The organism is Natrarchaeobius chitinivorans (assembly GCF_003841505.1).
Classification (GTDB): Archaea; Halobacteriota; Halobacteria; order Halobacteriales; family Natrialbaceae; genus Natrarchaeobius; species Natrarchaeobius chitinivorans.
This window is the reverse complement of sequence record NZ_REGA01000021.1, coordinates 1-57,671: the sequence shown is the minus strand read 5'-3', so window position 1 is coordinate 57,671 and position 57,671 is coordinate 1. Positions and strand designations below refer to the sequence as shown.

Sequence of the window (57,671 nt, the reverse complement as noted above, 5' to 3'; positions counted from 1 at the left end):
CGTGTCGCTCGACTCGAGACGTTCGCGGATGTCTTCGGGTTTGACCGCCGTTCCCCACTCGTACTCGAGGGTGTCGACGGTCTTACCGAGACGCTCGGCGACGTCCGCCTGGCGCTCGCTGAAGCTGCCACAGGTCGTACAGAGGACGTTCTCGTCGACGAGATTGAGGATCGAACTCTCCATGAACTCCGTCCCCGATCCGGTGAGGACGATGACCTCGTTGTCGGTGCCGAGAAACTCCTTCGTGTCCTCGACGATGGTCGTGTAGAGATCCGTCATGCGGTCCATCCGGTGGCCGAACATCGGCTGACACATCTCCTCGATGACGTCCTCGCGGACCTCGGTCGGGCCAGGGATGTACAGCGTCTTGTCGGGGTAGTCGTCCTGATATTCTCGTTTTTTGGTCACACTAACCACCTGAATACGACCACTGGGTGACGAGGCGGTATGGTACTTTTGATGCCGGATCGAGACGGCGGTCACGCGTCGAACGGACCGTCGAAGCGATCCGAAACGGCCGTCATCAGCGGTTCATCAGTCCGCACACTGGCCACGAGCCGCGGGTTCGCCCGTCCCGGGGGCGTCCTCGCGAGTGTTGGCCCGAACCTGATAGACGTTACCAGCCACGACGACGCCGTTCGGTTTCTCGAGCGGTCGCGTCGGTCCGCGTCCGACCATCGGCCCGAGGGTCCGCCACAGCGTTTCGATCTTGCACAGCGAGAAGCCGGCGACGATCAGCGCGAAGCCGGCGATCGTCGTGAGGGTGATCGACTCACCGAGAAGCGCCCAGCCCACAAGCACTGCGACGACCGGCGTCACGTAATTGATGAGGCTGAGCTCCGTCGCACCGACGCGCTCGAGCAGGACGAAGTAAAGGAAAAAGCCGCCCGCAGTCGAGACGATACCGAGGTAGGCGAGCGCCCCGAACGTCGCCGGCGTCAGGGCTGTCGAGATCGAGGTGGCGTGCTCGCCGGGGTGGACGAAACTCAGCGCGTGTAAGACGCCGGCTCCGACGGCCATCGCCCACGCCTGCAACGAGACGATCGGCAACGTTCCTCGCGTTCGTTCGAGGAGAACGGATCCGATCGCGAAGACCAGCGCGGACGCGAGCAACAACGCGATGCCGATGGCGTGTCCGTCGAGCGAGCCGCCGGGAACGGCGAGGACGACGATTCCCGCGAGTCCGACGAGCAGTCCCACGACGGCCGGTGCCCGGACCCGCGTTCGAGGCAACACCGCGAGTGCGAGCGGCGGCGTCACGATCGGGATCAGACTCATCACGATCGCGGCGATCGCACTCGAGACGTACGACTGGCCGAGAAAGAGCAACGCGAAGTGAGCACCGACGAGCAGTCCGCCGCCGACGGCGATCGCGATCCAGTCGGCGCTCGTCTTCGGCCGCCATTCGATTCGCCGGACGGCGATGGCCGCGGCGAACACCGCCGCGGCGACGTCGAATCGAAGCGCAGCAAAGAGTATCGGCGGCAGCGCCTCGAGCCCGATCTCGATCGCGCTGAAGGCGGTCCCCCAGGCGATCGCGAGGGCAACGAAGAGTAATATATCTCTATTAACGTTCATATCCACACTCAAGGTTCAGGACTACTTGTGGGTTGGGATTCTACTGTAGAGGGGCTGTGTCATACAAATTCGTAGATGGGTGTTAACACGAACCACTGCATTCTCGGGTGTGTTAATCAGTAGTACGACAAACCGAACCGACGCCTAAATCTCGAGAACGAACTCGGGCCGAGGAGTTGGAATCCGCCTCCGAGAGAGAAACCAGTGAACGCAACAGTCGAGACGAACAGCGAACGCAACGATCGAGACGAGAGATGATCGATCGCACCGCTGTCGGGCGAACGGAAGTCGACAGTAGCCACTGCAAGTCAGTTATAGTAGCCACTGAACGTCATTGTACACCCGATCGCCAGGCGGATCGGCGATCGGTGTGTCAATCGTTTCAGTTGGTACTATATTACGACAGCGACGTTCAGCAATTGCAATAGGTGGTCCGCAAGTCTCGCCGGCCGTCGAGACGGGGACCGTACAACGGTTCGAATCTATCGGACTCCGTTACTCGACCTGGATTTCGCCGACCATCGTCGTCTCGTGTGGATCACAGACGTACTCGGCCATCTCGCTGCTGGCTTCGAATTCGAGGATCTGGTCGTCGCCAGGGTCGTCGGTTTCGTCCGTCTGGAGGTCGTCGACGACGTCGCCGCCGTCGTCGCGGATCTCGATGTTGTGCAGCGAGCCGTCGCCTTCGGTCCAGCCGATGGTGTACGATTCGCCCTCCTCGAGGACGAGCGTCGGGTTCTGTTCGCCTTCGATCTCCGAAGGCTCGAGGCCCTCCCATCCGGCGGTCTGGCCGTCGAACATGATCTCCGTGCCGGGTTCGATCGCGGCTTCGCCGTTGCCGTTGCCGTCGTCGTCGCCGTTACCGTTGCCGTTACCGTTGTCGTCGTTACATCCTGCAACGAGTGCAGTCGCTGCTGCCGCACCTGTGAGCTTCAGTGTACCTCGCCGTGAAATACCGTTCTCTCGTGTCATCAGTCACTCGTTGGGGATGTGTACATAAAAATGGACACCCTCTATTCGTTCGTAGTCATGCGATTACATACCACAAGTAATACTGTATTACCCGATCGAGTGAACGTTCGTTTCGTTATCGATCGATTACTTTGTACCGCATGCTATCACATCCGGGCCTTCGTTCACGCGTTTTGATCTGACCAGAGTGACAACTGAAAGGTTTGACACACCAATTGCCGACCCGTCCGACGAGAGCGCGGTTCGGAGTGAGTGTAACGAACGAGAACCGCGACATGGCGAACGGGGAGGAACGACCCGTGAGCTGTACAATCAATGTGTGAATAGTTCCAGTTGTTACTAGAGAGTGGCGACAATACGACGGCCAGTCGGGAAGACGTCACCCGGTTTCGCTGCGGTCGACGACCGACTCGCTCGAGTCGAGCGAGAGACGCAGGAACGCCGGCGCGGCGACGAGCGCGATGGCGATCTCGAGACCGCCGACCACGAGAAACGCGAGGTCGTAGCCGAAGTTTCCGGCGACGGTCGCGCCGACGAGGAAGCCGCCGAGGAAGCCGAGACTTCCCGCGAGGTTGAACCCCGCCATCGCGAGTCCACGCTCGTTCTCGGCTGCGAGGTCGGTGACCAGCGCCATGGTCGTCGGCGAGACGAGTGCGCCGAGGACGCCGATGGCGACCATGGCGATGGCCGCGGTCGCGACCGACGGTGCGGCGCCGACCGCGAGAATACCGACGCCGTAACACAGCGATCCGACGACGATCGGAACGGCTCGGCCGACGCGATCGGAGAGCGCGCCCATCGGGTACTGCAACAGGGCGAAGGGTGCGAAAAAACACGCCAGGAGGAGTCCCGTCGCCCCGGCCTCGAGACCAAACGTCTCTTGGAAGTAGAGCGTGCCGACGAGCGCGAAGAAGCCGGCGGTCATCCGATCGACGAATCCGAACGCGTACGGTATCGAAAGCGACGGCCGTTTCCGAATTCCATCGAGAAGGGCTCGAGCGCTTCGGCGGGAACCGGGCGCTCGGTCCCCGACGAACGAGACGGCGAGACCGACGCAGACGAGCAGACCGGCGGCGACTACCAGGGGTGCGAGCGGATCGATCTCGGTCAACTGCCCGCCGACCGGCGCACCGAGCGCCGCACCGAGTCCGATCGCGATCCCTGCAGCGCCCATGTTTCGGCCGTGACCTCCCTCGAGGTCCATCAGCATCGTGATCGTCAACGAGAACGCGCCGATCGTCATCGCGCCCTGGAAGACCCGGACGAGCAGAACCCCCTCGAACGGAATCGATCCGATCGCCGGGACCGCCGCGAGCGCCGCGTACCCGCACGCGCCAGCGAGCGATCCCGCGACGATCAACGGCGTGCGCCGACCGAAGACGTCGCTTACTGCGCCCCAGACGCCGACGAACGCGACGTAGGCGGCGAACTCGGCGACGAGAAACCACATGCTCGCGTCGAGGGCGGTTGCGGCGAACGGCGAACTCGCCGCGTCGGCTCCCAGGGCCTCGACGAGCGTTGCGATCCCCGGATAGAGCAACAGCTGGGAGAACATCACCGCGAAGACGACCGCGGCGAGAACGGCCCGGTCTCGCTCTCTCGAGTTCGCTCCCACGAACCGGCCTACGAACTGCGAACCCATGAAGGCGTCCGTCTCACTTTCTCGAGCGGACGGAGCGATTCGACGTCGGGTGTGGGCGAATCGACATCGGACGGAGCGATTCGACGTCGGGTGTGGGCGAATCGGCATCGGACGGAGCGATTCGACGTCGGACGCGGGCGATTCGACGTCGGGCGCGGCGAATCGACGCCGGTCTGACGACCGTCGCCCGACCGCAAGATGAGTGCCGTGGCCGGTCGAAACCGACGGCTTTTCGTCGATCGCCGACGCGTTTCGTTCGATGACAATCACGCGACGGGCGTTTCTCGCGACGGGAGCGGCCGCGGGGACGGCGACGCTGGCCGGCTGTATGGATCCCCTTCGGGAGACGCTGTCGTCGTCTCCGGCGACGGTATCAGCGGACGCCCGGTCGGAGGCCGGCTACGACGAGCACGTCGTCGACGAGATGGTCGTCGACCACCCCGTCGGTGCGTTCGGCCTCGAGCGGACGATCGAGGTGGTCAACTGGTACGCCGAGTACGATCGGGCGATCTCGCTCGAGGGACTGGGGCTGACGCGGCTCCAGGCCGCCGTTTTCACCGTCCTCTCGACGCCGCAGGTGTCGGTCCTCGGTCGGACGCACAACCCGATCGGGGAGTACTCGACGGACGAACTCGTGGAACTGATCCAGGAGCGATACGATCGACTCGCGGTCGAGGAGGCGGTCGACGAGCAGGCGGTCACGGTGTTGGGCACGGAGACGCCGGTCACACAGTACCGTGGACAGGCCCGTCTCGTCGAAATCGGCCGACGACTCGACGTGACGCTGCACGTGAGCGAACCCGTCGCCCACGGGGAGGACTTCGTACTGTGCGTCGCGGTCTCGCCCCGACTGTTCGACGTCGACGTCGAATCGTCGTCCGTCCGAACGCTGCTCGAGGGCATCGAGCACGAGTGATCATCGAGTACGACTGACCGGTGATCACGACTGACCAGTGACCACGCGAAACCATCGACTGCCGACTGTCGCCGGTTGTCTCGACGCATCGTGCAGGGATGTCAACCATCAGCACGGATAGCGGTTTTTGCCGTTACTGAGACGCATATGAACGTAGAGCAGTATGCATACTAAACATGAGCGACGACGCGAGCGACGGGACCGACGCCGGGTCTGGCTGTCCCGGGGACGGGTTCGAGACACGGAGCGTACACGCCGGACAGGCACCCGATTCGGAGACGGGGGCGATGGCACCGCCGATCTACCAGACCACCTCCTACGTCTTCGAGGACGCCGACACCGCCGCGGACCGGTACGCGCTGGAAGACGACGGCTACATTTACTCGCGCATCGCGAACCCGACGGTCACCACCCTCGAGGATCGCCTCGCATCGCTCGAGGGCGGTGCGGGCGCGGTCGCGACGGCGAGCGGGATGGCTGCGCTGGATTCGGCGACGTTGCTCCTCGCGAAAGCCGGAGAGAACGTCGTCTGTTCGACCGACACGTACGGCGGGACGTCCGCGTACTTCTCGAAGACGGCCTCGCGTCGAAACGTCGAGGCGCGGTTCGTCCCCACCCTCGAGTACGACGCCTACGAGGAGGCCATCGACGAGGACACGGCGTTCGTCCACGTCGAGACGATCGGCAACCCCTCGCTCGTGACGCCGGATTTCGAACGCCTCGCCGACATCGCCCACGGCCACGGCGTCCCGCTGGTCGTCGACAACACGTTCGCGACGCCGGCGCTCTGTCGGCCGCTCGAACACGGCGCGGACGTCGTCTGGGAGTCGACCACGAAGTGGCTCCACGGCTCCGGGACGACGGTCGGCGGCGTTCTCGTCGACGGCGGGTCGTTTCCCTGGGGCGAACACGGCTACGACGAAATCGCCGGGCAGAACCACGCCTACCACGACGTCGACTTCTCGCGTGATTTCCCCGACGCTCCCTTCGCCGCGGCCGCCCGATTTCGGTCGCTGCGGAGCCTCGGAAACCAACAGTCGCCGTTCGACGCCTGGCAGACCCTCCAGGGGGTCGAATCGCTCCCGCTTCGCGTCGAGAAACACTGCGAGAACGCCGCCATCGTCGCCGACTACCTCGAGGACCACGAGGACGTCGCCTGGGTCACCTATCCGGGCCTCGAGTCCCACGAGACCCACGACAACGCCTCGCGGTATCTCGCCGATTACGGCGGCATGATCGCGTTCGGCCTCGAGAGCGGGTACGAAGGTGGGAAGCGGTTCTGTGAGAGCGTCGAACTCGCCCAGTTTCTGGCGAACATCGGCGACGCGAAGACGCTGGTCATCCACCCCGCCAGTACGACCCACGGCCAACTCTCGCCCGACGAGCAGGAGGAAGCCGGCGTCACGCGCGATCTGATCCGTTTATCCGTCGGGATCGAGGATCCCGCGGACATTCTGGCGGACGTAGAGAACGCAATCGAAACCGCGACGGCGACGGAGGGACGAGTGCAACCATGACGACGAAAGACACGATCGATCTCGGGGAGTTCCGGTTCGAGTCCGGCGAGTCGATCCCCTCTCTCGAGGTAGCCTACGAGACCTACGGCGAGTTTACGGGCGACAACGCCGTGCTCGTCTGTCACGCACTCACCGGAAGCTCCCACGTCGCACGACGACCGGACGCCGGCGATCAGACCGCCGGGCAGGCCCGTGCGTGGTGGGGTGACGTCGTCGGGGCCGGAAAAGCGATCGACACCACGGAGTACTACGTCGTCTGTGCGAACGTTCCCGGGTCGTGTTACGGGACGACCGGTCCCGCGAGCACGAACCCCGAAACGGGCGAGCCCTACGGAACCGACTTCCCGCCCGTCACGGTCGGAGACTGGACCCGCGCCCAGCGACAGTTACTCGACGCGCTCGGCGTCGGCCGCCTTCACGCCGTCGTCGGCGGCAGCGTCGGCGGCATGAACGTCCTCGACTGGCTGCGTCGATACCCCGACGACGTGGGACGCGCGGCCGCGATCGCCGCCGCATCACGTCTCGACGCACAGTGTCTCGCGCTGGATACGGTCGCGCGGCGGGCGATCACGTCGGATCCGAACTGGAACGGCGGTCACTACTACGGCGGTCCAGAACCCGAAGACGGGCTGGCTCGAGCGCGCCAGATCGGCCACATCATGTACCTCTCGAAGGCCTCGATGGCCCGGAAGTTCGGTCGCCGCTCCGCCGGCCGGGAGACGGTCCGGGAACAGCCCCCGGATCCCGCGGCCGCGTTCTTCCCATATCGCGAGGTGGAGTCGTACCTCGACTACCAGGCCGAGAAGTTCACCGACCGCTTCGACGCGAACAGCTATCTCTACATGACCCGCGCGATGGACGACTTCGACCTCTCTGCGGGCTACGAATCCGACGCGGACGCACTCGCCGCCTTCGAGGGCGAACTGCTCGCTCTCTCGTTTACCGGCGACTGGCACTTTACCGTCGAACAGTCGGAAGCGCTCGCGGAGGCCTGCCGATCCGCCGGCGTCGACGTCGCCCACCACGTCGTCGAATCCGACCACGGCCACGACGCCTTCCTCGTCGAACCGGAGAAGGTCGGCCCGCCGCTTGCCGACCTGCTCGAGGCCGGTCTCGCCGGCCGGTCGATCACCGACACCGCAGACGAAGAAGACGAACCCGAGGAGTTCGCACCGGTCCACGCGAGCCTCTTTTCGGAGTGATGCGATTTCCGCTCGAATCGGAACCCATTCGGTTCGAATCTCGAGCGGGTACTGGTTACACAGGCCGTATCAGTGCTGGTGGGCCTGCGTCCCGTCGAAGACGTACTGCTCCGTAACCGGTCCGCTGGAGCCGAGCCCCTCGAGCCACACGCGAACGTCTCGAGCGAACAGGGAGAGGTCCGTGTTGTGGACGAGCGCCGGCGAGGACGGCGATCGAACGAGCGCGATCATCGCCCACATCGAACCGGCGGCGAACGACCCGGCCGCGGAGAAGGTCATCCCGAGCGTGAAAAACGTCGCGGCGTAGACCAGCCCGATGGCCATCGACGGCAGGCTCGTTCCGAGGGGAACTCGCGCGCTCGCGTCACGCAGCGTCGGCGCGAGAAAGACGATCGAGAGACCGCTACCAATCATGAAGACGAAGTCTTGCCACATCATCGTAATTGGTTACTCGATTTCGAGTAAATAACTCCAACGGTGTGGAAATCGATCGTTGTACCGGACAGTCACCGAAAAGCGACGGTCGGGGCGGCGAGGGGGTACGGTCGATCGCTCGCGGCGAAAACCGACATCGAGCAGCGGAACGCCCCTTCGGCCGGTGCGATCTCGTGAGATTGATTCGGCGAGTGCCGGCCCCCGACGCGGCGTAACCGGGGCTTATCGGATCCGACTCCGGAGACTCATACTGTCGAACAGCAGTCAGTGAGACGCCGGTCGCGGATTCTCGGCTGTGGCCGTCTCCGACGGCCACATGAGGGTGACCGATCTCCACAGGGTCCTATCCGATAACGTCAGAAGCCATCGGCGAACTTGTCCCGCCGATTGACGTCGATCTCGCTCACGCTCGAGTGCTCCTGTCCGGCCGCGAAGGCGATCACCTCGGCAACCTCTTCGGGTTCGCTCACCTCGCCTTCGTCGAACGCCTCGGCGAACGTCGAGCCGCTGGTCGTCTCGAACTCCGAGCGAACTTCGGCCGGGTTGACGACCGAGACGCCGACGCCGGCGTCGCCGACCTGCGCGGCGACGCTCTTCGCGAACCCGCGAACCCACCACTTCGAGGCCGCGTAGACGGGGTTGAACGAGCGCGGGTACTTCCCCGCGAAGCTGCCGACGAAGATCACGTGGCCGTCGCGCTCGCGAACGTGGGGGATCGCCGCCCGCGTCGCGTAGAAGACGCCGTCGACGTTCGTCTCCTGCATCGTCTCGTACTCGTCGGTCGACATCGTCTCGACGTCGCCCCCTCGAGAGAGCCCCGCGTTGTTCACCAGTACGTCGATCCCGCCGAACGCGTCGACGGTTTCGTCGATCAGCGCGTCGACCTCGTCTTCGGCCCGGACGTTCGTCGGAACCGCGAGCGCGTCCGCATCGAACTCGCCCTCGAGTTCGTCCGCGAGTTCGACCAACCGATCCTCGCTGCGGGCTGCGAGGACGACGTTCGCACCCTCGGCCGCGAACGCTCGAGCGGTCGCCGCGCCGATGCCCGAACTCGCGCCGGTGACGATCGCAACCTGGTCCTCGAGTCGTCTCGTCGCTGTCATGGTGTCCGGTCCTGCGTCGTCCACGACCGTCGGTGTTTCGTTAGTGGCGGTCCAGACCTGAACCGATGAGCGAAGTCAGACCTGACCGCTGGTATTTCGCTCGTCAGGCAACGTCTATAACGATACTAAAACCGGAGCGAGTCGATCACGCCGAGAGTACGGATCACAGCGGCGGCGGTCATGAGAGCCACGCCCCCGTACCAGAGCCACGCGCTCGAGAGCGGTCCGTCGCCGTCGTCGCCGGGAAGCGGCATCGATCGGGTGAGCGCTCCGGTCGCGTATATCACGCCGCCGATCGCAAGCAGGATGCCGGCGACTCCCACCCTGGACAGACCGAACCGCCAGGACGGCGCTCCGGAGAGGAATCCGTCGACGGCGATCGCACACCCTAACCAGACCATCGCGAGACCGTACAGGACGTGCACTCGCCTCATACGACGGCGTTCGTTCTTCGTTGCTAACTAATTTTTGGAGAAAATATCGTGCCGGGGGGAAGAGTACGGAGGGGGTGTCTGCCTCGAGGTTCCGGTCCACACCCGGTTACACGACGTATCGCTCTGGCACGTACCGTCTGATCGACGGCGGCAGGTACCGCACGCTCCACCGTGCGACGTCCTCGAGTCGCTTTCGTGTGATCGTGTACCCGATCGAGACGACGAGCAGGGCGACGGTCAGCCGGTGCCAGCTCCCCTCGAGGAAGACGATAAGCGGGATCGCGAGCGCTCCGTCGACCAGCAGGTCGGCCGGCGAGCCGTCGTAGGGGATCCATCGGCGGGGCGGGATCCACCTGCCACGGACGTGGTCGAAGACGGCGCGGTCGCCCGGCGGATTCTCCCACGGCCGCGCGCCGAGGCCGCAACTCGCGACGTCGCCGTACAGTGAAGCGCTGCCGCGGCGAGAAACGCGACCGCCGCGACCGTCGCGGCCATCGGGACGAAGACGACGACCGGAAACGCGGCGACCGCACCGGCGGTGGCGACGACCGGCGCGTGGAGCGTCTTTCGGTGCGTCGCGACGACGTCCAGATCGGGGAACACGCCACCGACGGTGGACGACGACGCTACCGCATTGGCGGGAGCGATCGTCTACCACGCGAAGGCGGTCTGTGAGACGACTGATCACCTCTGGCAAGTCATCGGTGATGTCTCAATTCCGACGGACGGCTTGACTGACAACCGCCAGCAGCACAAGGTCACGTTCGATACCGAGTCGATGGCACGGGTCTACATCTACCGGACGATCTACGACCTCGCCCAAAGCGAGGTCACAGATCACCTTGAGGACCGCTTGGCACTGCTGAAGAGATTGGGCCTGAGCAAGATACCGACTCAGCAGAACCACTCATACGCGTGGAGCCAATTCAGCAATCAGACCAAGATCACGCTTGAAGCCGCTGCAAAGGGAATAGCGCTTGAAGCACGCGACCAAGGCGTCATTTCAGACGTACTGGTCCCCATCAACCTGGATGAAGACGAAGCTGACGACAGTGAGAACGACTCATCTGCTCTGTTGAAAAGCGATCTTATCGACCGATTCACGGGTTTAGAAGGGAGAATCCGAGGAAATCGAACCTACCATGGAAGTCGGCATCCTCGACTTCATTGAGCAGTGTCGTGACCTAGCTAAACAAGCGTTAGGGAAGCACGCGGGCGGCGGGTTCGCCCGCTGGGTTCATGTCGTTCTCCACTGTTTTCGGCTTGAAGACGAACACAGCTACCGTGAAACGCCGAATCGGCTGAAGTACATGGTTGAGGTCCGTGATGCTCTTGACCTAGAGCGGGACGAGATCCCCGATCACACGACGATCTACAAGTCGTTCGACCGGCTGAAAATGTGGGTGTGGCGGGCGCTGCTGCGCGTTTCAGCGCAGCAGCACCCGCAGTCTGGACATGCCGCACTCGATAGCACGTTCTTCGATCGGAAGCGTGCATCTTCATATTTCCGCCAGCGAACAGGACGGACGATACAGACGCTGAAAGTGACGACATTAACTGATGTGGAATCGCTTGCTGTGCTTGACGTGCACATCGCAGCACGGTGGAAGCACGACACAAAGAGTGGACCGCAGGTCGTCCGCGTTTCGGCGGACGACCTGCAGTCAGTCGCCGCCGACAGCGGCTTCCACAACTGGCACACCGAGTACGAGATCGCCGCACATGACGTTGAGTATCTTGTTCATCACCGCGGTTCATCTGCGAAAGCAGCTGCGAACAACGCCCTCAATCAAGCAAAGGGCTACACGCAACGGTGGATGACTGAAACATCCTACTCGATAACCAAGCGCTCGCTCGGCGATACCGTGCGAGCGCTCGGCTGGTATCGCCAGTTCCGTGAAATTATCCTCATGTTCGCCATCTCGAACATAGAACCACTCTGTGATCTTCTGTAATCGTGACTCAGCATCTATTCAACACGGCACATTCAGGTGGAATTCAACAAAGCAGTTGAACCCGACGTGAAACATACGGAGGATACCTCTGGCGGTGGAAACATATATGTGTGATTTGTGCGTAATGGTGCTTATGTGTCAGGTATCGAGACGGTCAGGGAGGTCATAAGCGTGGATCGTCGGGATTTTCTCTCCTACATTGTGGTTGGTGGCACGGGCATTATTATCGTCGTTGTCGGATTTCTGGCCGATCAAGGTATGATTGATCTGCCGGGGGATCAGGCGATTTCCGAAGAATTCCGAAACAATCCAGGTTCACTTTCGTTCGATGCGGACGCTGGCGCAGATATAATGATCCGGGTTGACCCCGAATCGGACGGCAATCGACGAGGAGAAATGACACTCAGTGATCCAAATGGAACGGAGGTGATCGACACGCGTTTTGATACCGCTGGTAATACGCACGAATCCCACACCGCCGAGGAGAGTGGTTCATATCAGCTCTCTGTTGATCCACATGGTGGAACGTATCGCGTCACTGTGAGCGTCAATGACCCAGAGGAGTGACTCAGTAAACGTCCAGTTGATGACTTTTCGAGAGGAATATTGACATAGCTGTGGAAAGTCGTCTGCAGACTGCTATCCAACAGAGTGGGTAAGCTCTCGGTATATCACAAGTTTGGGATGTGGATTTCTAGTGGATCGACAAAGACGAACAGATCCCGAAATCGGAGTATCCGCCAATGGTGAGTGGTTACATGGAAGGTGGCGAGTTGAAGCACGGATACACGTTCGCGACGATCACAATCGTCGGGAACGACGTCCCGATCATCCTGGGGATCGAGCCGGTTAAAGAGCATTCGGAGTGGGAACCGGAAGATGCACCGGCCGATTCGAAAGGCGAGGTGGTCGACGAGGTGCTCCTGGACCGGGGGTTCTATAACAACGATCTTTACGCGCCGATCCACGACCGCGGTCTGGTGTACCTGACACCAGTGCCGAAATACGAAGACGATTACGAGGTGATCAAGGAAATCAAGAGCAAGGACGGCGTCGACGCCGCCGTCAAGCACGACGTTCCGTTCGCCATCGATGGCGAACTCCACCACACCGCCGAGTTCCTGTACGTGCCAGCGACCGGTGAGAATGCCGAGGGAAACTACGCCGTGTTCGTGACCAACCGTGATCACGTCGCTCCCGACGAGATCACCCACGTAACCAATAGCTACAGCCGACGTTGGGACATCGAGTAACAGTACAAGTCGGTAAAGGCGTTTCTCCCCAAGACGTCGTCGACGGATTACCGCGTCCGGTTGTTCAGCTTCACGTTCGCAGCATTGCTGTACAATCTCTGGAGGCTGATAGATTATTTGGTGAAGCTCGGGACAGACCGAGAGATCAGGTCGCCGCCGGTCGTGACTGCCAGGACGTTCGTCCGGGCGGTCGGTAAGTCACTCCGACAAGGTGGTTGAGTCGAGAGCGCTCACCGTCGCTCGCCTGCGGCAAGCCGCAGGACTCGCGTTCTAGTTCCAAAATCACGTGTTTCACGCCGTTCAGCACAGCTTGCTTCGTGGAGGAAGGATTGTTGCATAAGATTCGTCGGAATTCTACTCGGACTTTATTTGATTCCTCCGAAGCTCGTTTGTAGACGCTCTACATCCCAGAAACGTGGAAGAGCGCCGCGATCGGTACGGCGACGGCCAGTCCCGCCAGCGCGTGCGTCGTCACCATCATCGTGGTCCGACTACGGTGCGCTCGTGGGAAAGTCGAGCGGTCGAACGCGCGGCCGCCTTCAGTACTCCTCGAGATCGTACAGTTCGCCGTACTTCGACTCGACGTACTCGAGGAAGTAATCGGCGGTGAACCCGTCGCCGGTCGCCCGTTCGATCAACTCGGGTGTGGTGTAGCGTTTTCCGTGCTGGTGGACGTTCTCGCGGAGCCAGCCGTTGAGTTCGTCGAACTCGCCGTTACGAACGTCGTCGTCCAGCTCACCGAGTTCGTCCTCGGCGGCGGCGTACAGTTGGGCGGCGAGGACCGATCCCAGTGAGTACGTCGGGAAGTAGCCGAACGAGCCGTGAGACCAGTGGATGTCCTGCAGACAACCGTCGGCGTCGGTGTCGGGGCGGACCCCGAGGTACTCCTCGTACTTGTCGTTCCAGACCTGGGGGACCTCGGAGACCTCGAGGTCGCCGCTGATGAGCGCGCGTTCGATCTCGAAGCGGATCACGATGTGGAGGTGGTAGGTGAGTTCGTCCGCCTCGACGCGGATGAGGTTGTCGTCGTACACCTGGTTGGCCGACTCGTAGGCCTCCTCGGGCGTGACGTCCTCGAGTTCCGGGAACCGTTCTCGGGCGACCGGCAGGAAGTGCTCCCAGAACGGCCGGGAACGGCCGACGTGGTTCTCCCAGAGGCGGGACTGGGACTCGTGGACGGAGAGGTCACGAGCCTCGCCCAGCGGGGTTCCATACCCATCGTCGGGCAGGCCGAGCGTGTAGTTCGCGTGGCCGAACTCGTGGATGGTCGAGGTGATCGACCCCAGCAGGTCCTCCTCGTCGAAGCGCGTCGTGACGCGGGCGTCGAACTGCGTTCCCGACGAGAACGGGTGCGGTGCGGTGTCGAGGCGACCGCGATCCCAGTCGTAGCCGAGCGAGTCGAGGACGTCCCTGGCCAGTGCCTCCTGATCGTCGTCGTCGAAGGTGCCCGCGAAGGCCGCCGTCTCGAGGTCGGCGTCGGCGTCCTCGATCGCGTCGATCAACGGGACGAGCCGATCGCGAAGGCGATCGAGGACGCGCTCTGCCGTCTCGAGATCGATGTAGGGTTCGTAGTCGGCGAACAGAACCGCGTACGGATCGGCGTCGGGGTCGACGTACTCGGCGTACTCCCGCTTGAGTTCGACGAGTTTCTCGAGGACCGGCGCGAACTCCTCGAAGTCGTCGGTCTCCCTGGCGCGTTTCCACGTGGGATGGGCGTTGGCCGTCGTCTCCGAGATTTCCTCGACGAGTTCGCCCGGGACGCTCGTCTCGCGGTCGTAGCGGCGACGGACCTCGCGAACGATCGCCGCTCGCTCCTCCGGGAGCGAATCCGACTCGAGGTCGGCGAGCAGTTCGCCGGTTTCCTCGGCCGTCAGGAGTTCGTGACTGATCGAGGACAGCGTCGACAGCTGCTGTGCTCGCGCCGGCGTTCCTCCTTCGGGCATCACGACTTCCTGATCCCACCGGAGAACTCCTGCAGCGTTCGAAACGTTCGAGATGCGCTCGACGCGGTCTTCGAACTCTTCGTACGTGTCGGCGGTCGTCGCCTCGGTCGGAGCCTGATCGCTCGCCATTTTCTCACCGTACCGGCCGAATCGCTATCAACGTCGTGGTTCCGGAACAGGGGTGGGTGAACCGACAGCCACGATCGGTGGGCTCGTTTCCTTCGGATACGAGTCCGCTGTCGACGAAAAGGCATATGGCCGACCCCTTCGGGCTGTGTACCAATGGCCACCGGCAGGTGGGAACGGCTCGCAGGGACGGCCAGCGGTGCGAAGCGATACGTTCGAGGGTGCGTGCGGATCGATACGCGGACGCTCGCGGTTTTTCGCGTCTTTCTCGCGGTCTTGATACTCGCCGACCTCGCCCTCCGATCGCGCAACTTCACCGCGTTCTACACGAAGGACGGACTGGTCCCTCCGGACCTCGCGAGGGAGACCGCGCCGATCGACGTCGGATCGGTCTACTTCCTCTCTCCCGACCCCGCCGTGACGGCCGGGCTGTTCGTCGTCCACGGCCTCGTCGCGGTGGGGTTGCTCGTCGGCTACCGGACCAGGATCGCGACCGCCCTCTCGTTCGTCTTCGTCGTCTTGCTCGACCTCCGAAACCCGCTCGTGTTGAGCTACGCCGACGTTCTCTTCGCGTGGCTGTTGCTCTGGGCGATCTTCCTCCCGCTCGGAGCCCGCTGGTCGGTCGACGCCGTCCACGCCGATCGACCGCCGAGAACCGCCGTCGCCACCGTCGCGTCCGGGCTGATCCTCCTGCAGATGATCACCATGTACGTCGTAAACGGCGTCCACAAATCCGGCTCCGAGCTGTGGCAAAGCGGCGAGGCGGCCGTGCTGGTCCTCGGCCTCGACGACATGACGTTTCTGCTCGGTGACCTCGTTCGCTCAGTTCCGACGGCGCTCCAGTTCGGCGGCCTCGCGTGGTACTACATGCTGTTGTTCTCGTGGCTCCTGGTGCTCGCTCGCGGTCGCCTCCGAACGGCGCTCGTCGGGGCGTTCGTGACGGCTCACCTCTCGTTTGCCCTCACCGTCCGCATCGGCGCGTTCGCATACGTCGCTCTCGCGGGCGTCGTTTTGTTCCTCCAGGCGTCGTTCTGGGAGGACCTCTCGAGTCTGGGCCGCCGACTCGAATCCCGGATAGCCCGTCTCGAGGGGGTTCGACCCCGAATCGATCGCGTTCGATCCGGACTCGAGAGCTGCCAGTCCCGGCTCGAGGAGGTCGCAATCGCGGTCCCGCGACTCGAGGTCGACGCGGGGCTCGGGGAACGGGTTCCAGCGAACCCGTACCGGGCCGTCGTTCCCCTCGTCGCCGTCGTGTTCGCGGGGATCGTTCTCGTCTCGGTGCTCTCGGCCGGCGGCGTCGTCGACACGGACGCGAGTTCGGTCGACGCGGTCGACGGTGGTGTCGATGCGTTCGTCGACCACCAGACCGAGTGGCGGATCTTCGCACCGGAGCCGCGGACGACGGACCGCTACTACGTGTTCCCGGCGACGACGGCCGACGGCGACCGGATCGACGCCTACAACGACCGCGAGTTGCGCTTCGAGCGGCCGTCCGACCAGCTACAGACGCAGTACGGAACGTACCGCGAACGGTTTTATATGAACAGCGTCGCGACACCGGACCACCCCGACGTCCCGGTCCGGCTTGCCGAGTCGATCTGTGCCGACCGAGACGATGGCGGCGACGCGGTCACCCACCTCGAGATGTACCTGATCGAAGAAGACGTCACCCTCGAGACGATCGACGATCCCGCCAATCGAACGCGGGAGGCGACGTTGCTCTACCGACACCGGTGCGGTGACGCCGAACCGATCGACGTCGCACAGCCGCCGTTTTAATGGGGCTGGTGTGCCGAATCGATTCCGATCGGTGCGTCGATAACTCCTTTACTTCGATTTTCGAAGTGTTGGCAAAGTACCTTCTTGAGACCATCTATTGGACAATTGGCTCGGGGCCGGCAGCCATCCAGTCGCCGTGGACGCTGCTGTACGAACTTTTGTGCGTATACGGTTACAGGACAGCAACTGCGACGGCGAGCGAGAGCACGCTCCCGACCGTCATCGCCGCGAACACGACGAGTGCGGGGCCGAGTCCGATCCCGCGGAGCTGTGTCGCTCGGATCTCCGTCCCGAGGCCAACGAACGCGAGCAGGAACAGCCAGTCGACCGCGTTCGCGATCGAGGCCTGCTGGTCCGGCGAGAACACACCGACGCTCGCGAGCACGACGAGGGCGAGAAAACCCAGGACGAACTTCGGAAAGTTCGTCCACAGGGTGCTCACCGAGGTCGATCCGCCGGATTCGCGGCGGGCGTAATAACTCGCGTATCCGAGTGCGACGACGCCGATCAGAGCGTTGCGGGCGAGTTTCGTCATCGTCGCCCACTGGCCGGCGACCTCCGAGTGAGCGAACCCGACCGCCACCACCGGACCCGTCGAGAGCATGCTCACGCCCGCCCAGACGCCGAAGACGATTCCGGAGAGGCCGAGTCGGGCACCGACGATCGGGTAGACGACGATCGTTATCGCATCGATCAGCAACACGACGCCTGCGGCGTAGGCGATCTGGGTCTCTCGAGCGCGGATTCCGCCGCCGACGGCGACGACCGCGGAAACCCCGCAGATTCCGGCACCGGCCGCGAGCAACGAGCCGAACCGTTCGGTCAGTCCGGCGACGTTCCGGGCGATCACCTCGACCGTCAGGACGGTGACCGTCACCGTCGCGATCATCAACAGGAGGACAGTGCTGCCGGTTTCGACGATCGATCCGATCGTCAGCGACGCCCCCAGCAGAACGATCCCCGCGGCGAGCCAGATCTTGTGCGTCGCCGTCCCCGGGCGAAGCGAATCGGGAACACCGATAGTGTTCGCCAGCAGGACACCCAGACCGATCGCGAGGAGCAACTCGTTGACGCCGACGACGGTCGAGAGGCCTCGAGCCAGTACCGCGCCGAGACAGAGACCGACGAACCCCGGGAGCACTCTGGTGACGCCGGTCACCATGGAATGTCGACGCCGGCGATCCCGACGAGGGCGACGATCACCGCCCCTACGAGAACGCCCTTCCAGTCGGCATCGAGGTCACCGTATCGATCGACCGCGTTCTCGATCACCCCATCGAACCGATCGTCCGTCATGGGAACCCCTGATCGATTCGTGACTGTATATGTATTGGTTTGCGTCGTAGGTTGCGGGTATATTTGCCGAATCTTTCGTCGTCACACCGCGGACGGCCCACCGCGTCGGCGAGCCAGCACAGATCCCACAGGCACGACTCGAGCGGAGTGTCACTGCCAGACAGCAGTCGGTTGGAACTCGAGCGGAATGACAGTGCCGGCCAGCAGTCGGTGGGAGGTCGGTATCCCGCGTGAGGTCGAGATCCCGCGTGAAATGCGACTGCGGCGGATGAACGCCGCGGCCTACGCCAGAAGGGTGTTGACCAACTCGAGGAAGACGGCAACACCGGTCCAGGTAGTGAGAGCGACGAGTACGAGAGAGAACAGAAGGCGTCCGATAGACTGTACCTTCTCTGAACGGAGCCGGTCGATTTCCACGGGGAGGATGGCTGGTTGGATCACAGAGTCGACGCCAACATGTGCACACTTGAAGTTCAGTCAGACGCACAGATGACGCCGTCCTCGAGCATCGTGGAGCCGGTTTACGGCAGCCCCTCGTCAACGCGTGACACGGGATTTCCCTCTACGGAGTTGTCACTCGTCGTCGCTCGCGTCTCTCGACGAACTCCCGACAGTATAACACGGACGCTCTCCTCGATAGAACCGATGCGCGCGTTCCGGATCGCCTACGACGGCACCGACTACTACGGCTTCCAGCGCCAGCCCGACGTCCCGACCGTCGAGGACGCGATATTCGACGCGCTTCGGGCGCTTTCGGTCCTCGAGCCCTCGAGTCGAAAACCCGAGGGGTACGCCGCGGCCGGCCGAACCGACGCCGGCGTCTCCGCGCTCGCACAGACGATCGCCCTCGAGACACCCGACTGGCTCACACCGCGGGCGCTGAACGGCGAACTCCCGGCCGACGTTCGGGCGTGGGCGGCCGCCGAGGCCCCGGACGGATTTCACGCGACCCACGAGGCGACCCGCCGGGAGTACGTCTACCACCTGTACGCGCCGCCGGCTTCGGGAGCGGCGAGTGACTGGCCGAGCACCCCAGTCGACGACGACCGGTTCGCCGACGCCTGTGCGGCGCTGTCCGGGACGCACGACTTTCACAACCTCACCCCGGACGACCGTAACACGGAACGCTCGCCGACGCTCGAGTCGACCCGAGACGGGGAGTTTCTCGTCGTCACCGTCGTCGCGGACGGCTTCGCCCGCGAACTCGTTCGGCGACTCGTCTCGCTCGCCCGACTCGTCGGAGCGGACGAGGCGTCGTTCGAGGCGATCGATCGGGCGCTCGCGTCCGATCCGCTGCCGGGACACGAGGGTATTCCACCGGCACCGCCGGAGCCGCTCGTGTTGACCGCCGTCGACTACCCGAACCTCGAGTTCGAGACCGACCCGCAGGCGGCGGAGAGCGCTCGAGCGATCTTTCGCCAGCGAGCGCTCGAGCGACGATCCGGAGCGCGGGTCGCCGGGCAGATTGCCGACGGCGTTCGGTGACTGCCGACGGCGTTCGGTGACTGCCGACGGCGTTCGGTGACACTGGAGACGGACTCGAAGGTGATCGATTTGAATCTGACAGCTCGAGAAGAGCAGATCGAAACCTACCAACCTCGAGGGGAATCGACCGGAACCGGATTCGGGTACGAGCGTTTTTTAGGACCCGGCACACACCTCGGCGCATGGAACTGTCGCCCGAAGAGTACGGTGCCTACTGGCGCGCGTCGATCCGAATCGCGGCAGGATTCGTCGTCGTCTATCTGAGTTACCGGTTCGTCATCACCCACCTGCTCTCCCATCCCGACGTCGGTGCGGTCCTGATGGGGATCTTCCTCTTCGCCGCGATCGCCTTCGCGGGAACGTTTCTCGCAATCCTCGGCGTGGCCCGCGTCGTCCGAACCGCAGTCGACGCAGAAATGCGGGGTTGATCGCGGACCGGTGTGCGTTCGACACTCTTTACCAGCTTCGCGCCGAATCGGCGGCTATGAGTTCCGTTCCCGCCCGTTCCGAGGTCGACGAGGAGTACACCTGGGACCTCGAGAGCATTTACGCGACCGACGACGATTGGGAGGTCGCCTACGAGGCCGTCACAGAGCGAATCGACGAACTCGAGAGTTACGACGGACGCGTCGTCGACGACGCGGAGACGCTTCTCGAGGTCCTTCAGCTTCGCGACGAGATCATGCGCGAGGTTTCGACGGTCGCCGCCTACGCCCGGATGCGCCGCGACGAGGACACGACGAACCAGCACTACCAGGCGCTGACCGCCCGCGCCCAGTCGCTCGCGGCCGACGCCAGTTCCGCGGCGTCGTTCATCGACCCCGAAATTCAGGAGGTTACCCGCGAGGAGTTCGACGAGATGGCCGCCGAGGAGCCGGACCTCGAGACGTACGACCACTACGTCGACGACGTCCTCCGGATGAAGCCCCACACCCGTTCGGCCGAGGTCGAGGAACTGCTCGCCGACCTGGGCGAAGTGACGGGCGCGACGGGCGACGTCTACACCATGCTCTCGAACGCGGACATGTCGTTTCCCGCCGTCGAGGACGACGACGGCGAGGCGGTCGAGATCACCCAGAGCAACTTTACGAACCTGCTCAAACGCCCCGACCGGGACGTTCGCAGACGAGTGTACGAAGGGTACTTCGACGAGTGGGAGTCGATGCGGAACACGGTCGCGACGGCCTACAAAAACAGCGTCAAAGCGGACGTCAAACTCGCACAGGCACGCAACTACGACACGGCTCGAGCGGCCGCTCTCGACGGACCGAACGTACCGGTCGAAGTGTACGACACGCTCGTCGAGTCGGTCCACGACAACCTCGAGACACTCCACCGACACGCCGACCTCAAGCGAGAGGCCCTCGGCGTCGACGAACTCCGGATGTGGGACCTCTACATGCCGCTTACCGGTGACGAAGGGCCCGACGTCGACTACGAGCAGGCGAGCGAGTACGTCGTCGAGGCGGTCGAACCGCTGGGTGAGGCCTACCAGTCCCACGTCGCGGAGGGACTCGACTCCCGCTGGGTCGACGTCTACGAGAACGAGGGGAAGCAGTCTGGAGCCTACTCCAGTGGCACGTACGACACCCAGCCGTTTATCCTGATGAACTATCAGGACGACATTTCCTCGATGTACACGCTGGCTCACGAACTCGGCCACTCGATGCACTCCGAACTCACGAAAGACGAACAGCCGTTCGTCTACTCGGGCTACGACATCTTCGTCGCCGAAGTCGCGAGTACGGTCAACGAAGCCCTGTTGACCGACCACCTCCTCGAGACGGTCGACGATCCCGAGTTCCGCAAACACGTCCTGAACGAGTTCCTCGAGCGCGTCCGGTCGACGCTGTTTCGACAGACCCTGTTCGCGGAGTTCGAACACGAGGCCCACCGGCTCGAGGAGGAGGGCGAACCGCTCACCGCCGACCGACTAGACGAACTCTACGGCGACCTCAAGGCGACGTACTACGAGCCGGCCGCCGTCGACGACCGAATCGCTCGCGAGTGGATGCGCATACCCCACTTCTACCGTGCGTTCTACGTCTATCAGTACGCAACCGGCATCTCCGCTGCGCTGGCCATCGTCGACGGCATCCTCGAGAACGGCGACTCCGCCGCGGCGGATTATCGAACGTTCCTCCGGCAGGGCTCCCGAGAGTACCCCCTCGAACTACTGCGAACGGCAGGCGTCGACATGAGCACCGCCGAACCGATCGACCGGGCGCTTTCGACCTACGGCGACCGACTCGAGGAGATGGAAGCGCTGCTCGAGTAGCCGACGACGATCACAGCGATTCGAGTCGGGGCCGACGATCACAGCGATTCGAGACGGGGCTGACGATCACAGCGATTCGGGACGGAGTCAACGACGACACCGAAAAAACGATGTTTGTTCCACAATATATCGATGTCGTATGAAAAAAGCGATCGTCGATCGATTACGCCAGCCGGAGTATACGGGTGACAACCGATGCGGGGCCTGTACGGCCGTCAACGTCCTCATCGCGGGCGCGATCGGTGCGCTCGTCGCTCGCAAGTCGAAACTGGCCGGCGCGGTCGCCGTCGGCGCGTCGCTCGTCCTGATCTCCCTCCGTGGCTACCTCGTTCCCGGCACGCCGACGCTGACGAAACGGTATCTGCCGCCGGAGGTGCTGGGCTGGTTCGGCAAAGAGTCGGAGCCGGAGATCCACGGCGGACTCGGGGCGGTCGACGCATCGCCAGCAGGGGCCAGTACCGAGCCACCAGCAGGGGCCGACACCGAGTCGCCCGCAGTCGGTAGCGCTTCTACAGCCGACGAGGGTCGCGAACTGGCGTTCGAGGGATCGCAAGCCGAAGACGGCGACGATGGAGCCGACACCGCCGGGAACGAGCAGGCGTCGATCCCGTCGGCCGAGGCGTACTTCCTCGAGCGCGGCGTCGTCGAACCCTGTGAAGACGTCGACGACCTCTGTCTCACCGACGAGTTCGAGACCGCCTGGACGGACGAAATCGATCGGATCGACGCGGACACCGTGGACGCGACCGACGCGATGAGCGCGTTCGGCTTCGACGACCTCGTCGACGACCCCGCCGATGACGACGAGTTCGAGATCGAGCGACACGACGACGCGCGAGTACTCCTCCGAGACGGCCGTCTGATCGGGAAGTGGCCCTCCCAGGCCGCACTCGTCGCCGACGTAACGGCCGCCCGCATCCTCGAGGAGCGCGACGACGACTGGGACGCGTACCGATTCGAAGCCAGAGGTCAGCTACTCAACGGGCTTCGGCTGTTCCTCGAGACGTGTCCGACGACCGGCGGCGAGGTCGTGATGGGCGAGGAGACGGTCGAGTCCTGCTGTCGGTCACACGACGTCGTCGCGGTCACCTGCGAAGAGACGGGCGAGCGGCTGTTCGAACACCCGGTCCCGGAACCCGAGAGCTGATACGGTCTATTGCAACGGTATAGTGTGCGAGCGCAGATGGGTCACGGTCACATCGGAAATAGCGTACAATAGTCCGTATGAAACGGACTGTCGTCGGTTCGGGTGTGGCGTCCGGATGGTCGTGGTCTCACCGGGACATGGAGATACCAGCCCGTATGGATGCTGGTACCGAACCGAGAGGCAGCATCGACTTCTGCCGCCAGAGTGGGGAGGTATAGTAGCCACTGAATGTCACTGCACACCCGATCGCGGGACGGATCGACGATCGGTGTGTAAATCGTTGCAGTTGTTACTACAAAATACATTATGAACTCGGATTCTGATCGCGCGCTCGCGTTACGCTTGTCAGTAACCGATCAAACCAAGTCAGCCGTTCACGTCGTCTCTCGTGGTTACCTGGAGGTATCTTACAAGGAACCACTAGGTAAGCTGAACGTTATTTATATACAATGTTTCTTTCTACTGAATGCTAACTGGTGCAGAGACCTCAGAGCCAGATTCCCGAGCGACCTTGGGCCATCTGCTGGTTCTGATTCTTGGAGTGTTGGTGGTAATTGGCCTGGCGTTCACCGGGACGATCGCCGCAACGGACAGAGACGGAGGTGGGGCCGCTCCCGTCCCCGGTGACGGACCGGAGTGGAACGACATCGGGGCGGAAGTATCCGAGGAGGGGATCACGAAAGCAGTGATCACTCTCGATGGACAACCGGATGGAACCGACCGGCTTGTCGTCATCGAACTCGACGACGATGGAAACTGGACCGAACCTATCATGCATACGGCCGACGGCCTCGAGCTCACCATGGAGGGGCTCGAGCCCGAAACGTCGTACGACGTGAGTGTCCAGGCGCTGGACGAGGACGGGAATATCAGCACTGACGGCCCAGTCCTGTCCGTCGAGACCGGGGAGGCCGACGAGTTCGACTGGCCCGACAAAGCGCAACTCGAGGTCTCCGCGGTCACCGATCGGACGGCAACGCTGACGTGGGATGCAGCCGAGCCCGCCAACGAAGCCGGGTTTTACTACCTCATCGTGACCGAGAAAGAAGAGGGCGTTCCAGTAGGAACGCCGACGTTTGAACGGGATCAAAACGGAAACTTCACTGCGTACGATGGAGAGTTGACGGTCGAGAACGACCAGTTCACGTACGAAACCGGGGAGATATTGGCCCCCGAAACCGAGTACGAGTTTCAGGTTATCTCCCAGCTCGGTGACCACCAGACGGATCCGTTAACCGCGTCCGGAACCACTGCCGACGCTGCACCACCGGAGTGGGACGACGGCGTCAGCGCCACCGTAGAGCAATCGACCGAGAGCAGTGCGGCGGTTACGATCGACGACTATCCGATCGCGTTCGAGGATTTCGACGAACTCGTGTTCTACGACGGCGACGGAACTGAGATCGACGCCCACGCGCTGAGCGATCTCGAGTACGAACTCGAGGGGTTGACCGCTAACACACCCTACGAGGTCACCGTCGAAGTTCGTGACCGGTTCGGGCAAGAAAGCGCCGACGGGCCCACCGTCGAGTTTACGACGAGTGCGGCAGAGGGGCCGCATGACGTGAGTGCGGACGCCAGCCGGACGAACGTGACCCTCACCTGGGAGGGGCCCGACACGGGAACGTACGTCATATCCCGAAACGGTAACGTCGTCGAAACGCTCGATGCCGAGAGCCTCACCGAGTTCGCGTACGAGGACTCCGGACTTGAGCCCGCCGTCGAGTACGAGTACGAAATCGTCCGCGAGATAGACGGTGAGGTCTCCGGGACGGTCTCGGACACCGCCGTAACCAGTTTCGTCGGCGCGACGGCGAAAGCCAGCGTCAGAGAGGACGGGAGTTCGAGCGGTCAAAACGACAGGGCGTGGGAGTCCGAACTCAGCGGTGACGGACGGTACATGGTCTACGCGGGCGGGCAGATAGAAGATCGGCTCGAGCGGATCTATCGGGTCGATCTCGAAACCGGCGAGCGAGAGCGGGTCAGCGTCCACGGGCCCGACGAGTTCACGTTCGAGACGCCGTTTAGACAGCCGACGGTCAGTGCCGACGGAAATCACGTCGCGTTCAGCACGGGGCGTTCGTACGAGCGCAATCAGGTGTACGTTCGCGACATCGCAGCCAACGAAACCGAACTCGTCAGCTACCACGAGGACGCATTCGGTGACAAATTCGAAGGAGATAGCTCCAGTCTGAATCCGAGCATCAGCGCGGACGGACGGTACGTCGCCTTCGAATCCGAAGCGACCGATCTGGTCGACGAGTCCGTCGACGGGACCAACCTGTTCGTCTACGACCGTAGCGAAGACGAAATGCACCTGATCGAGGTGAACGAGTCCGAAGGAACGCTCCAGCCAGACATCAGCCCGGACGGAAGCCACGTCGCCTTCGAATCCGACGAATTCCGTACCGACGACATGCCCGAGGACGTTCCCGACGAACAGGCGAACGTCTTCCTCTATGACCTGTCGACGACGGAGTTCGTGTGGGTGAGCAAACCGAACAAGGGAGACGTTCCCGACGGAAGCAGTACGCAACCCGCGGTCGCAGCGGGCGGTGAGTACGTTGCGTTCCAGTCGAACGCGGATAGCCTGACCGCCGACGAAATCGACTCGACGACGAGTTCCACTGGGACGTACCGATACAACAGCACCATCGACACTGTCGAACTCGTGAGTATCGACAACGACGGAAACGCGCTCACACCGCGCTGGAGTCCAGCGATCACGCCCGATGGCCGGTACGTCGCGACGAACAGGTACCATTTCGACACCGAGACCGGCGTCATGACCGACTTCGCCTACAACAACGCCGGCGATCGGTGGGAATGGTCGTATACCGGTGGTACCATCTCGACGCGGGACATGTCGATCAGCGACGACGGGATGACCGTCGGCTACCGCGTCTCCCCGTTTGGATCGAACGTTCCGAACCTTGTCCCGGGAGACGACGGTAACGACGATGCGTACGTTACGTATCTGGGTGACGACAGCGTGCTCGAGCCCCCCTCGTGGGACGACAATGCCGATCTCGAGACGAGCAACGTCCAGGCGGGGACGCTCGATCTCGGCTGGGACGCCGAGGACGGAGCGAAGTTCTACCACGTCTACGTCGACGACGAACTGTTCACTACGACCTCGAGTCAGACGACCGAAACAGTGATCGAAGATCTGGGGCAGGGGACGACGTACGATCTGCGAGTCGAAGCCATGAACGAGCGAGGCATCGTCTCCGAGAGCGGGCCCAGCACGTCCCAGACGATGGCCGAGCTCGAGGCTCCGTCGTCCATACGAACCATGCCGTACGACACGGGGGTGCTCGTTACGTGGTCCGACGACATGGAAGGCGGCGAAATATGGGCCGCCGAGTTTTACGCCGATGGCGAGTCCCGCGGATACGGAGATGAGGACGAGGGATGGTTCCTCGATACCGGACTCGAACCCGACACCGCCTACGACTACGAAATCGTATTCTACGACGGATACTACGCCGACGGAGAGTACAACACGGTTACCGCCCTCGCTGCCGTGACGACCGCGGCCGAAGGCGGCGGAATCGAAACGGAGCTCCTCGATCGGTCCGCCGACGGCGAACCGTTGTCCCGGCACTCCCGGAATCCGGATCAGACGTCCGACGGAAACGCGGTCGTCTTCGAGAGCAGGGCCGACGTGTTCGACCTGCCGAACGAGGCGCACTTCCGACAGATCTATCTCCGCTCGGTCGAGGACGACTCACTCGAGTTGATCAGTCGACCCGATGGGGCGGGAACGGACGTGGCAGGTGACGGCTCGAACCGACTCCCGCGAATCAGCGCGGACGGCTCGAGCGTCGTGTTCCGGTCGTCTTCGGACAACTTAGACGACAGCGTCGAGAGGGAGAGTGGATCAAGTTGGCAGCTGTACGTCCGCGACAGAGCCACCGATACCACGCGTCAGATCACCCAGATCGATGGAGAAAGCGCTGACTCCAGAATTCACAGCGAGTACGACGTAAGCCGCGACGGAGAGCGTATCGTGTTCTCGACCCGCGCAACGAACCTTCACTCCGATGCAGATGGCGATGCGACACAGGTATATCTCGCCGACCGAACCACTGGCGAGATTACGCTCGTTTCGACGGGAATCGACGCGAGCCCGGCCGATGACGACGCCGACAACCCACTGATTAGCCACAACGGCGAGTACGTCACGTTCAGCAGTGACGCAACGAACCTCGTCGAAGGCGTCACCAACGATCAGGACGACATCTACCGGTACGAGGTCGAAACCGGGACGGTCGAACGAGTGAGCGTCACTGCAGACGGCGAAGAGATCCCGTACCCAGATCCGGACTCCTTCTGGGGAGACGACGCGCGATCCCCTGCGATCGATGCGACCGGAGAGACGATCGCCTTCCTCTCACGGAGTGAAGCGCTCGGATCTGACGGTGACGACTATCAAATTTTCATCTGGAGTGAGGAGACGGGCACCACCGAATCCGTCGAGGTAGCAACCACGTCGTTTGCCGACTACGAGGTCGAAACGGGCGAACTCTCGCTCAGTCCCGACGGCCGGTTCGTCGCCTTCGAATCGTCGTCGTCGATCGCAGTGCCGCGAGCGAGCGAGGCGGACACGCATCTGTACGTCTACGACAGGACCACCGGATACACGATGCGTGCCGACGTGAACTCGATGGGCGAACCTGCATCCGAAACACACGCCGGCAACATCCGTCTTGCGGACACGAACACGCCGACGCTCCTGTACACGTCGGGAGCGACAAGTCTCCACGACGACCTTGGCGACGGGACGTCAGACGACAAGGTATTCAGAACCGAGCTGAGTCGGTTCTACGCCGTCTCCGACGTCGATCCGCCGAGCTGGGCACCCGGAACCGAACTCGAGACCGTTCCCGTCGGACAGGAAGCGATCCAGCTGAACTGGGAACACGCGGTCCACGAAACGGGCGTAGACTCGTACGTTATCGAGAGCGACGAGCTAGAAGATACCGTCGTCGTGTCGGGTGACGAAACCAGCATGATCATCGAGGGACTGACGTCCGATACGACATACACCTTCGAGGTGTACGCCGAGGACGCGGGCGGACAGCAGAGTCCGGCCTTGACCGGAACCGAGACGACGCTCTCTGAAGACGACGTCGTCACGCTGCTTGCCGACGTCGACGGCGGTGTCGTCACGCTGAGCTGGGAGGCTGCGACAGCGGAAACAGGAGTTCAGGGCTACCTGATTCAACACCGCGAGCCGGGTGGCGACTGGACTGATAGAGCGACCATCGACGACAGGGAGACCGTCGAAGCGACCGACGCCGGTCTGCGCTCGAATACGACGTTCGATTACCGCGTCCTCAGACTCGGCGGCGACGGTGAAACGCGCCCGCATACGACAGTCGCGACGATCGAAACGCAAGCACTGGTCGTCGAACAAGCCGTCTGGCAGGTACTGGAGGGCGAACGTAGCGGAGCCCTGGTGTCACCCGAAAGTGAAATCGGAGTGACGGTCATCGGAAAGGCGAACCAGGACGTCTCGGCAACGGTGAACTACAGCGTCTGGGACGATCCAGCGGCTGAATCGCCGGTCAACGAGACGATGACGATCGAACTCGAGGAAGACGAAACCGATCCCGGGCGGTACGACGCTGCGTTCACGCTTCCGGCCGACACCGCACAGGTGTCCGAGATCGATGCAACCCTCACCGACGGTTCGACGGGGGTCGAAACGCCGGTTTCGGAGCTTCCGGTTACCGTCGCAGCCAGTGTGGAGTTGAACGCAACCTGGCCCGAGGAACTCGAGTTCCCCAGCAACGCACGGTTGAGCATCTGGAGCGAGGAGGTACAGAACGGCGAAACCAGAACGTTCGATGAGGAACGAACCTACACCTTCGATTCGGTCGACACCGGCGAGGAACTGCGGACGGAGTACCGAGTCCGCATTCGGGAGCGGGGAACGAATCAGGTGCTGTACGAGGAGTTCCACGACGTGCGCGCCGGCTCGGTCGTAAACGAATCGATCGAAGACCCGGTCGAGTCGGCGACACTTCACGTAAACGTCGTCGATCCCGATGGCCAGCCGGAACAGTGGGTGCGCATTCGTGCGACCGACGTCGCGACCGATCGCTACCTGGGGCGGATCTCGAGCGACGGGACCGACGACCCGGTGGAGATCGCCTCGCACCGGCAGCTGCTAGCCGGTGAAGAAATCGATCTCGAGATCGATGGAACGAGCGCTGTGCCGTACCGGTTCGATACCGAGAAACGAATCGAACTTGAGCCCGGTACGAACGTCGTCACGTTCGAGTTAGAAGATTGGGGTGAGAAGGTCAACCTCAGCGGAACCGTAACGGACGTAGATGGCGATCCCGTCGACGGCGCACAGATAACGGTTATTCAGCGATACGGAGAGAGCAGGTGGGAAGGGTTCACGTACACGGACACGACCGGTTCCGATGGCGAATACGAACTCGCGGTGCGGCCCAACGGCGATGTCTCGCTGTCGATCACCGATCAACACGACGACGACGAGATCAGAGACGTCGCCGAGACGACTATCGCGGTCGGAACGGAGTCGCTCGAAGAGGACGTCGTCCTCGATCGTGAGCGTCCCCGAAGCATCGATCTCGAGTCGATCACCTACCGCGTCCCGGGTGCGGACGAGCCACAGACGATCAGTTCGTTCGGCCGGTCCGAAGCCGACGGCCTCAGGCTAACCGTTAGCGGTGACGGCATCTCGACGTGGCGTGCGACTCGAAGAGGCGAGTACCCATACCAGGGTTGGGTCGCGGACGGCGAGGAAGTCGATATCTGCGTGAATACGGCCCCACTCGGAGTGAGCGGCACTCACTGCGAGACCGTCGTCATGGACGAGGACGACCGGGACGTCGGCGTTGAACTGCAGGTCACCAATCCTGACGGTTCGCTGGCGTCGGCATCCGGTATCGTCACGGCGGATCTTCGGACGGCTGATGGAACCCAGTGGGACGGCACAGCCCAGGACACCTCCGCGTGGACGGCACGACTCTACGAGAAATCCGGCGGCGAGTACAGCACCCTTCGAACGTTCGATGGCACCGACGGCGACGTACAGTTCAACCTGGCCGAAGAGGGCGAGTATCGCCTCCGATTCGTCGGAGAGTATCGCGGCGTCAGTCAGTTCACGGAAACCACGTTCGAGCTGACCGAAACCGACAACGCGACGGATCTCGGCCAGATCGAAATGGACTCCGAAGGTCGGTTCGGGTTCCAGTCCGGAAACACGATCACCGGACCCACTGATCCGATACTGCCCGGATCGCAGGGCGTCGTTCGGGCGAACTACGAGAACGCCGGCGACGGATCGGTTTCCGACGCCGAAGTTAGCTTCGATCTCCCTGACGGGCTGTCCTACGTCGACGGCAGCATCGTCCACGACGGAGACGCGATGGTCGACGAAGACGACGTCAGCGTCTCGGACGGAACGGTGACGCTCCCGATCGGAACGATCGACGACGGCGGATACGGGTCGATACGGCTCGAGGTAGAAGCCGAACCCGAGACGAGCGGTCAGGACGTCGAAGTTCCCGCGACCATCTCGTTCAGCGACGGGAGCCACGAAGACGAGTGGTTCGGAAGCGCCGACGTCCAGATCGGCAGCATCTCGCTGACTGCCCCAGCTCAGGTGAGCGAACACGAAGTCGAAGTGAGCGGACGGGCACCGGCGGAACACACCGTTGCACTCTACGCCGACTCGGTCCGTATTGGCGAGACGACCGCGGCACCGAACGGGTACTGGGCGATGTCCGCGGATCTCCCCGCGGCGGATCCCGACCATGAGTACGAATTACAGGCGAAAGCGACCAGCGAAGACGGAAGCGAGAGTCAGCTAACGTCACCTGCAAGGGTCACGTATGATCCCGGTGCGGTCGAGTTGACGGAAGTGCGTTTCAGACAGAGCGACGACGACGCGGAGGTCCAGAACCTCCCACCGATCGCGCTCGGAAACATTGACGCATTCCTGCCAGCGACGTCCGAACAGGTCAGCTTCACGCCGAGCAGCAACACCCGATTCCCACGAACTATGCTTGCCGGACTCTCTTTCGAGTTCGAACTGGCGTTCGACAGACCAGACGACGTCGAAAACGCCTACGTGTTCGTTGATGGTCCTGCCGGTGGTATCGGAGAGGCTACCCAGAACGCGGACGGCGAGTGGGAAGCTACCATCGAAACCGATCGCGAAGCAGCCTGGTCGCTCGGAGAGATCTGCGTCGCGACTAACGTACCAGAAGAGAGCATTCCACCGACGGGATCGATGCCACAGGACAGCGACGTGCTGGACGACATCTACGGCAACTTCGCGGAGGAATGTGATCCCGTCGCCAATCCAGCATGGAAGATCGACCCCAGCGGATACGTCTACGAAGTCGAACCGGAGAACACGATTCCGGGGGTCACTACCACGGTGTTCGAAAAGAACGACGACGGCCAATACGAAGAGTGGGATGCAGAGTGGTGGGGCGAAGAGAACCCACAAGAAACCGACGCAGCTGGCTGGTACGGCTGGGACGTCCCCGAAGGAGAGTGGCGCGTCGTCTACGAGAAAGACGGCTACGAAACCGCCTACAGTCAGGACGTCTACGGAGAAATCGAGGTTCCGCCGCCGCGGTTCGACGTCGACATCCCGCTGAAATCGCTCGAGTCACCGACCGTCGAGACGGTCAACAGATCTGTGGACAACGATGCAGTTACGGTCGAGTTTACACGTCACCTCGATACGGCGACCGTGAGCGAAAACACGGTGTTCGTCCGAACGACCGGAAACGACTCCGAAACAGTTGACGCGACGGTCGTCTTCCCGGAGACGGTTGCCAATCCACACACCGACTCCGACGACGAGACGCTGTCCCGGCAGGTTCGTCTCGAACTAAATGAACCGTTAGCGCCCGGCGAGTACGAACTCGTCGTTCGTGACCTCGTCGAGTCGTATGCGTCGATTCCGGTAGCAGACGAGCATACGGAACCGATTCAGGTGAGCGAAGCGGGATTCCTCGAGGTTTCGGTTGACTCGACCAACAGCCCGGTAACGGCTGGTGAGACGGTGACTGTCGATGTTACCGTCGAAAACGTCGGAGAGAAGACCGCCACGCGGACGATCGATCTGCTGGATTTCGACGGCACCGTGGTCGACAGCGTCGATGTCGAACTGGACGGGAGCGACACAGAGACGATCGAGTTGCAGTGGGAGACGACTACCGGTGACGATGGAACGGGTACAATCGCCGTCGCGAGCGGAGATGACGCCGAAACCAGCGACGTAACGATCGTGGACCCGAATGGCTCGTCGTCACCAGGACAATCGCCATCACCATCACCCGGTGACGATACTGGCGCTGACGACAGCGAGGATGCAGACGTTGACGACAGCGAGGACGCAGACGTTGGCGACAGCGAGGACGCAGACGTTGGCGACAGCGAGGACGCAGAGGTTGACGACAGCGAGGACGCAGACGTTGACGACAGCGAGGACGCAGACGTTGACGACAGTGACGAGAGCGAGAGAGACGATGCAGACGGCGTCCACGAAGACGGCATAGCCAGCGACGATGACGACGGTGGTGACGACGACGTCGACGATGGCAGTGATGATAGTATTCCTGGCTTTGGCGTTCAGGTTACACTGCTTGCGCTGTTCGCTATCGGTGTCCTCGCAGCACGGCATCGTTGACATCCACCCTGCGCTGAAGCGCGAGGCTTTCGCCTCGAATTTTCCGTAATCGGCCGATTTCGAGTTCAAACCTTTAGTAACAACTGAAACGATGTACACACCGATCGCCGATCCCTCCCGCGATCGGGTGTGCAACGACGTTCAGTGGCTACTATACAGTCACGCCGTTCTTTCTCGTGTGAGTTCGTCCAGAACGTCCCGAAGCCCACGGTCTGGAACGGAAATAGCGAGATCGCGAAGTGACTTCTCCGTGGCGATCAGCGCGCTTTATCCGACTCGAGTCGCGTCACGAAGAGACAGACGGCGGACGGGAGTTGGAGACAGTTCGGGATTTTACAACCACTTCTCATACGGTTTACTCTACGTCAGTACCGAAGACCGCGGGACTGCTCCCGGTCTCCGGTACACCGGTACTGCAATCCGTATCAGACAGTCATCGACGATACCGTCACAACGGTGTGTCCCCTCTCGAGATCTCGGCTTGTCCGATCACGAACGGTATGCTAATCAATTGAATATAGCTCGAGGCCGGTAGCCCGCTCGAGCCACCCACACCCCTGTAAGCGCCAGCCGATCGGTTCGGTTCCACCGAAATTCGGGTCCCGCCTACCGCACGAGGGCTCGGCTCCGCCGGTCGCGCAAAATCCGTCCGCGACCCAAAGGCACATTTATCATCGAGGACTTATCGACGCACGTCAGGATGTCTCGAAGCCCGTCTCTCCCCGACCGACCCCATCGCGATATCGACCCCGATCTGCCGGACGACGAGCGGATCGAGGCGCTTCGCGGGCACTACGAGGATCTCGTCGAGGTCAACGAACAGCTTTCCGACCAGCTCGAGGAAGCCGACCAGCGCCGTCAGCGTCTTCACGAGCGCGTCGACCGCGTCGAGCGCGAAAACGAGACGCTGAAGAGTTCGTCGCTGTACATCGCGACCGTCGAGGACGTCCTCGACGACGAGGAAGTAATCGTCAAACAACACGGCAACAACCAGGAGGTGCTCACGGAGATTTCCTCCCGACTCGCAGATCGGGTCGCCGCCGGCGACCGCGTCGCCGTCAACGACTCGTTTGCGATCCAGACGATTCTCGACGCCGAAACCGACGCGCGCGCCCAGTCGATGGAGATCACCGAGCGCCCCGAGGTCGGCTACGAGGACATCGGCGGCATCGACGAGCAGGTCCGGGAGGTCCGGGAAGCCGTCGAACAGCCCCTCGCCGAACCCGAGATCTTCGAGGAGGTCGGCATCGAACCGCCGAGCGGCGTCTTGCTGTACGGACCGCCGGGAACGGGCAAGACGATGCTCGCGAAAGCCGTCGCCAACAAGACCGACGCGACGTTCATCAAGATGGCCGGCTCGGAACTCGTCCGGAAGTTCATCGGCGAGGGCTCCCGTCTCGTCCGCGACCTCTTCGAGATGGCCCGCGAACGCGAACCCGCCATCATCTTCATCGACGAGATCGACGCCATCGCCGCCACCCGAACGGAGTCGAAGACCTCCGGCGACGCCGAGGTCCAGCGGACGATGATGCAACTGCTCTCCGAGATGGACGGCTTCGAGGCCCGCGGGGAGATCCGCATCATCGCCGCCACCAACCGCTTCGACATGCTCGATCGCGCGATTTTGCGCCCGGGCCGATTCGATCGACTCATCGAGGTTCCCGAACCCGACCGCGACGGCCGCGAGCAGATCCTCGAGATACACACGCGCGGGATGAACGTCGGCGACGACATCGACTTCGCGACGCTGGCCGACGACACCGAGGGCTACTCCGGAGCCGACATCGAGAGTCTGGCGACCGAGGCAGGCATGTTCGCCATCCGTAACGAACGGGACGAGGTCTGTCACCAGGACTTCTTAGAGGCCGTCGAGAAGATCGAAAACGACGACTCGAGCGACGTTATCTCCTCCGCCGGCTACTTCTACCAGTAACGCTCGTTCGGGATTCGAGACGTTTCGTATCGCCACGCGCGAGCGAATTCGCTCGAGCGCCGGCGGAGTGTGCTTCTTACGCCGACTTTCTTCGAGTCGTGCCGATGGGTTCGGAACCGGTGGCCGATCTGGGACCGTTCGTATACCCGCCGGCGGTAGGTGACTTTACGTCGGTTTCCTAACAACTTCCGGTAATGAGCGACGATCACGCTGATCCCGACCACGGCGGCGAGATTCACCACCTCGAGATCTCCGCCTCCGACCTCGAGGCCGCAGTCGACTTCTGGGGATGGCTGCTGACGGAACTCGGCTACCGCCCGAAAGAGTCGTTCGAGGGCGGCCGGTCCTGGATCAACGGACCGACGTACGTCGTGGTCCAGCGATCCGATCATCCGGATCGGCCGTTCGTTCGCCGCGCTCCAGGGATGGACCACGTCGCGTTCCACGCCTCTTCGCGCGAGCAGGTCGATACGATTACCGAGGGGGTTCGAAATCGGACCGATGCCACGGTTCTCTACGAGGACCGCCACCCCTACGCCGGCGGCTACTACGCGCTTTACTGTGAGGGACCGGACGACGTCGTCGTCGAAATCGTCGGCCCCGAGGAATGATTCGATCCCTTCGCAGGAAGTGATCGACGCGACTCGAGATCCTCCATCTCGAACCGCAACGCCTTACGTCGCGCGTCCCCGAAAACGGCTATGAGTCCGATCCGAGTCGTCTGGGGGGTCGCCTCGGCTCCGACGGAGATGTCGTCCTACGACGCCGCGCTCGCGGAGGCGGGCGTCGAGAACTACAACCTCGTCTCCGTCTCGTCCGTTATTCCCGCAGACACTGTTGTCGAAGCCGTCGGCACCGCACCCGACCTCGGTCCGGCCGGCGAGCGCCTGACCGTCGTCGAATCTCGAGCGACCGCTACCGGCGAGGAAGCGAGCGGAGATACGACGTCGGTAACGGCAGCGCTCGCGTGGTCCCAGTCCGTCGACGGCGGACCGGGGCTGTTCTACGAGTGTGCCGATACCGGCGACGACGCCGACGTCGAACGTCGGGTTCGCGACGGGTTGGCTGCGGGCCAGGAGCTCCGGGACTGGTCGTTCGACGAGCCGTCCGTCGTCCGCGAGAGCGCCGAGGCCGAACCCGGAACGTACACGACGGCGGTGGTACTCGCGGTCTACGGCGAGAGCGAACCGATCCTCTCCGGACGGTAGGACAGTACCACGCCTGAAGCCGTTGACGGTCGTCGTGCGTACCGGTAGCATTCACCGAAAGCGAACGCTTTTCATCGACCAACTCGTTTGTGGGACCACACACTTCTCATGAACGGAAATACGCCGTACGCAGGGCTGCCAGGAGAGACGCAGGCCGGAAAGCGAGCCGCGGCGGACGTTCCGACCCTCTCGAGTACACAGAAACGACTGCTCCACCGGGACGTCTCCCGGATCGCCTCTCTCACGCGCGAGTACCTCCCCAACGAGTACGTCGTCGACGCCGACGTCTCGAGCGGGCTCTCCGGTCCACAGGTCACGGTCGCCGTCAGACCACCCGTTGGCCACGCCGTCAGCGCCGGTTTCACGCCCGACGTCGAGGACGCTGCAGAGGAGATCATCAGCTCCGACGAGCGAAACGAGGTCGCCCGCGGGCTGGCCGCGAGCGCGGCGTTTCAGGTCAAACAGGCGGTCAGCGACAACGTGACGCCGACTGGGAAATAAGAGGTCAGAAACAGACGACGAGTTCACCGGACTCGATCGGATCCTCCGGTTCCTGATACCGCTTCGTTTCGACGCGGGCAGCACCCGTTTCGTCGATCGCGTAGACGGCGGCGCTCGGGGTGTCTACGATATCGACGTCGCTGGCACCTGGGCTCCTTCGTCTGTCACTGATCATCAACTCGAGGCGCACGACGACTTTCTCGTCGTACCAGTCGAACGTCTCGATCGTCGGAACGGTAGCGTTGTAGTCCGTGATTGACTCGTTTTCGGGACAGACGGCCGCGTTTTGCTGATACGCGCGCTCGTGGTCTTTCGCGAACGTGGTGGCGGTCGATTCGGTGACTTCGTCTGGGGGATCCGGGTACGCTGCGGTACCAACGGTCTCGTACGCGGTGTCGCCGGTCTCGAAGACGTACTCGCCAGCGTCGACGTCACACGACGGTCGGTGGGCCGATCCGCAGTCGAACCGTTCTACGACCGTCGGTTCGGTTCCCGTTTCGCCGCCTGTCCCGTCGTCTGGCTCACCACCGGTTTCGTTCCGATCTGGGTCGGTGTCCCCATCACCTGTCTCCGAGTCGTCACCCGTCCGGTCCTGACTCGAGTCACTGGCGGTTCCACCACCCTCGAGACAGCCCGCGAACACGCCCGTCACTGCGGCAGTTCCGAGCAATCGACGTCGATTAATACCACACTATTTCTGTATGAATAATAAGTACTTTCTGCTGACGGATCAATGGCGTAGCGTTGCGCTCTCCGACGGCCGGAACCCGACCCGAGTCCTCGAGTCCCACTCGTTCGGTCAGGTGCTACGACGTACCGATGAAATCACTCCGGGTCGCGGTCTCCAGAACTGACGTGAATCAGTTTTCGAACAACGGTTATATACTTGCCCAGAGTAGTTACCATGGCATTCAATACCACGAATAGTGCCCTGGATGCCGCCGGTCTACCGGACGGACCAACGGATGTGAGAGAGATGACACACGCACACAAACTCGACTGCGAGGCGGCGGAATCCGATTGTCGATTTATCATCCAATCGGAAAACGAGGACGAGGCGATCGAACTGGCACAAAACCACATGAAAGAGGTCCACCACAAGGAGCTTTCGAACGAAGAACTCCGCGAGGAGCACCTCCAGACCGTGTGATTTCGTCGGGAAAAGCAGTGTGAAGCCGATCCCTTCTTTTGAGCGCTCACGCCGGGGACACGAACCTGTGACCGGCACCCCGCTGACTTCGACCCCGAAATCAGAGACCTTCCCCCGAGATTTCCCCGCTTCGGCCGCGACTCACAGACGGGCTAGTGCCTTCCGGATTACTGTACCGATGTACCGGCGCACCCGCCGCCGGGTCGCGGGTACGCCAGCAATGACGTACAGCAAACCGTATCAGTAAAGCAGTTGCTCGAGCTGGTGGGATCGTCGCTCGAGGTCGATTTGCGGATCGACCGAAGGGTCGGCCTCGAGGCGGTCGATCACGAGAAGCGGATCAGTACCCGCCCGTTCGACCGCACCCAGGAGCGATTCGATGGCGGATCGGTTGGTCGCCAACGACGAACACAGATCCAGCGCGATCGCAAGCGGGATCGCCCGGTCGGGATTGGTTGGAAAGGCGTCACTAACCCGGCTGAAGTCCGGTTTCTCGTCCGGTGGTGAGTCAGCCACGTCCGAATGCCCCTCGGCGGATTCGAGCGTGAGACAACGGGGACAGAACGCGGCGAAAGCCCCCGATTCGGCCGTGGTAGTCGCCACCGAGTCGGAGACGTATTCGCGGTACTCCCCGGGGACCGAAAACGAGATCACGGGAGTGTCACACGTTGAACAGACCATCTGGATCGGGGGTCGACGGCGTCGGGAGAACGGGTTCGTTGCTTACTGGTTCGCTGCGGGTGACTGGGCGGAGGTGTCCGGCTGGACGTCCTCGAGTTCGTCCTGGTCCGCTTCGGCTTCTCTCTGCTCGGCCTCCGCTTCTCGCTTCGCTTCTTTCTCCTCGGCTTCCTTTTTCTCCTTGATCTTCTTCAGGCGGAACGTCTCCTCGCGTTCCTGTTCTTCGAGTTTCTGCTCGATGTACTCCTGATTCTCGTAGAGTTCGGGCAGGAGTTTGAACTCGAGGGCGTTGACGCGGCGTTTGGTGGTCTCGATCTCTCTGAGCATCTTCTTCATCGCCGTCTCCACTTCCGCGGCGAGGATGATGCTCTCTAAGAGGTCCTCGTAGGCTTCGGCGGCCTCGTCGATGCGGGCCGAGGTTCCCATAATTCCGTAGCCACGCTCGTCTAAGCTCTTGGAGACGCGAGAGGACTCGATCTGGGGGACGACGACGCCCATGATGTTTTTCGACTCGGTGGTGATTTCGGGGTGTTCCTGCAGCGCCGCGGCGGCCCCGCGAACTGCGACGTCGCCTTCCATCGCTCGAGCCATGTTGATCTTCTTCTGGGCGGCCTCGTAATCCTCTGAGAGTTCGCCCCGGACGTCTTGTGCCTTGTCCAGAATGTCCATGAACTCCATGATCAGCCCGTCCCGTTTCTTCTCTAAGGTCCCGTGCCCGCGCTCGGAGAGTTCGATGCGATCCTCGATCTCCATCAAATTCTTGCGGGTGGGTTTGACGTCCTTGGCCATCTTGTGGGGGGCTTACGCCCGCAGTCGGATAACTGTTTACAGTTTTCTTCGAGCCGCGTGATCGACTTGCCGGCAGTGACCGGGCGACTACGGCCGGGCCCGACGGCAGACAGTTCGGTTACCGCCGCCGCCGCTTGAACTCCCGCGTTACTCGAGCGCACCGCCGAGCGCGCCGGCGATCGCGCTCTCTACAGCCATCACGAACGAGACGAGGACAGCGGTGACGAAGATGCCGATTCCGGCGATTCCGGTGATCACCCCGCCCACGGGACCGCCCGCCCAGCCCGCGATGCCAACGACGAGCGCGATGAGCAATCCGCCGACGATCCCGCCGAACGCGCCGGCGAGCAGCCCGTGCCAGAACCCGCGGGCGAGTCCCCCGCCGGCGAGGTAGCCCGCGACGAACCCCCCGACGAGCCCGGCCGCGAGCTGGCCGACGACGGGAAACGTCAGGCCGACGATTCCGAGGGCGGTTATCACGAGAAAGCCGACGAAAACGGCGCGCCAGTCGGTCATACTCGAGACACGTCGCGAACGACGATAAACGCTCGGCGCGGAACGAACGACCTTTTACGAACGCACCCCCTACGTCCGAGTATGATTTTCGAAGACCTTCCGACGACGCCCACGTCGGAAGAGTTGATCGACAAGGCGTTCTCGCGGGCAGCGCGGGCGGGGAGGGCCAAAGGTGGCCTCGAGGCCCAGCAGTCGATGCTCCAGACCGCGGCGAACATCATCTCGGACAACTTAGAGAACGTGGTGACGGCTTGGCCGGACTTCGCCTACGAGGACGACGTTCACCCGTTTTACTACGAGATCGCGGACGCGATCGTCGACGTGGACGAACTCCGCCAGAGTCTCTCGGAGGTGATGTGGGCGAGCCGAAAGGCCCGGGAGATCCACGAGGAGTACCAGTCGAAGCTCAGAAAGACCGATGTCGACACGGCACGCAAACACCGCAAGCAGGCCTTTGCGCGGCTGGCCGACATCGTCGAACAGATCGGCGACGATCTACTGTACATCAACGAATCGCGAAACGACCTGCGCGACCTGCCCGATATCGATCCGGACGAGCCGACGATCGTCGTCGCGGGCTACCCGAACGTCGGCAAGTCGTCGTTCGTCAACGACGTCACCAGTGCTCGCGGCGAGACGGCCTCGTATCCGTTCACGACGAGGGGGATTGGCGTCGGACACTTCGAGCACGACCACATCCGGTACCAGATCGTCGACACGCCCGGCCTGCTCGACCGCCCACCCGAGGAGCGAAACGAGATCGAATCGCAGGCGGTCAGCGCCGTCGAACACCTCGCCGACTGCATGCTCGTCGTCCTCGACCCGAGCGCCGAGTGTGGTTACCCCCTCGAGTCCCAACTCGAGCTTCGGGACGCGATCGCCGCCCAGTTCGATACCGTGACGGTCCTGACGATAGCGAACAAGGTCGACCGCGAGGAGGTCTGGAACGACGACCTGCTCTCCGAGATGGACGCCGACTATCGGATGAGCGTCGAAACCGGCGAGAACGTCGAACACGTCCTCGGGGCAGCCGTCGACGCGATCGACTACGAACCGGAGTTACCCTTCGAGGGGTGATCGGCGTGACCACACGTTTCGGACGGACCGATCCGCAACCGACACCGACCGTGGACGGTCGACAGCCACTGCCCGCTGAGGACGGGCCACAGCCGAGAGCGCCCGCGGACGGGCCACAGCCGAGAGCGCCCGCGAACAGCCCACGACCGCCGACGACTGCGGCCGAACGACGACTATGAAGGGACCTGGTATCCTCTGGATGCTCCAGACGGGGGCCGGCCTGTCGATGGCAGGACCCATGTTCGTCGTCGGTTTCGAGTTTCTCCGCACCGGTCGAACCGTCGCCGGCGTCGGCTTCTTCGCGCTCGGACTCGTCGCGCTTTACTTCCCGACCTATCTCGTCAACCGAATCGGCGGACCACGGGCCTGGATTCGCCGCCGGATCGGCAGGTTCGGGAGCGAAGACGATTCCGAGGAGGAAACGGCAGCCGACCTCGAGGGCAACGACGAACTCGAGCGATCGCGCTCGAGTCCCTTAGATCGCCTCAGGGGTCGGTGACGGTCGACGGAATCCGGAACTGATACAGCCGATAGTATGAACGTCGGAACCGCTACCAGTCGAGGCTTCCGCCGCTCTGGTACTCGGTCACTTGCGTTTCGAAGAAGTTCTTCTCCTTGTTGAGGTCGACCTGCTCTGACATCCACGGGAACGGGTTGTCGGTTCCGTACTGGGTCGGTAACTCGAGCTGGCCGAGTCGCCGGTCAGCGACGTACTCGACGTACTCGGCGAACTGCTCGGCGCTCATCCCAAGTATCTCGTCGGGGCAGGCCTCGTAGGCGTAGATCTTCTCGAGGGAAACGGCTTCGGTGATCAACGCGGTCACTTCCTCGCCGAACTCGTCGGTCCAGACGCCGGGGTGTTCCGTTCGGATCTGCTCGATGAGGTCGACCCCGAAGCCGACGTGAAGCGACTCGTCGCGCATGATGTACTCGAACTGCTGTCCGATTCCGACCATCTTGTTCTGGCGTTTCAGGCCGAGCATCATCGCGAAGCCGGCGTAGAAGAATATCCCCTCCATGATGACGTAGAAGCCGACGAGGTCCCGGAGGAAGTTTCGGAGATCCTCGTCCGTCTCGATGGTAAAGCCGTCGACGTCGATGACTCGAGTCAGCTCGACGACGAACTCGTCTTTTTCGGCGATGGATGGGACGCGGTCGTACATGCCGTACATGTACTCCGGCTCGAAGCCGAGGGAGTCACAACAGTAGATGAACGTGTCGGTGTGGATCGCCTCCTCGTAGGCCTGCCGGAGCAGGTACTGGCGACACTCGGGGGCGGTGACGTGGTCGTAGACCGCGAGGACGACGTTGTTCGCGGTCAGCGACTCGGCCGTCGAGAAGAACCCGAGGTTCCACTCGACGAGTTGCCGTTCGGCCTCGGAGAGGGCGTCGCCGTTCCACTGGGAGACGTCGTCTTGCATCGGAATCTCCTCGGGGACCCAGTTGTTGTTCACCCCCGCCTCGTAGTACTCGCGGGCCCAGTCGTAGTCGATCGGCAGTATCTTGTTCGGGTCGTGTTCTGCGTCGTCGTTGAGTATTGGCATCGTCGGAAAGCGTGTGGTATCGATTCGGTGGTTCGTTTTCGGTCGACAGCGTTACTGGCAGGCCTCGCAGGTCGGATCGTCGACCCGACAGAGGTCGTCGTCAGTCGAACGGCCGCCGTCGGACTCAAGGTCGTCCCCAGCGTCGCCTCGGTGCTGGCTCTTCCCGTACTCGTCCATGTCGAGCGTGGACTTTTCGATCTGGGACGCCCCGAGCGTTCGGAGGTAGTACGTCGTCTTCAGCCCCAGTTCCCACGCGAGTTCGTAGACGTCGGTCAACAGCGAGCCGTCCGTCGACGGGAAGAAGACGTTGTGCGAGATGGACTGGTCGATCCAGGTCTGTCTGTGTGCAGTCAGGCGGATCTGGTGGCGCGGATCGATCTCGAACGCGCCGCGATACAGCGCTTTCAACTCGTCCGGGACGGCGTCGATCTCCTGGATCGAGCCGTCGTGGTACTTGATCCGGTCGACTATCTCCTCGTCCCAGCGGCCGCGCTCTTTCAGGTCCTCGACGAGGTGGTCGTTGACGACCGTGAAATCGCCCGACATGTTCGATTTCACGTAGAGGTTCGAGTACATCGGCTCGATCGACGGCGTCGTCCCGTTGATCGTCGAGACCGTCGCCGTCGGCGCGATCGCCATCGTATTCGAGTTGCGCATCCCGTGTTCAGCGACGTGTTCCCGGACGACGTACCACTCCAGGCGCTCCTCGCGTTCGGTCGGGATCTCGCGACCGCGTTCGTCCTCGAGGCGATCGACGGTGTCCTGTGGGAGCAGTCCGCGATCCCACTTCGAGCCCTCGTAGGAGGGGTACGAGCCCCGTTTTGCGGCGAGTTTCGACGAGTTGAGGATGGCGTGATAGGAGACGAACTCCTGCCAGCGGTTTGCGACCTCGACGGCTCGTTCGGAATCCATCGGAACGCCCAGTTCCATCAGGGCGTCGTGAAAGCCCATCGTACCGAGACCGACGGGACGGTGGCGCTGATTCGAGCGTTCGGCCTCCTCGGTCGGGTAAAAACAGAGGTCGACGACGTTGTCGAGCATCCGCATCGCCGTCTCGATCGTCTCCGCCAGATGGTCGCGGTCGAGTTCGCCGTCGGCGACGTGGGTGGCGTAGTTTACGCTGCCGAGGTTACAGACGGCGTGTTCGTCCTCGCTCGTGTTGAGCGTGATCTCCGTACAGAGATTCGAAGAGTGGACCGTTCCGGCGTGGTCCTGTGGCGACCGAACGTTACAGGGATCTTTGAACGTCAGCCACGGGTGGCCGGTCTCGAACAACCGCGTGAGCATCGTTCGCCAGAGGTCCTCGGCGTCGACGCGCTCGTACTGTCTGAGTTCGCCGTTCTCTGCCCGCTGTTCGTACTCGCGGTAGCGCTCCTCGAAGGCTGATCCACACAGATCGTGAAGCTCCGGCACTTCGTCGGGACTGAACAGCGTCCACTTCTCGCCGCGCTCGACCCGCTTCATGAAGAGATCCGGAATCCAGGCCGCGGTGTTCATATCCGGCGTGCGACGGCGCTCGTCGCCGGTGTTCCGCTTCAGGTCTACGAATGCCGGGAAATCGAGGTGCCAGCAGGCGAGGTACGCACACGCCGCGCCGCGGCGTTTGCCAGAGCGGTTGATCGCCGCGGTGACGTCGTTGCTGATGCGAAGAAACGGGACGACGCCCGTCGACTCGACGCCCGTGCTCTCGATGAGCGCCCCCGCGGATCGGAGGTTCGTCCAGTCGTTTCCGAGTCCGCCGCTCCACTTCGAAAGCTGTGCGTGGTGTTTGTAGGAGTCGAAGATGTGCTCGAGGTCGTCCTGGACCGTCGTCAGGTAACACGAGGACAGCTGCGGGTGGGTCGTCCCGCTGTGAAACAGCGTCGGCGTCGACGGCGTGAACTCGAGACGGGAGAGGACGTCGTAGAACTCCTTCGCTCGCCGCTGGGGGTCGTCTTCCTCGATCGCCAGCCCCATGGCGACCCGCATCCAGAACGCCTGTGGCAGTTCGAGGTGCTCGCCGCCCTCTTCGGTCTTGAGGAAGTACCGCTGGTACAGCGTGTCCATCGCCATGTAGCCGAACTCCTCGTCGCGCTCGAGTTCGAGAAACGACGCCAGTTCGTCGAGGTCGAAGCGCTCGAGCAGACGCTCGTCGAGGAGGTCGAGGTTGACGCCTCGTTCGACGTTTTCGACGAACGTTTCGCGGTACGTCCGGTCGAGTTCGTACTCTGTGAGTTCGTCGCCGAATATCTCTCGGTAGTACCGCTGGCGAAACGCTGCGGCGGCGATCCGGTCGAACGCCGGTTCCCGCTCGATTCGCGCGGTGAGCGCCTGGATGACTGCCTGGTAGACCTCGTCTGCTGACGCGCCGTCGTAGAGCGTGCGTCTGATTTCGGTGACGAGGTCGTCTCGATCTTCCTCGGGGAGAACCCCCTCGTATCCGGCCCGTGCTCGGTCGACTATCGATTCGACGTCTGGTGTCTGAACGGTCGATTGCTGACTCATGTGTTCGAAGAACTGTCTGCTGGCTGAGATCGGTCGAAATCGTCGACTTCGTCGTCGAGGACGGCGTCGAGTTCTCGGCGGAACTCCTCGGGATCGGAGAACGCTTCGTAGACCGAGACGAACCGAACGTACGCGACCCGGTCTATCTCGTGTAACCGCTCCGAGACGAGTTCGCCGATTACGCTCGAGGTGACGAGACGCGTCTCTCGTTCCTGTACCGTTCTCTCGACGTCGTCGACGAGTTTCGTCACGGTTCTATCGGCTATCCGTCGCTTCTCGACGGCCCGTTCGATACCCGCACGCAACTTCGAGCGGTCGAACGGCTCGACGGCTCCGTCGCGTTTTTTCACCTGGAGGGAGTTCCACGCCGGACGCTCGTAGGTCGTAAATCTGAACGAGCACCGTTGACACTCGCGCCGCCGCCGCACGGACGTTCCGTCGGCGCTCGGTTCGGTGTCGATGACGCGCGTTCGTTCGTCTCCACAGTCCGGACAGTCCATAGTTGTGACTGGTCGTCTCCTCCCTCTCGACCACACATATCGGGTGTGCGGTGTTTCAGCCGTAATATCTGGTGTCACCTCCTCCCACATAAAGCCTTCCCAACTGAATTGGTGTAGTACAAGTGTACTTGTACTCGGGCGGAGAAGCGAGAACGAGGGGGAGACTGGGCTATAGTAGCCACTGCGAGTCAACATACACCTGGCCACACGACGAGAGCGCGGTTCGGAGCGAACGCGGTTCGGAGCGAACGCGGTTCGGAGCGAACGCGGTTCGGAGCGAGAACCGCGGAACAGCGAACGGGGAACGAAGTGACCCGTGAGCGACCGAACTGAACGAGAATCTCGACAGCGAAGGAAATCGAACGCGATGCGCGGAAACGACTCGAGCCTACGACTCGAGCGTGATCGCCTCGTCGGCGGCGTTCTGGAGGGCGTCCGAGCGCCCCAGTTCGCCCGGTGCGATCGCGACAGTGCCGATGGCGACCGTGCCGGCGTACTCGAGGACCGGCTTGAAATCCGTATCCCGCGAGGCGATCGCGAGTCGGTCGATGGTTCCCTCGCTCGCCAGTGCAGTCGCGTCGACGGCGAGTTTGACGTCGACGTCGCCGCTGGTGATGACGACCTCGAATCCCCGCGCCTCGGCCGCCTGAATAAGTCCCGGCGTCGCGTGTTCGTCGAGGTAGAGTCGGATAACGCTCACGCGGCCGAGGTCGCGTGCGGCGTCGCGGAGGTCGTCCAGGTCGACGTCGAACTCGTCGCGAAACACGTTCGGCCCGTCGACGAACAGGCCAACGGCTGGCTCGCCGGATCGACCGGTCGACGAGTCGGGATTCAGGAGGGTCCGAACGCGCTCGAGCATGGCCGTTCTTTCCGGAGCGGGCAGTTAGGTGTGACGAAACGGGGTGGCCTCTCGAGCGTCGCTTCATACGGATTGCTGTAACTGTGTACCGGAGCGACCGCAGGACGGTGGCCGGTCTTCGGTAACGACGTACAGTAACCGTATCAGTCGGAGATCCTTTCGACGGGAACGCGTTCCACCCCCGGGCGACGACCTATCAGTGTCCGTGAATTGGGTGTGCGTTTTTCCCCGGCGACGGTGTGGGTCTTCGGGTGGTGTACCAATGACACGATTCGACGAGACGACGGCGGTCGTCACCGGAAGCGGGTCGGGAATCGGACGAAAGACCGCACGAACGCTGGCGGAGGACGGTTCCGACGTCGTCGTCGCCGATATCGACCGCGAAAACGGTGAAGAGGCGGCGACGACGATCGCGAACGAAACGGACGCCGATGCGACGTTCGTCGAGGTCGACGTCACCGACGACGCTGACGTCGAGCGGATGGTAGAGACGGCCGTTTCGGAGTACGGCGATCTCGACGTCGCCGTGAACAACGCCGGCCTCGGGAGCAAACTCGAGCCGACGGCCGACGTCTCCGAGGACGACTGGCAGCGGATAATCGACGTGAACCTGACCGGCGTCTGGCGCTGCCTGCGAGTCGAGATCGACGCGATGCTCGAGGACGGGGGCGGCGCGATCGTCAACACGGCCTCGATTCTGGGGCGGGTCGGAACGGAGGGGGCACCCGCATACACCGCCTCGAAACACGGCGTCGTCGGCCTGACGAAGGTCGCGGCCCTCGACTACGCGTCGGAAGACGTCCGGGTCAACGCCGTCTGTCCAGGGTACATCGAGACGCCGATGCTTGAGGAGGCGGGGCTGTACGAGGACGAAGAAACCGTCGACCAGTTGCGCGAACTCCACCCGCAGGGCCGACTCGGCGAGCCACAGGAGATCGCCGACGCGATCGCGTGGCTCTGTTCGGACGAGGCGTCGTTTGCGACCGGCGAAGCGATGGCGATCGACGGCGGATACCTGAGCAGGTAATCTCACGTCTGCAGTCGGATCGGCGTCTCGACTGCCGACCGGATACGCGAGTCCTGCGTCACTCGGAGTACCCTTCCTGGAGGAACGCCCCCTCGGTTTCGTAGATCGTGAGGAGTTCCTCGAGAAATTCCTCGTACGTTTCGCCGTCCTCCAGGTGGCTGTCGAGGCGGTCTCTGAACTCGTCGGTGATTTCGATTGTGTGGCTCATGGTGGTGACGGACGGGACGTCCTGGTCGGTACTGAGGACAGCGTAAAAGAAATACCCTTGGTATAGTCTAACAAGATATCGACTGTCCCACACAACGGGGGCTGAGAGCGTTCAAATTTCGGCTGAGTGCGTTCGATACGCCGATAGAGACCGATCAGGACGTCGGCTGAGGGCGTTCGAGACTCGGAACCGTCACTTCGAACCGCGCACCGCCGTTGGGTCCGTCCGTTGCCTCGACGGACCAACCGTGGCCCGCGGCGACGTCCCGTACGATCGAGAGGCCGAGACCCGTTCCCGCGTCGGCAGTCGTATACCCGGGTTCGAAGACGTCCGCACGGATCTCGGCTGGAATTCCCGGTCCGTCGTCTTCGACGTAGAACCCGTCGGAGTCGGACAACTCGCCGACGGTTATCGTCACGTCGGAGTCGCCGTGATCGATCGCGTTCCGATACAGGTTCTCGAATAGCTGTTGCAGTCGGTCCGGATCCGCCTCGAGGACGGTCCCGAGCTCGATGTCGACGGCGAGTTCGGCATCCTCGGCCGCGATCATCGTCCACGACTGTCCTGCGATCGACGAGAGATCGACCCGTTGGACGTCGTCGATCGAGGCCCCGTCTCGAGCCAGGACGAGAATGTCGTCGATCAGTTCTTCCATTCGATCGAGGGCTTCGACGACGTCCTCGAGGTGGTCGGTTTCGTTCTCGGCGACGGCGAGTTGTGTTCTCCCCTGCGCGATCGAAAGGGGGTTCCGAAGGTCGTGGGAAACGACGTTCGCGAACCGTTCGAGTTGATCGTTCTGTTGTTCCAACCGCAGGCGATACTGTTCCCGGTGGGTGACGTCGGTGAACACGACCGCACGGCCGATCCGCGTCCGATCCGCCGAAAAGGGGTTCTCCGAGACGGAATAGAACCTGATTTCTTCGCTCACGTCGGCCTCGAGCAACTGCTCTTCGGACTCGAGTACGTCGGCGACGTCGGGTAACAACGTTTCGAACTGTCGTCCGATGCTTCCCGAGAGCGAAGGGAAGAGATCCAGTGCTCGGCCGTTGTAATCCCGAACCTGATCGCGGTCGTCGAGAATAACGACCGGTTGATCGGTTTCGCTGGTGGCTCTGACGATCTGAAACCGCTCGAGGTAGACGTAAAAGACCCCGATCGAAAATGCAGCCACGCCGAGCGGAGAGTACGTGATGTCGAGGAGCAGCGGCGAGACGACGCCGAGTACGTCGAAGACGACCGGCAGACCGGTGAGGCCGACGAGGGCGAAAAGCGGCGTCGTATCGGAGCTAACGCGGACGAACAGTTCGAGCAGCATGAAAAACCCGACGAACGAGAGCGCGTAGGCGAATCCCATCACCACCCAGTGAAGCGGTTCGTGGTGGATCTGGAGGGTGGGAAACGGCGTCGTAACGAGTTCGGTGACGAAGTACTGCTCGTGAATCGGGTTCGTCACTTTCACCCCGACGATCACGAGGAAGACGGCGACCGCGATCCGACGGATCGTCTCGTTTCGGTGAAGCGACCGGCCGGTGTAGGCCGAACAGAAGTAGAGCCAGGGTCCGACGGCGGCGATTCCGGCGATCAGCCCGCCGGTAAACAGCACGTACTGGAGTCGGGGACTCGAGGCGACGAGATAGCCGACGTGCGTGGCTGCCCAGACACCGCTCGCAAGCAACAGCCAGTAGAGGCCGCGGCGCGTGTCCTCGTGTTCGATAGCCGCCGTCCGTCGGAGACTCACGAAACAGACGAGTGCGCCGACGCCGAAGACGAGAGCGTACCCGAGCCTCATTGATCCGACCGACGACAGTCCCCCCAGCATTCGAGTGTTTGCTGGAGTTGGGAAACGACCCTCATTGTTCTTCCGGCAGGGATCACGCCGATCCGGACTGACACCCGTCATCACGCCCCGATCGGACTGATACCTGTCATCACTCGAGGTCTCGAGGACCGGTAACGAACTCGAGTTTTCGTGGCTCACGGGATCGCTCTCGGAGAGTCGATCGAAGCGAATCTCGGACGGGCGTCCCTCAGCCGGTGGGACGGAGGGCGGGTCGAGGTCGCGTTCGCAGAGCACCTACGGACAGCAGACCGTATCAGCAGCGTCGCCGTCGGTGACGGTAGGCCGTATCAGTAGCGTCGCCGTCGGTGTACCATCTCGTGTGGTAGTGCCCATCGCCGGATCGGACAGAACGTCAGACGCGGGCCGGTCCCAGTCAGCGAGGTGAGTCTCCGTCCTCGTCCGCGGGGTCGCCGTTCTCGTCGGGTTCGGCTTCATCCGTGGTTTCGGTCCGTTCAGACTGTTCGGCCGCCGCCTCACAGAGTGTCTCCCGCTCGTCGAAGTACGCCGGCGCGTCCTCCTCGAGTTCGAACTCGACGATCCGTTCGATCGCCTCGACCTCGTCGTCGGTCGACTGGAGCGCCTCGGCGAGTTCCGTGTAGCCGGCGGCGAGTTCCTGAAACGCTTGCATCCGGGCTTGCTTCGCCTCGACCAGTAACTGCTTTTCCTCGAGGTCCCGCTGGAGTTCCTCGATCGCGTCGACGTCGATCTCCTCGCTGGTGGGACGGTCCGTCGACGACGGCGTCGCCGGGCCGACGTTTCGTTCGCCGAGTCGGGTGCGGATCTCGGCCATCTCCTCGTCGATCTCGTCGAGTAACTCGTCGGCTTCGTCGCTCATCGTCTCTACCCGCCCGGAGAGGAGGCCGGCCTGCGTCCGACAGTAGTCGACGAATTCGCCGACCGAAACCGATGGACCGTCGTCGCTCATACCGGTCAGTTAGCGTTCCCGACCGAAGTCACTTTGGACGCGCCCTCGACTCGCCGTTGAAGGTCATATGCTAGCACAGTACATCCTATTCCGTTTTCAGGCTTGTTAAGTCCCTTCGGCCACTGACGCAATTACGATGAATCGGGTATCGAGTCGCGAAACCGTTCAGTCACCAGTATCACCTCGCCCATGAGTATGGATCACATCGAGGTTCGAGGTGCAGAAGAGCACAACCTGAAAGACCTCGACGTCACGATCCCCCGCGAATCGTTCACCGTGGTCACCGGACTTTCGGGATCGGGCAAGTCCTCGCTCGCGTTCGAGACGGTCTACGCCGAAGGGCAGCGCCGCTACATCGAGAGCCTCTCGGCGTACGCCCGGAACTTCCTCGGGCAGATGGACAAACCACAGGTCGAAACTGTCGAGGGCCTCTCGCCGGCGATCTCGATCGACCAGAAAAACGCCGCGAACAACCCTCGCTCAACGGTCGGGACCGTCACCGAACTGCACGACTATCTCCGTCTCCTCTACGCCCGCGTCGGCACGCCACACTGTCCCGACTGCGGGCGGGAGGTCGGCGAACAGAGCGCACAAAACATGGTCGAGCGGATCTTCGAGCTCCCCGAAGGAACGAAGGCGAAACTCGCCGCACCCGTCGTCCGGGACCAGAAAGGCGCGTTCGAGGACCTGTTCGACGAACTCGTCTCGGAGGGCTACGCCCGCGTGGAAGTCGACGGCGAAGAACACGACCTCACGCTCGAGAAGCCGGATCTCGACGAGAACTTCGATCACACGGTCGACGTAATCGTCGATCGGGTCCGAGTTTCCGCCGAGGACAGACCGCGAATCGTCGACAGCGTCGAGACGGCACTCGAGGAGGCAGACGGCGTCATGAAGGTTATCCTCCCCGATCCGCCAGCCGAGGCCGCCGCGGATCTCGGCGAGAAAGCCCGCCGGACGGGTGCGCTCGGCGACGAGGTCGAAGAGGACGACCGGTTCGTCGCCGAGTTCTCGAAGGATCTGGCGTGTACCCACTGCGGGATCGACGTCCCGGAGATCGAGACACGGAGTTTCTCGTTCAACTCGCCACACGGTGCCTGTCCCGAGTGCGAGGGACTTGGCGAGACGAAAGAGGTGGACGAAGACCTCGTGATCCAGGACGAATCGAAGCCGCTGAAGGAGGTCTTCGAGCCCTGGAGTTACAACCGGTCGTACTACCGCACCCGCCTCGACGCGGTCGCAGGGCACTTCGACGTCTCGCTGTCCACGCCGTTTGCCGACCTGGGCGAGGACGTACAGCGAGCGTTCCTCTACGGCACCGACGACGAGGTCGTCTTCAAGCGCAGTACGAAAAACGGCACCCGACGCAAGCGAAAGCGCTTCGAGGGGATCATCCCCAACCTCGAGCGCCGGTACCTCGAAACGGACTCCGACTCGACCCGCGAACACATCGAGGACTACATGTCGGTGACGGAGTGTCCGGCCTGCGACGGCACGCGTCTCAAGCCCGCAAGTCGGGCCGTTCTCGTCGACGCGACGTCGATCACCGCGATCAACGGAATGAGCATCGGCGACGCCCTCTCCCACTTCGAGTCGATGGAGGCCGACCTCACCGAGCGCGAGAAGGTGATCGCCGAGGAGATCCTCAAAGAGATCCGCGCACGACTCGGCTTCATGGTCGAAGTCGGCCTCGAGTATCTCACCCTCGACCGCGAAGCCTCGACGCTTTCGGGCGGCGAGAGCCAGCGCATTCGACTCGCGACCCAGATCGGCTCCGGGCTCGTCGGCGTGTTGTACGTCCTCGACGAGCCGTCGATCGGGCTCCACCAGCGGGACAACGACCGCTTGCTCGACACCCTCGAGGAACTCAGAGATCTCGGTAACACCCTCCTGGTGGTCGAACACGACGAGGAGACGATGCGCCGTGCGGACAACGTCATCGACATGGGCCCCGGGCCGGGCAAACGCGGCGGCGAAGTCGTCGTCAACGGTCCCGTCGAGGAGGTCAAAGCCTGTGAAGAGTCGCTCACGGGCGACTATCTCTCGGGTCGAAAGCAGATTCCCGTCCCCGACGACCGCCGCGATCCAGACGGGGTGCTGACGATCCTCGGCGCGAGCCAGCACAACCTCGACGACGTCGACGTGGACCTTCCGCTCGGCTGTTTCACCGCGATCACCGGCGTCTCCGGCTCCGGCAAGTCCACGCTCATGCACGAGGTGCTGTACAAGGGTCTCGCCCGCGAGATGAACGACAACACGAGCGTCATCCCCGGCGACCACGACGCGATCGAAGGGATAGACGAGATCGAGACCGTCCGGCTGATCGACCAGTCGCCGATCGGTCGCACGCCCCGGTCGAATCCGGCGACGTACACCAACGTCTTCGACTACGTCCGCGAACTGTTCGCCCAGACCAAACTCTCGAAACAGCGTGGCTACGAGAAGGGCCGGTTCTCGTTCAACGTCAAGGGCGGCCGCTGTGAGGAGTGTGGTGGGCAGGGCACCGTCAAGATCGAGATGAACTTCCTCTCGGACGTCTACGTCCCCTGTGAAGAGTGCGACGGCGACCGCTACAACGACGCCACCCTCGACGTCACCTACAAGGGCAAGACCATCGCCGACGTCCTCCAGATGAGCGTCGAGGAGGCCTACGACTTCTTCGAATCCTCGAGCCAGATCCGGCGGCGTCTCGAGCTGTTGAAAGACGTCGGCCTCGATTACATGCGACTCGGCCAGCCGTCGACGACGCTGTCGGGCGGAGAGGCCCAGCGGATCAAACTCGCCGAGGAACTGGGGAAAAAAGACTCCGGCGAGACGCTGTACTTGCTCGACGAGCCGACGACCGGACTCCACTCCGAGGACGAGCGCAAGCTCATCGACGTCCTCCACCGGCTGACCGACAACGGCAACACCGTCGTCGTCATCGAACACGAACTCGACCTCGTGAAAAACGCCGACCACGTCATCGACCTCGGACCCGAAGGCGGCGAGAACGGCGGCGAGGTCGTCGCCACCGGCACCCCGGAGGAGATCGCCCGCCTCGAGGACTCCTACACCGGACGCTACCTCCGGGACCTGCTGCCCGACGTCGACCTCGAGGGGCCACGCGGCGAGCGCGTCGAACCGGTATCAGCGCCGATGGACGACGACTGATTCTCGTCCCGACTGGCGACCGGTATTCGTCGCACTTGACGTCTCCGTCGGTCCCGCGCGACCGGAACCCATTAAACCGTTCCTTGCCACGTCTCACCGCATGAGCGAACGCAAGGATACCGTCCGTCGCGGCTTTGCCGCCGCCGGGTTCGTCACGATACTTCTCGCCGGCGGTATCGTCGTCTTCTGGGGTGGGCTTTCCGCCCCCGGAGCGGCGTGGCAGATCGGCTGGCTCGTCATCGTCGGCCTCACGCTGTTCGCCGCCGGCGTCCGCGAGCGGCTCCCGCTCGGCGTGAGGACGGTCGGCTGGCCTCGCGTTGCCGCCGTCGGCCTCGCACTGCTCGCGGTCGGCTCGAGCACCGTCGGCTTCGCGACGTTGCTATCGGGACCGAGCGGCTTCGGGCTGTTAACCGCCGCCGTCACGCTCTTCGTCGCGGTGTACGGCGGGCTCTTCGCGCTCGAGTGTTGGTTCGGCGGGCTCCGAATGGACGAGGAGACGTTCGCGGTCGAGTGACGGGGACAGATCTCTCCTGACGTTGTGACGGGGACGGATCTCTCCTGACGTTGTGACGTGGACGATTCCCTCCTGACGCCGTGACCGGGTCGGTTGCCCCCTGGCGCTGTGACGGGGAGTCGGCCGGCCGGTTCCTGTACGAGCCGAGACGGATACGTCCGGTTCGACCGGATCACGCCGCGTGTTCCGCCACAGCCGTTCGGAACTGATCTTCCCCGCGGGTTTCCTGTGGGAACGAGAGCGTCACCGCAGTGCCGCCGCCAGGCCGGTCTGCGAACTGCACGTCGCCGCCAGCGTTTCCGGTGATCCAGCTGACGAACCACAGTCCGAGTCCCGATCCGTGTGCCAGCTGGGTCTCGGTTCCCTCGAGGACTGCCCGCCGTTCGGACTCCGGAATCCCGTCGCCGTCGTCGGCGACCGTAAACTCGAGCCGGGAAGTCGACGTGTACTCGGCGACTTCGACGGACAGTTCGACCGTCGGGACGTCGCCGGGTTCGTCGACCGAACGGAGTTCCGACACCGGTTCGCTGTCGGGTCGTCCCGTCCGGTCGCCGTCGAGTTGATGTTCGACGGCGTTGTCGACGAGTTCGTCGAGTGCGTCGACGACCGCGGCGTCGACCACCGGCGATCCCGAGTCGGCGGTCGTCGTTTCCGTCCGAGAGACGATCCGAACGCTCGGGTACGCGGCTCTCGCTCTGTCGACGACCGACCGGAGCGCGTCCGTCGCCTCGATCGTCTCCGTTCGATCGTGGCGCTCGAGTTTTCGTTCGACACCCCGGGCCTTGTCCGCGGTGGCGAGCAGGTCGTCGATCTCCTCGCGGATCGGGTCGACGTGGCGGCGCTCGAGGGTCTCGTCGTGCTCGCCGAGGAGGTTCGCGTGTCCGCGGATGACGGTAAAGGCGTTGCGGAGGTTGTGACGCAACACTCTGTTGAGGACCTGTATGCGCTGTTCTCGATCGAGCTGATCAGTCACGTCGCGAGCGACGACGACGTAGCTACCCTCGCGGTCGTGTGCGCTGATCGTCACGTGCTGTTGAAACGTCGTGCCGTCGACTCGGCGGCCCGTCAACGTCCCCTCCCAGCGTCCGTTCCTGACGACCGCGGGAATCGCGTCCCGTTCGATGGTGACCAGCGACTCGTTCGTGTACTGTTCACCCCACAGTCGCCCCTCGAGAGTTCCCGGATCGGAGAGACCGTACAGGGATGCGTACGCGTCGTTGGCGAAGACGAGTCGGTCGTCGGCGACGACGGCGATGGCGTCCATCGCGGCGTCGACTGCGTGGGATAGGCGGTCGGTTTCGCGCCGGTGTCGGGACCGATACACCGCGAGATGACCGACGACGCCCCCGAACGCCGTTCCGACGGCTGCCCCGTGTAACAACGGGAGACCGGCGCTTTCGGGAACGGTCGATGCGCTCTGAGCGCCCAGAGCGAAACTCCAGAGGAAAAGCCCAGCGGTCAAAACGCCGCCAGCGACCGAGCATCCGGAGACGATCGTCGGTCGCTCGCAATCGATCCGATCGGAACGGATCCACGCGCCGTACCAGAGAAAGCCGAGTCCGACCGTCGTCGGAACCGCCAGTTCGAACAGCAAGACCGGAGGCGGACTGCTCCCAAGCTGCCAGTAGAGTCCGCAAGCGACGAGCAATCCGACGCCGAGCGACGAAATCGATCGGCCGTGGAGAGAGTCAGATCGGGACCAGCGGGAAATTGGCATCGGTATAACAGATCACTATCCGAATACGCATCCTATAAATCAATTGGCTGTCGTATGACACATGACTGGATATCATCACGAACGCTTTCCGTCCGGCGAGCGTACACGCCGTATGGCAACGCTGTACGTCGCCTTACCTGACCGTCTGCTAACGTGTAACGGGGATCCCGACGGAGGCCAGTGGACGACCGAAACCCGCCTCAAGGGACGACGGCTCGAGTGCGTCGCGGTCGCTCCGACGTCGCCGAACCGAGCGTTCGCCGGGACGTTCGAGAGCGGTCTCTTCCGAACTACCGACGGCGGAACGACGTTCGATCGCCTCGAGACGCCGTTCGAAAGCGATGCCGTGACGGCAGCAACGATCACCCCCCACGATCCGGAGACGGTGTATGTGGGTACCGAACCCAGTCGCGTCTATCGATCCGCAGACGGCGGCGATTCGTGGACGCACCTCGAGGGAATCGCCGACCTCCCCTCCGAACCGGAGTGGTACTTTCCACCACGACCCCACACACATCACGTCCGCTGGCTGTCGGTGGATCCGTTCGATCCCGACCGACTCTACGTCGGTATCGAAGCGGGTGCGTTCCTCCTCAGCACGGACGGTGGTGAAAGCTGGATCGAACGGCCGGCGGGGGCGCGCCGTGACAACCACAGTCTCGCAACCCACCCCGACCGCGACGGACTCGTCTACGCCGCTGCCGGTGACGGCTTCGCGGTGTCGACCGACGGGGGCGAGCGCTGGGACCACCCACAGGACGGACTCGAGCATCGCTACTGCTGGAGCGTGGTTCCCGATCCCGGCGATCCTGAGACGGTGATCGTCTCCAGTGCGAGCGGGGCCTCGACGGCGCACACGCCGGAGTCCGCCGAGTCGTACGTGTACCGGCGACGCGGGGACGAAGACTGGCACCGACTCGAGGATCGTGGACTCCCGACCGGCGAAGGAGTCGTCCGCGCCGTATTCGACACGACCGGCTCCGACGGGGAGATTTACGCGGTCACGAACGAGGGCGTCTTTCGCTCGACCGACTTCGGCGACGCGTGGTCGCGAGTCCCGATCGACCGGCCGGAGGTGTTCGTCGAGAAGACGCCACGCGGACTGGTCGCACTCGAGTGAACAGTCGGGCGAATTTCGGAGTCCCTGCCGACGCCTCACCCGGAGGTAGTCGCCTCGCCCTCGTAGAGTTTCACTGCCGATGCACCGATATCCTCGACGGTCCCGCTGGGTCCGCCGACCGAGACGACGCCGTGGTCCGACTCGACGAAGATGTTGTTCTCCGAGGGAAACGAGTTCGTCATCGGAAAGACGATGTTCTGTCTGACGTTGATCACCGGGCCGTCGACGACGTCGCCGTACGCTCGATTTTCGCCCGCAACCTCGACCGTCGCGTAGAGGTCGTGTCGATCGCGAAGACGCTTTGCGGCGTCGACGACGGCGTAGAAGAAACTGTCGTAGGTGTGGGGCAACGGTCGCGGATCGGCCGCGTAGATCTCGTCACCGCGACGCCAGAAGTTCACCACGAGGCTCGTCAGTTGCATGTTTCCGAAGAACTCGTCGTCGTAGGTAAGCGTCCGACCGACGTCGGCATCGGGGTCGTGGAGCTGTGAGACGGTGACGAGACCGCTGTGATAGTCGACCATGCTCGAGGTGACGTTCGCTCCGTGTTGTTCCCAGTATCGGACGATTGTGGCGGGAAACTCCCGCTCGGCGACGTCCTCGTAGGAGAGGTTGTTGCTGGCGAGCAACAGCAATACCAGCACACCACGGTCGATGGCGTCGGCGAGGACGTCTTCGATCTCGGGCACCAGTTCGACGGGAGCCGCGAGAGCGACGATCTCTTCGGAGGTGCGTATCTGGCCGCGAAGCTTCGAAAGCGCTTTCTCTCGAGAATAGACGTTCTCGTACGACTGTGTGCCCATTCGTATTACCGTAGCTGTCGGTGGAGCAACGCAAAAAAGTGTCGGGTACGTGGTGGTTTTCCGACATCTCGGCAGTGAGTCAGTATTCTAATACCCTCCCAAGCGTCGACTGATGAGCGAAATCGGACCACACCGCGTAATTTCGCTCATCAGTGCAGGCTTGGGACGCCACTAGTGCGCTCGCAAGTGTGGACAGCCTAGTCCTGCTTTTTCTCCGTGATAGTTGGATAGAGCCGGAGTAACTTCGTTCGGGCATCATCGGCAGTGAACTGCCAGTCGATCGAGACGGTAGCCTCGTTACGGTCAGTTTCCCACGCGGCGACCTCCGTTCGGAGTGTCGCCGCGTCAGGGATGCGCTGGTTGAGGCACTGGG

At 62.8% G+C, this 57,671-nt stretch carries 47 protein-coding genes and 1 pseudogene (1 of these 48 running past the window's edge); 24 read left to right on the top strand and 24 right to left on the bottom strand.

Annotation, left to right across the window (positions count from 1 at the left end):
* From EA473_RS18805 to EA473_RS18790, 4 genes are all read right to left on the bottom strand, one after another.
* Nucleotides 1-408, bottom strand: partial view of a pyridoxal-phosphate-dependent aminotransferase family protein gene (locus EA473_RS18805; RefSeq protein ID WP_124197185.1) — the start only. Its footprint begins 705 nt before the window's first position; the window shows 408 of its 1,113 coding nt (coding positions 1-408); the start codon lies at nucleotides 406-408; its stop codon lies off the left edge, out of view.
* A 126-nt stretch (nucleotides 409-534) separates the two neighbouring features.
* On the bottom strand, nucleotides 535-1,578 hold the full coding sequence (locus EA473_RS18800; RefSeq protein WP_124197184.1) for a DMT family transporter: 1,044 nt from the start codon (nucleotides 1,576-1,578) through the stop codon (nucleotides 535-537).
* 495 nt (nucleotides 1,579-2,073) lie between these two features.
* The gene (locus EA473_RS18795; protein ID WP_124197183.1) at nucleotides 2,074-2,550 is read right to left on the bottom strand and encodes a plastocyanin/azurin family copper-binding protein; all 477 of its coding nucleotides are present in this window, start codon (nucleotides 2,548-2,550) and stop codon (nucleotides 2,074-2,076) included.
* A gap of 379 nt (nucleotides 2,551-2,929) precedes the next feature.
* Complete coding sequence (locus EA473_RS18790) at nucleotides 2,930-4,192, bottom strand: MFS transporter (RefSeq protein ID WP_124197201.1); 1,263 nt, start codon at nucleotides 4,190-4,192, stop codon at nucleotides 2,930-2,932.
* Nucleotides 4,193-4,451: 259 nt separating this feature from the next.
* Here EA473_RS18790 and EA473_RS18785 point away from each other — a divergent pair, with 259 nt between their 5' ends.
* The 3 genes from EA473_RS18785 to metX all read left to right on the top strand — a co-directional run bounded on the left by EA473_RS18785 (nucleotide 4,452) and on the right by metX (nucleotide 7,827).
* Entirely contained in the window at nucleotides 4,452-5,108 is a 657-nt protein-coding gene (locus EA473_RS18785; RefSeq protein WP_124197182.1) for a DUF6517 family protein, read from the top strand.
* Nucleotides 5,109-5,284: 176 nt separating this feature from the next.
* Complete coding sequence (locus EA473_RS18780) at nucleotides 5,285-6,625, top strand: O-acetylhomoserine aminocarboxypropyltransferase/cysteine synthase family protein (protein WP_124197181.1); 1,341 nt, start codon at nucleotides 5,285-5,287, stop codon at nucleotides 6,623-6,625.
* Entirely contained in the window at nucleotides 6,622-7,827 is a 1,206-nt protein-coding gene (gene metX, locus EA473_RS18775; RefSeq protein WP_124197180.1) for a homoserine O-acetyltransferase MetX, read from the top strand. Before EA473_RS18780 ends, metX begins: the two co-directional genes overlap by 4 nt.
* Nucleotides 7,828-7,896: 69 nt before the next feature.
* On the opposite strand, the gene EA473_RS18770 is transcribed toward metX, so the two are convergent.
* The 4 genes from EA473_RS18770 to EA473_RS18755 all read right to left on the bottom strand — a co-directional run bounded on the left by EA473_RS18770 (nucleotide 7,897) and on the right by EA473_RS18755 (nucleotide 10,457).
* A complete protein-coding gene (locus EA473_RS18770) occupies nucleotides 7,897-8,265 on the bottom strand; it encodes a hypothetical protein (RefSeq protein WP_124197179.1) in 369 nt (122 codons plus the stop codon).
* A 353-nt stretch (nucleotides 8,266-8,618) separates the two neighbouring features.
* Nucleotides 8,619-9,365: an SDR family oxidoreductase gene (locus EA473_RS18765; RefSeq protein WP_124197178.1), complete on the bottom strand. Its 747-nt coding sequence runs from the start codon at nucleotides 9,363-9,365 to the stop codon at nucleotides 8,619-8,621.
* A gap of 125 nt (nucleotides 9,366-9,490) precedes the next feature.
* Nucleotides 9,491-9,799 (bottom strand): hypothetical protein, encoded by a 309-nt coding sequence (locus tag EA473_RS18760; protein WP_124197177.1) that lies wholly within the window; start codon nucleotides 9,797-9,799, stop codon nucleotides 9,491-9,493.
* A 106-nt stretch (nucleotides 9,800-9,905) separates the two neighbouring features.
* The gene (locus EA473_RS18755; protein ID WP_341539000.1) at nucleotides 9,906-10,457 is read right to left on the bottom strand and encodes a hypothetical protein; all 552 of its coding nucleotides are present in this window, start codon (nucleotides 10,455-10,457) and stop codon (nucleotides 9,906-9,908) included.
* On the opposite strand from EA473_RS18755, the gene EA473_RS18750 reads away from it, so the two are divergent.
* The 4 genes and pseudogenes from EA473_RS18750 to EA473_RS18735 form a co-directional block, all read left to right on the top strand.
* Complete coding sequence (locus EA473_RS18750; RefSeq protein ID WP_207890217.1) at nucleotides 10,413-10,970, top strand: hypothetical protein; 558 nt, start codon at nucleotides 10,413-10,415, stop codon at nucleotides 10,968-10,970. The two genes, EA473_RS18755 and EA473_RS18750, sit on opposite strands and share 45 nt — an antisense overlap.
* A complete protein-coding gene (locus EA473_RS18745; protein ID WP_124197176.1) occupies nucleotides 10,942-11,754 on the top strand; it encodes an IS5 family transposase in 813 nt (270 codons plus the stop codon). Before EA473_RS18750 ends, EA473_RS18745 begins: the two co-directional genes overlap by 29 nt.
* A gap of 135 nt (nucleotides 11,755-11,889) precedes the next feature.
* The gene (locus EA473_RS18740; protein ID WP_124197175.1) at nucleotides 11,890-12,321 is read left to right on the top strand and encodes a hypothetical protein; all 432 of its coding nucleotides are present in this window, start codon (nucleotides 11,890-11,892) and stop codon (nucleotides 12,319-12,321) included.
* A 131-nt stretch (nucleotides 12,322-12,452) separates the two neighbouring features.
* Nucleotides 12,453-13,226 (top strand): annotated as a pseudogene (locus EA473_RS18735) (transposase); the annotation flags it as partial.
* Nucleotides 13,227-13,546: 320 nt separating this feature from the next.
* On the opposite strand, the gene EA473_RS18730 reads toward EA473_RS18735, so the two are convergent.
* Nucleotides 13,547-15,079, bottom strand: a complete 1,533-nt coding sequence (locus tag EA473_RS18730) for a carboxypeptidase M32 (protein ID WP_124197174.1) — start codon at nucleotides 15,077-15,079, stop codon at nucleotides 13,547-13,549.
* Between the two features lie 153 nt (nucleotides 15,080-15,232).
* Between EA473_RS18730 and EA473_RS18725 the strand changes: the two genes are divergently transcribed.
* The gene (locus tag EA473_RS18725; RefSeq protein WP_124197173.1) at nucleotides 15,233-16,855 is read left to right on the top strand and encodes an HTTM domain-containing protein; all 1,623 of its coding nucleotides are present in this window, start codon (nucleotides 15,233-15,235) and stop codon (nucleotides 16,853-16,855) included.
* Nucleotides 16,856-17,027: 172 nt separating this feature from the next.
* On the opposite strand, the gene EA473_RS18720 is transcribed toward EA473_RS18725, so the two are convergent.
* The gene (locus tag EA473_RS18720) at nucleotides 17,028-18,017 is read right to left on the bottom strand and encodes a YeiH family protein (protein ID WP_124197172.1); all 990 of its coding nucleotides are present in this window, start codon (nucleotides 18,015-18,017) and stop codon (nucleotides 17,028-17,030) included.
* Nucleotides 18,011-18,151 (bottom strand): hypothetical protein, encoded by a 141-nt coding sequence (locus EA473_RS22440; protein WP_165875331.1) that lies wholly within the window; start codon nucleotides 18,149-18,151, stop codon nucleotides 18,011-18,013. Before EA473_RS22440 ends, EA473_RS18720 begins: the two co-directional genes overlap by 7 nt.
* Nucleotides 18,152-18,796: 645 nt before the next feature.
* Between EA473_RS22440 and truA the strand changes: the two genes are divergently transcribed.
* The 9 genes from truA (at nucleotide 18,797) to EA473_RS18670 (ending at nucleotide 36,394) form a co-directional block, all read left to right on the top strand.
* Entirely contained in the window at nucleotides 18,797-19,636 is an 840-nt protein-coding gene (gene truA / locus EA473_RS18715) for a tRNA pseudouridine(38-40) synthase TruA (protein WP_124197171.1), read from the top strand.
* Nucleotides 19,637-19,818: 182 nt separating this feature from the next.
* The gene (locus tag EA473_RS18710; protein ID WP_124197170.1) at nucleotides 19,819-20,064 is read left to right on the top strand and encodes a hypothetical protein; all 246 of its coding nucleotides are present in this window, start codon (nucleotides 19,819-19,821) and stop codon (nucleotides 20,062-20,064) included.
* A 56-nt stretch (nucleotides 20,065-20,120) separates the two neighbouring features.
* Nucleotides 20,121-21,914: an oligoendopeptidase F gene (pepF, locus tag EA473_RS18705; RefSeq protein ID WP_124197169.1), complete on the top strand. Its 1,794-nt coding sequence runs from the start codon at nucleotides 20,121-20,123 to the stop codon at nucleotides 21,912-21,914.
* A 139-nt stretch (nucleotides 21,915-22,053) separates the two neighbouring features.
* Nucleotides 22,054-23,061, top strand: coding sequence for a hypothetical protein (locus tag EA473_RS18700; RefSeq protein ID WP_124197168.1), 1,008 nt, complete (start codon nucleotides 22,054-22,056; stop codon nucleotides 23,059-23,061).
* 547 nt (nucleotides 23,062-23,608) lie between these two features.
* Nucleotides 23,609-32,752, top strand: a complete 9,144-nt coding sequence (locus tag EA473_RS18690; protein WP_165875330.1) for a fibronectin type III domain-containing protein — start codon at nucleotides 23,609-23,611, stop codon at nucleotides 32,750-32,752.
* 700 nt (nucleotides 32,753-33,452) lie between these two features.
* Entirely contained in the window at nucleotides 33,453-34,685 is a 1,233-nt protein-coding gene (gene pan2 / locus EA473_RS18685; RefSeq protein WP_124197165.1) for a proteasome-activating nucleotidase Pan2, read from the top strand.
* A gap of 194 nt (nucleotides 34,686-34,879) precedes the next feature.
* Nucleotides 34,880-35,296, top strand: a complete 417-nt coding sequence (locus EA473_RS18680) for a VOC family protein (RefSeq protein WP_124197164.1) — start codon at nucleotides 34,880-34,882, stop codon at nucleotides 35,294-35,296.
* 90 nt (nucleotides 35,297-35,386) lie between these two features.
* A complete protein-coding gene (locus EA473_RS18675) occupies nucleotides 35,387-35,893 on the top strand; it encodes a pyruvoyl-dependent arginine decarboxylase (protein ID WP_124197163.1) in 507 nt (168 codons plus the stop codon).
* Nucleotides 35,894-36,001: 108 nt separating this feature from the next.
* Nucleotides 36,002-36,394, top strand: coding sequence for a DUF5811 family protein (locus EA473_RS18670; protein ID WP_124197162.1), 393 nt, complete (start codon nucleotides 36,002-36,004; stop codon nucleotides 36,392-36,394).
* A 4-nt stretch (nucleotides 36,395-36,398) separates the two neighbouring features.
* Here EA473_RS18670 and EA473_RS18665 read toward each other — a convergent pair whose 3' ends face one another.
* Entirely contained in the window at nucleotides 36,399-37,064 is a 666-nt protein-coding gene (locus EA473_RS18665; protein ID WP_124197161.1) for a hypothetical protein, read from the bottom strand.
* A gap of 306 nt (nucleotides 37,065-37,370) precedes the next feature.
* Here EA473_RS18665 and EA473_RS18660 point away from each other — a divergent pair, with 306 nt between their 5' ends.
* On the top strand, nucleotides 37,371-37,544 hold the full coding sequence (locus EA473_RS18660; RefSeq protein ID WP_124197160.1) for a DUF1059 domain-containing protein: 174 nt from the start codon (nucleotides 37,371-37,373) through the stop codon (nucleotides 37,542-37,544).
* 240 nt (nucleotides 37,545-37,784) lie between these two features.
* Here the strand turns inward: EA473_RS18660 and EA473_RS18655 are convergent, their stop codons facing one another.
* The 3 genes from EA473_RS18655 to EA473_RS18645 all read right to left on the bottom strand — a co-directional run bounded on the left by EA473_RS18655 (nucleotide 37,785) and on the right by EA473_RS18645 (nucleotide 39,527).
* Entirely contained in the window at nucleotides 37,785-38,225 is a 441-nt protein-coding gene (locus EA473_RS18655) for a DUF6276 family protein (RefSeq protein ID WP_124197159.1), read from the bottom strand.
* A 42-nt stretch (nucleotides 38,226-38,267) separates the two neighbouring features.
* A complete protein-coding gene (locus EA473_RS18650; RefSeq protein ID WP_124197158.1) occupies nucleotides 38,268-39,011 on the bottom strand; it encodes a V-type ATP synthase subunit D in 744 nt (247 codons plus the stop codon).
* A 147-nt stretch (nucleotides 39,012-39,158) separates the two neighbouring features.
* Nucleotides 39,159-39,527 carry a DUF5518 domain-containing protein gene (locus tag EA473_RS18645; protein WP_124197157.1) on the bottom strand — a complete coding sequence of 123 codons (369 nt, stop codon included), beginning with the start codon at nucleotides 39,525-39,527 and terminating at the stop codon, nucleotides 39,159-39,161.
* An 81-nt stretch (nucleotides 39,528-39,608) separates the two neighbouring features.
* Here EA473_RS18645 and EA473_RS18640 point away from each other — a divergent pair, with 81 nt between their 5' ends.
* Together EA473_RS18640 and EA473_RS18635 are read left to right on the top strand one after the other, a co-directional pair.
* Nucleotides 39,609-40,604: an NOG1 family protein gene (locus EA473_RS18640; RefSeq protein ID WP_124197156.1), complete on the top strand. Its 996-nt coding sequence runs from the start codon at nucleotides 39,609-39,611 to the stop codon at nucleotides 40,602-40,604.
* 175 nt (nucleotides 40,605-40,779) lie between these two features.
* Nucleotides 40,780-41,103 carry a hypothetical protein gene (locus EA473_RS18635; RefSeq protein WP_124197155.1) on the top strand — a complete coding sequence of 108 codons (324 nt, stop codon included), beginning with the start codon at nucleotides 40,780-40,782 and terminating at the stop codon, nucleotides 41,101-41,103.
* A gap of 52 nt (nucleotides 41,104-41,155) precedes the next feature.
* Here the strand turns inward: EA473_RS18635 and EA473_RS18630 are convergent, their stop codons facing one another.
* The 4 genes from EA473_RS18630 to EA473_RS18615 form a co-directional block, all read right to left on the bottom strand.
* Nucleotides 41,156-42,148, bottom strand: a complete 993-nt coding sequence (locus EA473_RS18630; RefSeq protein WP_124197154.1) for a ribonucleotide-diphosphate reductase subunit beta — start codon at nucleotides 42,146-42,148, stop codon at nucleotides 41,156-41,158.
* A gap of 51 nt (nucleotides 42,149-42,199) precedes the next feature.
* Nucleotides 42,200-44,662, bottom strand: a complete 2,463-nt coding sequence (locus EA473_RS18625; RefSeq protein ID WP_243645315.1) for a ribonucleoside-diphosphate reductase subunit alpha — start codon at nucleotides 44,660-44,662, stop codon at nucleotides 42,200-42,202.
* A complete protein-coding gene (gene nrdR / locus EA473_RS18620) occupies nucleotides 44,629-45,132 on the bottom strand; it encodes a transcriptional regulator NrdR (protein ID WP_124197152.1) in 504 nt (167 codons plus the stop codon). Before nrdR ends, EA473_RS18625 begins: the two co-directional genes overlap by 34 nt.
* A gap of 388 nt (nucleotides 45,133-45,520) precedes the next feature.
* Nucleotides 45,521-45,991 (bottom strand): NYN domain-containing protein, encoded by a 471-nt coding sequence (locus EA473_RS18615; RefSeq protein ID WP_124197151.1) that lies wholly within the window; start codon nucleotides 45,989-45,991, stop codon nucleotides 45,521-45,523.
* 262 nt (nucleotides 45,992-46,253) lie between these two features.
* On the opposite strand from EA473_RS18615, the gene EA473_RS18610 reads away from it, so the two are divergent.
* A complete protein-coding gene (locus EA473_RS18610) occupies nucleotides 46,254-47,018 on the top strand; it encodes an SDR family NAD(P)-dependent oxidoreductase (RefSeq protein WP_124197150.1) in 765 nt (254 codons plus the stop codon).
* Between the two features lie 58 nt (nucleotides 47,019-47,076).
* Here the strand turns inward: EA473_RS18610 and EA473_RS22435 are convergent, their stop codons facing one another.
* The 3 genes from EA473_RS22435 to EA473_RS18600 form a co-directional block, all read right to left on the bottom strand.
* On the bottom strand, nucleotides 47,077-47,226 hold the full coding sequence (locus EA473_RS22435; protein WP_165875329.1) for a DUF7557 family protein: 150 nt from the start codon (nucleotides 47,224-47,226) through the stop codon (nucleotides 47,077-47,079).
* Nucleotides 47,227-47,380: 154 nt separating this feature from the next.
* Nucleotides 47,381-49,015 (bottom strand): sensor histidine kinase, encoded by a 1,635-nt coding sequence (locus EA473_RS18605; RefSeq protein ID WP_243645313.1) that lies wholly within the window; start codon nucleotides 49,013-49,015, stop codon nucleotides 47,381-47,383.
* Between the two features lie 424 nt (nucleotides 49,016-49,439).
* The gene (locus tag EA473_RS18600) at nucleotides 49,440-49,991 is read right to left on the bottom strand and encodes a hypothetical protein (protein WP_124197148.1); all 552 of its coding nucleotides are present in this window, start codon (nucleotides 49,989-49,991) and stop codon (nucleotides 49,440-49,442) included.
* A 189-nt stretch (nucleotides 49,992-50,180) separates the two neighbouring features.
* Here EA473_RS18600 and uvrA point away from each other — a divergent pair, with 189 nt between their 5' ends.
* Both uvrA and EA473_RS18590 read left to right on the top strand, forming a co-directional pair.
* On the top strand, nucleotides 50,181-53,144 hold the full coding sequence (gene uvrA / locus EA473_RS18595; RefSeq protein WP_124197147.1) for an excinuclease ABC subunit UvrA: 2,964 nt from the start codon (nucleotides 50,181-50,183) through the stop codon (nucleotides 53,142-53,144).
* Nucleotides 53,145-53,244: 100 nt separating this feature from the next.
* Nucleotides 53,245-53,658: a hypothetical protein gene (locus EA473_RS18590; protein WP_124197146.1), complete on the top strand. Its 414-nt coding sequence runs from the start codon at nucleotides 53,245-53,247 to the stop codon at nucleotides 53,656-53,658.
* A gap of 172 nt (nucleotides 53,659-53,830) precedes the next feature.
* Here the strand turns inward: EA473_RS18590 and EA473_RS18585 are convergent, their stop codons facing one another.
* Nucleotides 53,831-55,375 carry a sensor histidine kinase gene (locus EA473_RS18585; RefSeq protein WP_124197145.1) on the bottom strand — a complete coding sequence of 515 codons (1,545 nt, stop codon included), beginning with the start codon at nucleotides 55,373-55,375 and terminating at the stop codon, nucleotides 53,831-53,833.
* Between the two features lie 112 nt (nucleotides 55,376-55,487).
* On the opposite strand from EA473_RS18585, the gene EA473_RS18580 reads away from it, so the two are divergent.
* Nucleotides 55,488-56,495, top strand: coding sequence for a WD40/YVTN/BNR-like repeat-containing protein (locus tag EA473_RS18580; protein WP_124197144.1), 1,008 nt, complete (start codon nucleotides 55,488-55,490; stop codon nucleotides 56,493-56,495).
* A 35-nt stretch (nucleotides 56,496-56,530) separates the two neighbouring features.
* On the opposite strand, the gene EA473_RS18575 is transcribed toward EA473_RS18580, so the two are convergent.
* Nucleotides 56,531-57,298, bottom strand: coding sequence for a TrmB family transcriptional regulator sugar-binding domain-containing protein (locus EA473_RS18575; RefSeq protein ID WP_124197143.1), 768 nt, complete (start codon nucleotides 57,296-57,298; stop codon nucleotides 56,531-56,533).
* Nucleotides 57,299-57,671 lie beyond the last annotated feature (373 nt).

Excerpts from the sequence above, each read along its gene's own strand:
- EA473_RS18800 (WP_124197184.1), bottom strand. The coding sequence starts at position 1,578 with ATGAACGTTAATAGAGATATATTACTCTTCGTTGCCCTCGCGATCGCC.
- EA473_RS18795 (WP_124197183.1), bottom strand. The coding sequence starts at position 2,550 with ATGACACGAGAGAACGGTATTTCACGGCGAGGTACACTGAAGCTCACA.
- EA473_RS18790 (WP_124197201.1), bottom strand. The coding sequence starts at position 4,192 with ATGGGTTCGCAGTTCGTAGGCCGGTTCGTGGGAGCGAACTCGAGAGAG.
- EA473_RS18785 (WP_124197182.1), top strand. The coding sequence starts at position 4,452 with ATGACAATCACGCGACGGGCGTTTCTCGCGACGGGAGCGGCCGCGGGG.
- EA473_RS18780 (WP_124197181.1), top strand. The coding sequence starts at position 5,285 with ATGAGCGACGACGCGAGCGACGGGACCGACGCCGGGTCTGGCTGTCCC.
- metX (WP_124197180.1), top strand. The coding sequence starts at position 6,622 with ATGACGACGAAAGACACGATCGATCTCGGGGAGTTCCGGTTCGAGTCC.
- EA473_RS18770 (WP_124197179.1), bottom strand. The coding sequence starts at position 8,265 with ATGATGTGGCAAGACTTCGTCTTCATGATTGGTAGCGGTCTCTCGATC.
- EA473_RS18765 (WP_124197178.1), bottom strand. The coding sequence starts at position 9,365 with ATGACAGCGACGAGACGACTCGAGGACCAGGTTGCGATCGTCACCGGC.
- EA473_RS18760 (WP_124197177.1), bottom strand. The coding sequence starts at position 9,799 with ATGAGGCGAGTGCACGTCCTGTACGGTCTCGCGATGGTCTGGTTAGGG.
- EA473_RS18745 (WP_124197176.1), top strand. The coding sequence starts at position 10,942 with ATGGAAGTCGGCATCCTCGACTTCATTGAGCAGTGTCGTGACCTAGCT.
- EA473_RS18730 (WP_124197174.1), bottom strand. The coding sequence starts at position 15,079 with ATGGCGAGCGATCAGGCTCCGACCGAGGCGACGACCGCCGACACGTAC.
- EA473_RS18725 (WP_124197173.1), top strand. The coding sequence starts at position 15,233 with ATGGCCACCGGCAGGTGGGAACGGCTCGCAGGGACGGCCAGCGGTGCG.
- EA473_RS18720 (WP_124197172.1), bottom strand. The coding sequence starts at position 18,017 with ATGGTGACCGGCGTCACCAGAGTGCTCCCGGGGTTCGTCGGTCTCTGT.
- EA473_RS22440 (WP_165875331.1), bottom strand. The coding sequence starts at position 18,151 with ATGACGGACGATCGGTTCGATGGGGTGATCGAGAACGCGGTCGATCGA.
- truA (WP_124197171.1), top strand. The coding sequence starts at position 18,797 with ATGCGCGCGTTCCGGATCGCCTACGACGGCACCGACTACTACGGCTTC.
- EA473_RS18710 (WP_124197170.1), top strand. The coding sequence starts at position 19,819 with ATGGAACTGTCGCCCGAAGAGTACGGTGCCTACTGGCGCGCGTCGATC.
- pepF (WP_124197169.1), top strand. The coding sequence starts at position 20,121 with ATGAGTTCCGTTCCCGCCCGTTCCGAGGTCGACGAGGAGTACACCTGG.
- EA473_RS18700 (WP_124197168.1), top strand. The coding sequence starts at position 22,054 with ATGAAAAAAGCGATCGTCGATCGATTACGCCAGCCGGAGTATACGGGT.
- pan2 (WP_124197165.1), top strand. The coding sequence starts at position 33,453 with ATGTCTCGAAGCCCGTCTCTCCCCGACCGACCCCATCGCGATATCGAC.
- EA473_RS18680 (WP_124197164.1), top strand. The coding sequence starts at position 34,880 with ATGAGCGACGATCACGCTGATCCCGACCACGGCGGCGAGATTCACCAC.
- EA473_RS18675 (WP_124197163.1), top strand. The coding sequence starts at position 35,387 with ATGAGTCCGATCCGAGTCGTCTGGGGGGTCGCCTCGGCTCCGACGGAG.
- EA473_RS18670 (WP_124197162.1), top strand. The coding sequence starts at position 36,002 with ATGAACGGAAATACGCCGTACGCAGGGCTGCCAGGAGAGACGCAGGCC.
- EA473_RS18660 (WP_124197160.1), top strand. The coding sequence starts at position 37,371 with ATGACACACGCACACAAACTCGACTGCGAGGCGGCGGAATCCGATTGT.
- EA473_RS18655 (WP_124197159.1), bottom strand. The coding sequence starts at position 38,225 with ATGGTCTGTTCAACGTGTGACACTCCCGTGATCTCGTTTTCGGTCCCC.
- EA473_RS18650 (WP_124197158.1), bottom strand. The coding sequence starts at position 39,011 with ATGGCCAAGGACGTCAAACCCACCCGCAAGAATTTGATGGAGATCGAG.
- EA473_RS18645 (WP_124197157.1), bottom strand. The coding sequence starts at position 39,527 with ATGACCGACTGGCGCGCCGTTTTCGTCGGCTTTCTCGTGATAACCGCC.
- EA473_RS18640 (WP_124197156.1), top strand. The coding sequence starts at position 39,609 with ATGATTTTCGAAGACCTTCCGACGACGCCCACGTCGGAAGAGTTGATC.
- EA473_RS18635 (WP_124197155.1), top strand. The coding sequence starts at position 40,780 with ATGAAGGGACCTGGTATCCTCTGGATGCTCCAGACGGGGGCCGGCCTG.
- EA473_RS18630 (WP_124197154.1), bottom strand. The coding sequence starts at position 42,148 with ATGCCAATACTCAACGACGACGCAGAACACGACCCGAACAAGATACTG.
- nrdR (WP_124197152.1), bottom strand. The coding sequence starts at position 45,132 with ATGGACTGTCCGGACTGTGGAGACGAACGAACGCGCGTCATCGACACC.
- EA473_RS18615 (WP_124197151.1), bottom strand. The coding sequence starts at position 45,991 with ATGCTCGAGCGCGTTCGGACCCTCCTGAATCCCGACTCGTCGACCGGT.
- EA473_RS18610 (WP_124197150.1), top strand. The coding sequence starts at position 46,254 with ATGACACGATTCGACGAGACGACGGCGGTCGTCACCGGAAGCGGGTCG.
- EA473_RS22435 (WP_165875329.1), bottom strand. The coding sequence starts at position 47,226 with ATGAGCCACACAATCGAAATCACCGACGAGTTCAGAGACCGCCTCGAC.
- EA473_RS18605 (WP_243645313.1), bottom strand. The coding sequence starts at position 49,015 with ATGAGGCTCGGGTACGCTCTCGTCTTCGGCGTCGGCGCACTCGTCTGT.
- EA473_RS18600 (WP_124197148.1), bottom strand. The coding sequence starts at position 49,991 with ATGAGCGACGACGGTCCATCGGTTTCGGTCGGCGAATTCGTCGACTAC.
- uvrA (WP_124197147.1), top strand. The coding sequence starts at position 50,181 with ATGAGTATGGATCACATCGAGGTTCGAGGTGCAGAAGAGCACAACCTG.
- EA473_RS18590 (WP_124197146.1), top strand. The coding sequence starts at position 53,245 with ATGAGCGAACGCAAGGATACCGTCCGTCGCGGCTTTGCCGCCGCCGGG.
- EA473_RS18585 (WP_124197145.1), bottom strand. The coding sequence starts at position 55,375 with ATGCCAATTTCCCGCTGGTCCCGATCTGACTCTCTCCACGGCCGATCG.
- EA473_RS18580 (WP_124197144.1), top strand. The coding sequence starts at position 55,488 with ATGGCAACGCTGTACGTCGCCTTACCTGACCGTCTGCTAACGTGTAAC.
- EA473_RS18575 (WP_124197143.1), bottom strand. The coding sequence starts at position 57,298 with ATGGGCACACAGTCGTACGAGAACGTCTATTCTCGAGAGAAAGCGCTT.